This window comes from Clostridium sp. (assembly GCF_029258205.1).
Lineage (GTDB): Bacteria > Bacillota > Clostridia > Clostridiales > Clostridiaceae > Sarcina.
In genome coordinates this window covers 1-40,985 of the sequence record NZ_JARHZJ010000091.1, presented here as the reverse complement: position 1 = coordinate 40,985, position 40,985 = coordinate 1, and the positions used below count along the sequence as shown (strand labels likewise).

Genomic DNA, 40,985 nt, shown 5'->3' with positions numbered 1-40,985 from the left:
GCGTATTTCGTTTAAAACGGTATTTATAGGTCTATTTAGTTCTTTTGCTATTTTGTAAGCTGAAAAGCCATTTTTAAGACATATTTCAACTATCATACGCTCTTTCATATTTAAGTGTTTATTTTTTTCTTGACTCTGTGCTATGATTTTGATAGTCCATGGTGATTATCTTCTGTGTGTTTTATTTTTTGTTGCGATTAAATCATAACACAGGTTAATCCACCATGGATTTTTTATTTAGTTCAATTTCATTTTACAATTAATCAGTTAAATATCAGGTGGAAAAGATGAGTATACAGATTATATAGTTGAAATGAATGGATAGTTTTACATAGATAGAATTTTTAATGATGTTGATTTTGAACAGTTTAAAAATAGTAAGAGTAAAATAGCGAAATTATTTAAATCAGAGGAGGAGCTCTTTAATTAAGTAATTCAATATGAAATAAAAAGTATAAATGATTATGAGGAGTATCTTAAAAAGTTATAGATATTTGTTATTATTAAAAGGTGGTTTTAAACTATCTTTTAATTTTATGCTTAATTATAAATATGTAATTAATACAAGGAATTGGACAATTGAACGTAGAGATTTTATAATAAGAATATATTATTGGTTTTTATAGAATTTTTTGAAAGAATTATTGGATTTTTTATAATAAATAACTAAAAAAATTAGATATAAAGGAGAATTTAAGTGGACTTTAATGCTGGTATCGATTCTAATAATAAAATACAAGAGTTAAACAAAAAATGCTTAATAGATGAATTAGCTAAATTAAAGGAATCTTCTAAAGAAGCTGTAGAAGGATTAAATAGTTTTAGTGATTTTAAAAAATATATGCATATAGAAAGAAATGTTCAAAGTAAACTTGAAGAGCTTATAATAAATGTTTCTAAAAGTGACAACTCACAACTTATATTGGTTTGTGGTAGTGTAGGAGATGGTAAATCACATTTAATATCTTATTTTAAAGATAAATATCCTGAGGTTATTTCAAAGTTTAAACTTCATAACGATGCTACAGAAAGTTTAGAACCTAATCAAACTTCTATGGATACTTTAAATAATGTGCTAGATGAATTTAGTGATGAAAAAATTGATTTAAGTAATCAAAAATTCATATTAGCTATAAATCTTGGAACTTTGAATAATTTTATTGATTCTAAATATGGTTCAAGATTTACTAAATTAAAACAGTATGTAGATAAAAATAAGATACTTGAACAGGCTATAGTTGAGAATGATTTTGATCCAGGGAGTAATATTCAATTCGTAAATTTTTGTGATTATCATATATATACAATAGAATATGGTAAAATTAAATCTAAATATATAAAAGATTTACTTGGAAAACTTACGAATAAATCAGATTTAAATTGTTTTTATAAATCATATAAAGAAAATTGTACAAATTGTTCAATTGCAAAAGCATGTCCTATAAAAGTAAATTATGAGCTTTTAAGTGATGATGATATTCAAAAAAGTATTGTGGAGTTGCTTGTTCAAGTAATAATTAAGAATAAAATTATAATATCAACTAGAGCTTTATTGAATTTTTTACATGACATATTAATATCTAGAACGTATATAGATATTAATTCACCAATGTTTAAAAAAAAAATAGAAGGACTAAAAGCAAAAGAATATATAGATTCATTAATGCCTAATATATTATTTAGTCATAAAGAACTATCACCAATATTTGAGGGTTTAAATAAATTAGATCCATTAAATATGAGGACCGAAGCTTTAGATGATTTTGTTATTAAGTTTAATAACTCAACTAATTTAATTGAATTATTTGATGAAAATATTGATTATCCATCAGCTTTTCTAGGTAATATTAATACTGAAACAGAGATAATAAATAAAGTAAAAGTTGATTTATTAAAATTATTTATTAGAAGTTATTTACTGTATGGAAAAAATGATTTATTTTCACTAAAAGATGATATTTATTATGAGTTTGTAACAAACCTTTATTATTGGAATAAAGGAGAAAAAGCCAAGCTTAAAGATTTATATAGATTTATAAAGAATGGAATTTTAAAATGGAATGGAGAAGCTGATAAAGATAGTATAAATATTTTTATTGGAAAAAATCAAAATAAATATAAGGTTAGTGAAGAAATTGAATTTAAAGCTGATATAAGTAATTTACCAAGTAATAAAGATAATGAATTAATAAAATTCTTAAATACTATGGAAATTAAGTTTAAAAGTAATAGACTAGAAGTTTCAGAAATAATAGATGTAGATTATTCATTGTATAAATTATTAAAAAAGGTTAATGATGGATATAGACCAAATAAAAAAGATAAAAATCAATTTGTTAAATTTGTTGAATTTATAAATAAATTAGATGCTGCTGGTTCTCAAGATGAAAGCCTTTTATTTACAGAAAAAAATAGAGATAACAATAAAAAATATAGATTACAATATGATGACGAATTTGAGATGTATAGATTTGTGGAGATTTAAAAATGAATGAATTTAGTAATTACAAAGTAGATATAGAGCAGTTTGATAAGGATTTTAAGTTTACAGAAAAGGGATTAACTCATAAACAAGGAGCTAAATATAAACTTCTACCATATGTAGCTAATGAAAAGGCATTAGTTTATGATTTTTCAGGAGTTCTTGGAAGTTTTTCTAGATTTATTTCAAACAAAGAAATAAAGGGAGATTTTAATTGTGAAGAATTTATAGAAGAAGTTTCAGAGCAAATTGGTGAATATGAAGGAGATTTAAGTGAAGAGACATTTAAAGATATAGTAAAGACAATGTTTATAGAAGATGAGAATTTAGTTAACTTTGATATTAGAACATTAAATTATATAAGTTCAACAAATTCAGACGAAAAAATGGCCAAATTTTTATACTCAGTATTAATTGATGAAAATGTTAAAAAAGAAGCATTATTCTATTATGATACTGAAATAAAAAATATATTAAACAAATTAGTATTAAAAGCATTGCCAACATTAAAAGAAAAAGAATATAACATAGATGAATATAAATGTTATGTTCCTTATGTAAAGGATATGTTTATAAAAGACTTTAGCTTTTTAATAAAGAATGAAGAATTGTATAAGAATTCTTTAAAAAGGTTATTAGAATATTACTATATGTTTTATGTTTCACAATTAAGTATAAAATTAAATAAATTTGAAAATGCCGAATTAGATAAAGTTGAAAAAATTTATTATACATTGTCTTGGGAAAGTATTTCAAAAAATAGAACTGGATATAGACTTGGTTGGAACTTATTAAAGAATGAAATTAACTCTTTATTTTCTCATGCTATAACATTGGAGATATTAAATACAAATAATAGCGATGAACAGCTTGGTTATTTAGAATTAGTAGAAGTTTATAATAATTTAGATAAATATGAGTTAGAAAGTAATTTAGAAGAAGTTATAGATAAGTATCAAAATCAAATAAAAGATGTTTCATGGGATGAGTTTAAAGTAACTTCAAAACAAAGTTCGGTTAATGGTTTTGATAAGGTGTATAAACTTTATGATTCTTTAGAATATCAATTTGAAAAAAAAGATACTAGAAATAGGGCTTATAAAGCTTATAGAAATTGGTTTGTAAAGTTTGTTGAAAAGAATTTTGCAAAGAGAAGAGGTTCTTTAGGGTACAATTTAAATTTAACTGAAGAAGATATAATTTTAATGACAAAAATTTGCATAAATAATAATAAAAAGCTTAAATTAAATGTTTTATTTGAAGAGTTTGAAAAAAGAGGATTATTCTTTGATATGGACTCAAGCAAAAAAATAATTCAATTGTACGAAAAATTAAACTTACTAGAAAAGAAATCAGATAGTGGGGATGCACAATATGTTAGATCAATTTTATAGTTATTTATCAGAAAGAATTTTAGAATTTTTTAAAGATAATCCTTTAAATTCAGGAGCAAAATATAATATTCAATTTGAAACTGAAGAACAAGTGAGAACTTTATATAATATTTTAAAGGAAAATACTTTAAGTGAAACTTATGAATATAAAGATGGAAATGGAAATATTAAGTATAAATCATATAAATTAAATTTTCAAAATGGTAAGGATTTAATAGTAGCGGCTACTATTGATAATGTTCAACCAGACTTTTTAACTAGACTTAGAAACATGGTTGGGCATGAAAAAGGGTATGAGAATAAAGGAATACTATTTATTCACAATACAACATTAGATAGCATTATAGGTGGTACTGAATCTTTCTCAAAGGAAGGTATGCCATTTCATGTTAATTATATTCAAAATAATATTAAAGAGAAAATTTTAAATAATAATCTTAGTAAAGTGGACAAGGTTATTGTTGAAAAGGATCTAGAAAGAAAGAAAAATTCTATTTTCCAAGATAATAATTCTATTTTTGAATATAAAGAAATATTAGAAATAATAAATAAAGGCTATATAGCTAAAAATGAGTATAGAAATTTTGGTTTATTTTATGATAGTACATTGGGAAATTTGTCAGGAAAAGAACTTAAAAATAAAATAAGTGAAAATGCTCTATATTTTAGCAGAGTAGATGAAATACATAATTATGGTAATCCAGAAACTCAATTAGAAAAATACTTTGATGATAAAGGAATTGATAAATTAAAATCTGATGACTGGAAAGATGTTAATTATAATTATGTTAAAAAATCTGCTGAAGATAAAAAGCAAATAAAACCTCTAGAGTATATTGGATCTTCCTTAGGGTGGGATAAAGAAGAGGGAACTTCTAAGTCTAAATCAAGAATTAGAAATATAATAATTTTTAACGAAGATAACTTAGAGGAAATAAATTTAGAATTTACTTTTGATGGAAAACTAAAAAAAGAATATATTAATGAAAAAGCAATAATAGGTGATTTGGAAGCTACTACTTATGATAGAAAATTAAAAGTTACTCTAAAGATTGATGAATTTAATTCAAAATTCTATAAAGTTGTTTATAATCCAGAAAAAATTAAATTTGAATTCAAAATAGTAGTTTTAAATATTAATAAAAACTACTTAGAATGGATAAAGTCTAAATATTCATTAGTTGTTAAGAAAAATTATAACTATATTTCTATAAATACAAATGAATCAAGTATTATATTTAATGAATTTGGAGAAGAAGAAGGCTTTTATGAGTTGATTTGCAATAATGAACAGATTGATATTAACCCACAAGAATTAATGAAAATTAAAATATCAGAAGATTTTAATTATGAGAATGATGAAGAGCTTATTAGATTTAATGCTAAGATTGAAAATGAAATTATACCTTTTGGAATAATAGGTACAAATCAAACATTAGAATATGCAACAGGAATAAAAGTACTAAAATTAAAAAGAGAAAAGAAAACAGATTTTAAATATATTGGAGACACTAAGTTAGGTTTTGGAACTAAAGAATATTTAATAAGAGATGAATTTAGGAAAAATCTTGCTTTAGAAAAACAAATAATAGAAGATGGAGGTTTTTATTTTCTTGAAAACCAAGAAGGATTAGAAAGTATTGATATTTCAATATATCCTAAAGTTAGAGAAGCTTATTCTAATATTTTAGAGTATTATAAAAAATCTGAAAAATTACCTAGTTTGACTTATTTAAGTGATGAAGTGAAATTATTATATGGTGACTTTATAAGGGTTTATTTGGAAGCTTTAAATTCAATTCATGAAGCAGGATATTTAAATAATGAAGAGAAAAACCTTTTAAAATTAGGAGCAATAAAAAGAGAAATAGAAGATAAAGAATTAATTTTCACACCATTACATCCTTTAAATATAGCTTACCAATTAAAAATAAATAATGATCTTGGGGATGAAGAGTTATCTGATGAAATTATTAAAAGATTTACTTCAACATATCTTTTACCATATATAGTTGGAGAAGATAAAGATTTACTATACATCCCAATGGAGCAATTACATTCTCCAGAATGGAAGTATTATGTTGATGAAAAATTACCAAGATATAAGGGTTCTAGAGAATTTGTATCTAAACTTGTTACAGAAAAAATTGAAGAGTTTGTAGACCATTTTAAATATTTATTTAATATGTCTGAAAATGCTACAATTAGACTAAATTTAATAAATACAGGTGATAGTAAGGAGATTCTTCAAGGAATTTTTAAATATTACGTAAAAAAACTTAAAGCAGGAGATTCTATACTTCCTATAGATTTATTTATATACTCAGATAAGAATATAACAAATGCCTTTGAAGAGATTGCTTTTAATGAAGATATATCAAGTATAAAAGGATTATATGGCATAGACTTAAGAGTTGATAATATGTCTGAAGAGGATGTTCTTAATCTTTATAGAGAAAAAGTCAAGTTCTATACCAAAAAAATTCAAGATGAAATAGAATATGCACATATTACATTTTTAGAGATGAGCGATGATATAAAAACAATAATATCAAATATGAGTGATATACCATCAGGAGTAATATTAAATGGTGAAATATCTGGAATTCCATCAGTATTTTTAGGGGATTCTTATAGAACAGGATTTGGTACTAAATATACAAATGTAGATACAGAATTAATGAATGTTGCTATTAAACTTAATGCTTTAAATACAGCTTCTAATGGAGATCCATTTGATAGCAATAGGTGTAAAGCTATTTCAGTTTCTAATGAAAGTAAATATTCACTAGATAATATATATAATTCAAGTCATTGGGTTACATTTATAAATCCAAAAGTTGATTTAAATTTCTTTAAAAATGATCCTAATGCAAAAGATTTATTAATAATACATTATAGCGATCAATATACAACTGCTGGAGGATATGATGCAATAACTGTAACTAGAAAATCAACTCCATATCAAAGAGTAATAGAAGAATTTTTAGATAATAATTATATAGAAAATTCTAAAGAATTTTCACCAATGATAATAAATATGTTTAATGCTATAAATGGAGATTGGTTATTAAGAATGCTATCTAGTAAATCATATTTCCCTAAAGAAAAAATAAGTATACTTTCAGCTATAAAATTAGCATTAGCTAAGTTTAAAAATGAAAATATAACATGGATTCCAATATCATTAGAAGAAATTTTAAGAGTTTCTGGTGGTGTAGGTTTAAAGCAATCAGACGGGTTTTTCTCTGTTAAAAATTTAGGATTTGATAATAATGGTGCTACAAGTGATGATATATTGTTAGTTGGAATAGAAGAAAGAAATGATGATGTTTTTGTTCACTATTATCCTATAGAAGTAAAAATAGGTATAAATGATGATAGTTACATAGAGAAGGGCATAACTCAAGCTAAAAAAACTAAAAGTCTTCTTAAAGAAATCTTATTACTTAAAGAAGGAGAAAAACATTTAAATAAAAAAAGAGTATATAGAAATTTCTTAATGCAATTAATAGTTTCTAGTGCAGAAAAGCTAAATTTATATGGAGTATGTGATAATCAAAATTTAGAGAAGATAATAGATTCGGATTTAAGAAGAAAATTACTAAATGAAGAATACACAATAATTGATTCAATGGATGAAATTATAGGTCAAGCTGCTGTAGTATCATTTAAAAATGGTGCAACTAAAAATACTTCTAAGATAATAAATGATGTTATGCTTATAGAAATGCAATCACAATATGGAATGCAGTTTATAACCAAAACAGTTAGCGAAATTGAAGAATTAATTCCTAAAGTTGATTTTTCAGAAGTAGAAAATGTTGAATATGTAAATGATCAAAGTGTAGATAATAAAGAAATTATTGATGATACAGAAAATAAAAATAGCATAAAAAAAGAGATTGTTTATAATGATAAAGTAGAAGAAATAGTTAAAATAAGTGAAAATGGTTCAGAAAATTGTAAACAAACAATAGCTTGCTATAATAGCAAAGTAGAAGAAGAAAGAAATATGGAAATAATATTTGGAACTAATGAAAAAAACAATAGAAAAATAATTTTTTATCCAAATGATACTAACAAAGTTCTTCACACTAATACTGGAATAATAGGCACTATGGGAACTGGAAAAACTCAGTTTACCAAATCTGTAATTACTCAAATTCATAGAGAATCAAACCATAATGTTTATGGAAAAGATATTGGAATTCTTATTTTTGACTATAAAGGAGATTATAACAAGTCAAAAAAAGATTTTATAGAGGCTACAGATGCTAAAGTTTTTGAATTATATAGTTTACCATTTAATCCATTATCAGTAATAAAGGGGCCAAACTCAAAGCCAATGCTTCCACTTCATACTGCTAATAGTTTAAAAGAAACTATTACAAAAGGATTTAGACTTGGTAATAAGCAAGAGACAGTGCTAAGAGAACTTATAATGGAAGCTTATAAAAAAAGAGGAATTATCAAGAATAATCAAGAAACTTGGAATAAACCAGCACCAACATTAAAAGATGTTTATGATGTTTATGAGTCAAGAGAAGACTTGAAAAAAGATGATAGTTTATATTCTGCTTTAAGTAATCTTATAGATTTTGAAATATTTGAACCAGATCCATTTAAAACCAAGAGTTTATTTGAAATTATAGATGGGGTTACAGTAATAGATTTATCAGGATATGATGAAGGAATACAAAATCTAGTTGTGGCAATTACATTAGACTTATTTTATGCTCAAATGCAAGCAGGTGGACATAGTAAAATAGAAGGTAACTTAAGACAGTTAAATAAAATAATATTAGTTGATGAAGCAGACAATTTCTTAAGTAAAGATTTTACAGCTTTAAAGAAGATACTAAAAGAAGGAAGAGAATTTGGTGTAGGAACAATACTTTCAACTCAATTACTAACTCATTTTTCAACAGATAAGAATGACTACGCTAATTATATATTAAACTGGGTTGTTCATAGAGTTGATGATTTAAATAATAGAGATGTTAAAAAGTTGTTCAACGCTCAAAGTAAACAGGAAGAAGATAAGATAGTAACAACTATAAAAGGTTTAGCAAAACATCATAGTTTAGTTAAAATAGGTGATAGTGAAAGACCTTCATTTATGAAAGATTTAGCTTTTTGGGAGTTATTAAAAAATTAAAGAGGAGATAAAAAATATAATGAAAATAGATGCAGATGGATGTACTTTAAGAGGAATTTTAAAGGAAGATATAATATATGAAATTCCAGACTATCAAAGAACTTATTCATGGAGTGAAAATCATATAGATGATTTATTTAATGATATATATTCAGTTATAGAAAGCAAAAATAATCATTTTGTAGGAACAATTGTGTTTAATTCAGAAAGAAAAGACGACGAAAAAGTGTTGGAAGTTATTGATGGTCAACAAAGGTTAACAACAATAATGATTACTCTTTATGTTATAAGAAGATTTTACAGTGAAAAAATTTTTTCAAAAGAAGATTCAATTAATCATAGATTAAGCAATATTCAAAAATTACTTGAATTTTCAAATGATGATGGAGAAGTTATAGGGTTAAAATTAAATTTAGGAGTAGTAAATAGAGAGTTTTTTAAAGAATACATTGTTAATGGATGGGATAAAGATAAAGATTATTTAGAATGTATAAAGAATAAGTTTAAAAATAAAGGGGATTTAAAGGCAAATGAAAAAATTGTAAAGGCATATGATTATATCTATTATATGGTTAAGAACAAAATTGGTTATATAGAGAAAAGTTATGATAATTATGATGATATAAAAAATATATATGACAAATTAAGAAAACTTCATGATGCTATATTAGATAAGCTAGAAGTTGTGTATATAGAAGTAAAGAATGATGTTGATGCTTTTTTAATTTTTGAAACGCTTAATGAACGTGGGTTAGAGCTTTCATCTGTAGATTTGATTAAAAATAAACTATTTAAAAATTGTTCCAATAAAAATGATTTTGAAGAATTAAAAAAGAAGTGGACAGAAATTACATCTACAATAGAAGATAACAAAGAGTTAAAGAACTTTATAAGATATTACTGGATATCAAAATATAATTTTGTACGAACTCAAGATTTATTTAAAGATATAAAAAATTATTTAGGAAAAGACTATGAAAAAGCCAAAAATATGATAAATGATTTAGATAAATTGTCTAGATATTATAAATTATTAATAGATCCTAATGAGAATATTATAGAAAATAAAAATTTAATTAATGTTTTAAGAGAAACTAAGGAATTGAAATTTAATTCCCATTTTCCAATTTTAATTGCAGCTCTTAAAAAATATGATTATAAAATCAATAATCAAGATTTTTATAAAGTAGCAAAATTATGTTTGAATTTTTTAATAAGGTATATTTCTATTTTAAAAAAGAAAGCAACAGCAATAGAAAAGTTATTTGGAGAAATTGCTAGAGAATTTAGTATAGACAAATTATGCTATGAATTTAACAAATATGCTAAAGATAATGAATTTCAAAATGCGATTGAAATTATAGAAGTTAAGCAAAAGCCATATTCAACATATTATTTGTTAATAGAATATGAAAAAAGCTTGCATTCAAATGAAGAATGGATTGCGCCTGGAAGAAAAAGTGTTACTATTGAGCATATATTACCTCAAACAGTATCTGAGTCTAAACAATCTGGTAAAAAATGGATAGAGGTTTTTGGAGATAAGGAAAAATGTGATTTATACCTTAATAGATTAGGTAATCTTACTTTATTAGGGCCAAAAGCACAAAGCAAAACATCAAATAAATTTTTTGATAAAAAACAAGATGTATATAAAGAATATACTGATATGTTTATGACTAAAGAATTATTAGAATATGATAAGTGGGGTATTGAAGAAATTGAAAAAAGACAAAAAGAAATGGCTAAAAAATTTGTAGAAATTTTCACTTTAGATATTAAAAAATTATAAATTAATATTACTGTTATAAATAGAAAGACATGTAGAAATTTTCTACATGTCTTTAATTAAATATTAAGTTTTGATATATCATCAATACGTGAACTTTTGTTTAAACTAATTCTAATAAAGTGATTAGTATAATTGGCTTTTCCAATCTTTTGTATAACATATGATGGTTCACCAATTCCACAAGCAGAACCTGCTGAAATAGCTATTTTAGCAGCTAAATTTTTTATTAGCATCTCATTTATTACATTTGGTATAATTATACCTATTACACCTGGTATTTTATTTTCAGGATCTCCTAAAAACTCTATTTCAGGATATTTTTGTTTTAAAATTTTTTTAGTTTCTTCTTCAAGTTTAAGTATTTTTCTTATGTAATTATCCATGTCTCTTTTTGCAATTTCACAAGCTTTCCCGAATCCTATTATGTTATGAACTCCATGAGTTCCAGCTCTATATCCAAATTCTTGTTGACCACCATGTATAAGAGAGGTCATTTTGTAATTGTTAAAACTTTCTTGTCTTATAAAAGAAGCTCCAACGCCTTTAGGTCCATAAATCTTATGGGCAGAAAAGGATAAAAAGTCTACTGGAGTTTTCTTTACATCTATAGAAACTTTTCCTAATACTTGTGTTGCATCAGAATGTATAAGTATATTATTATCTTTGGCAATCTTAGAAAGAGAGTTTATATTATTTAAAGATCCAATTTCATTGTTACCCCATATAAAAGAAGCTAAAATAGTATTTTCTTTTATAGAATTTTTAAAACTTTCATCAGTAACTTGACCATATTCATTAACGGGTAAGAAACTTACTTCAAAACCTCTATCAATTTTTTTAGTAGTTTTTTTCTTTTTTAGAAATTGACTTGCAATTGTTTTATCTGGATTATTCCAAAATACATCACCATTTAAAAACTTACATGTTTGTAAAACTGATTTATGTTCTACAGTTGAAGTTATAATATGATTTCCTTTATCTTCATAAAATTTAAGATAATCAGAAACACCTTTTATAATCATATTATTACTTTCAGAAGCACCACTTGTGAAAATAATTTCTTTTGCGTTTGCATTAATTAAATTAGCTAATTGCTCTCTAGCGTTTTCTACAGCTTTTTCTGCATTAACAGCTAATGTGTAGTGTCTACTAGAAGGATTACCATATTCTTCTTTTAAATACGGTAACATCGCTTCCAAAACTTCTGGGTCAATTGGAGTAGTAGCACTATTATCTAGATATATCATATACTATCATCTCCTTCATCAAGTATCTTAGTTATAAATTTTTCTAAGTTACCCCCTGAGTATTTATATTTATTATAAAGAAGTTCAGCACCTCTATCCATATGAAGTTTCATATAAGTAGGATAGTAGTCATCATCTGAAATATGTCTACCTAAATTCATTTCAATAAGAGCTTTAAATACAGCATCAAATTCACCAGTAACAGTAGATCTTTGTAGTTCAAGACCATTCGTATCATTATTTTTATAATACTCAATTGATTTCTCATGATTTAAAGACATTGAAACAGCTATTTTACTTAAAATAAATGGTTTAAGGTTTGAACTTCCAGTCAATTCTTCAAATATTTCTTTTGTTCTTTTTGATGTTTTTAATCTAAATCCCATAATTACACCTCAAAATATCCTTTTTTAACTTCTGTCTTTCTTAAGTTTGTGTTGTAAACAAGTAGATATTCATTACATACATAAGGCTTAACAACTTGATATAAGTCATTATCAATTTCTTTGTTAGTTGAAAGTATAATAACTTGTTTACTTATGTTAGGTAGATAAGTTGTTGTCAAAGCGTTTCTATGAGTTTCATCTATACGTGCATATGGTGTATCAATTATAAATGGTATTTCTACACTTGAACTCTTTATAATAGCCCAAATTAAACAAAGTATATAAATTTGTTTTTCTCCTTTTGAAAAATCATTTATATTAACTTTTGAACTTAGAGAAATATATTGAACTAAAGAAAGTTGTTCAAGTTTTTTAGTTAAACTTTTATAGTTTGGCACATTAAAATGATTAAATAAATCATCTATAAATTTTGGACCGTATTTCTTTTCAGTTCCTTCGAATCCAAGGTTAGTTAATATATTTAATATTTCATTTGTATCATATTCTTTATTTATATAAAGAGTAGAGTTAAATGAATCATCAATCACTATACTATTTACATAGTTGTCTTTTCTTATAATATTTTTAAATATACTTATAAATTCATTTTCTATAGCATCAATTTTATCTCTAGTAATATTTTTTAAAAGTTTATCTAAATAGCTAATTATATTAGATGACATTTCTAAAATATTGTTATTTTTTAATAATGAAGTAAGTTCATTTTTAGCTCTTGTTAAATGGTATTCTTTTAAAGATAATTGAGCGTTTTTCTCTTCAAGTTTAGCTTTTGAAGAAGTTATTATATTTTCATATTGACTTATTTCCTTGTTTAAAACAGAACTCTTTTCTAAATAACTATTTAAAAAATCACCTGAAACTGTTGAATTAAGTTTTTCTCTTAAAATCTTAATACTTAATGAAATTCCTTTAAGTCTAGTGAATTTTGATAATATATCAAATTTTAAATCATTACTTTTACCTAATACATTATTAATTATAATATTAATTAAACTTTTATCTTCATTTGAAAGTTCTAGAATATTAGATATATCATTCATTTTATCTATTTCAAACATTTCATTTAAAAGAGTTAAGGCTATTTCATCATAATTAACATTATTATGTTTAGGTAAATGTTTGTTTAGTGTTGATTTTATAATGTTACCAGATAACTTTTTACTTATACTATTAAATGAAATAAGTGAATCTTCTTCATCAATTTGCTTCTTAGTATTTTTTAATAGTTTAGAGACTATTAAAAATGGAAGAGTATCATTACAGAAATCTTTAATTTCTTGATTTATTTCTGTACGTTCAGATTCAAGCTTGTTAATCTCTGAATTTAACAATAATCTTTCCTCTTCAAAAATACCACCACTATTTCTAAAATCATCTTCGGAATTTTGTTTTCTTATATAAAGATCATCCAGTAGAGATTCGTTATTAAAAATTATATTTTCAAGTTCTGATATATTATTTTTAAATTCATGTGTTTGAGATAAAAGCTCATAATATCTAGCTTGAGCTTCATCTAAATTTTTATTTGATTTAGAATGTGTTCTTTGATAAGAAAGCAATTGTTTTTTCAATACATCAAAGGTATCATAGTTGAAAAGTTCAAGTACAGATTCTTTTAAGTTCGAACTTGATGATTTACCAACAAAGAAATCACTTAACTCTTCACCATCAAAGAAGAAAAAGTCGAATAGTGAAGGAGGTAAAACTGATTTTAGATATTTGTCGAAATAAAGTTTGTCATCTTCAGAAAGTTCATTATTATTTAAAAATACTTTGAATTCTTCATTTAATTTATGATTTTTATATCTCCATATACGTTTTAGATAATAATTTTTAATTTCTGTTCCTTCTTTAAAGGAAAGAGTTAATCCTATAAATGATTCTATATCTTCATTTTTAAATGCATTATCATTAATATTATTTTTAATTTTAGTTTGGTAATTATAATTATTACCAAGGTAACCATAAGTTGTAGGACCATATATACAAAGCTTAATTGCTTCAAATAGAGTAGATTTACCAGCTCCATTTTCACCACCAATTAAAACTATGTTTTTATTACCATTTGGAGTAAATGAGAAGGTAGTTTCGTCTTCGTATGATCTAAAGTTTTTAAGTGTTATATTATTAATTATCATTGTCTATCTCCTCAACTAAACTTTTGTGTAAATGTTTTTGATTTAATAATTTGCTTATAGATTTATCTAGTATGGTTTTATTTGTAAAATGTTTATATTTATTGCTTTCTATAAGTAATTTATTAATTAAATCTTCTGGAATATCTGTTTCTACACATAAATTAGATATTGTTTCTAATGTAGAATTATCAAAAATAGGTTTTTTATAATCATCCCAAGGAAGTCTATTCCCTGTTTTGTTATAATAAATTTCAACTAAGCTTCTACGAGTTAAATCTTCCTCGTTATCCCAAATTTTATCTATTGCTTCTAACTCTTGAATTGTTATTAAATCAAGGTCATATGACTCTTGGATTTTAGATTGAGTTTCAAGTAATTTTTCAAGAATAAGTTTTCTAGCTTTAAAATTAAATGGACCATAACCAACAACATTTATGAATTCACCTTTTGAATCAGATTGAATTTTACTAAGATCTAATTTAATATCTTCACCATATTCAATTGTTGGAATTAGTTCAAGGAATATTTTATCTTTATCTGTTGATTTTTTATTTAAAAATTCATCAGTTTCTCTAGATCTAACTAAATCTATATAACCTTCATTATTTTCTTTATCAAAGAATAGATGATTTTTATCAATAATATAATCATTTAGTAAAGGCATTTTGTCTAAGTAAAGTTTTTTATAATAATGATTTCCATCTCTTCTATATTGTTGCCTATATTCATGTTTATCACGTATGCTTAATAGCCAACTTCTAAAATCAAGTAGTGGTTTAAGTTCAGTTTCTCCGCTTTCTATAAATCCAGTTAATGATTTATCTTCTTTTACAACAGTACAAATCCAACAACCAAATCTAGAATTTCCGCAAGATGGTGTCTCTGAATCGTTTGTTACAGTGAAAGGACATTCTCCACCTTCACCACCCATATAAAGGGCAAATAAATCATTATTATTAGTTCCCCATGGAGTTTCACCATTATTTGAAAGTAGAATAGCCCAAACATCATCAGTTGTAAGTTCAACAATAGGATTATAAACATAAGTATTCTGTAGAGTCACATGAGGAGTTAATAAATAACCTTCAATTTCTCTATTTTTTATTCTAATTCCTCTTGCTATACTTTCAGATTTTCTAACACCAAGTAATACAACAACCTCACCATTTTCTTTGACTTTATCTTCGATAAATTTATTAGAAGGTTTGATTTTTAATCTTTCAGTACACCATCTAAATCTAATAGAAGTAGGGGTTGGAAGACCCTTACCAATTACATTAGCCCAAAATGTATTATTATAATCTGGGTGTATCATATCGGTATATAAAGGTAATCCTAAATTTTTAGCACCTTCATTTATGTATTTTGAGTTTTGTTGTAAATAAGATAATACTATAGGATTTTCAATTAATGTATCTGATGAAATTACATAAACAGGTTTATGTCTTTCTTCTTTTGGTAAGTTTTGAAGCATCTTAAATGCTAATAAAACAACAGTAGTACTATCTTTTCCACCACTATATCCTATAACCCAAGGTCTTGAATCATTTTTATACACACGAGTCATTTCATCTAGTATATTATTAATTTTATCATTTATATTTAAACTATTCATTTTTATTTTCCTTCTGCTTTCTATATGAATTTTCTAATTCTAATTCATCTTTATTAAGTTCAAGACCAAGCTTTAATTTTATAAAGTTTGTTGTGAGCTTTATGTAATTAGAATTTTTTACTATACGTCCGTTAGTTCCAATAGCACGATTACCCCAATCTTCTAGATTAGATCTATTCCAATTAATTTCATTTAGTTTAATCATATATTCTTGCCAATTAGATTTATTTTTTCTGAAAAGACAATTTCCTATAACACCTAGAGATTCAAGAATTACAGCATTAGAACTAATATAAGATTTTCTAAAGATACTTGGGCTAATTTCTTTATTAAAAACAAATTGCCATTCTTTCATATTTGTACATAAGCAATCCCAAAATTCATATACAAATTTTTGAGTAGATTCATCCTTAGGATTAAGTTTACAAAGTAGCTTTTTATTTGTTTCATTTATACTACTTAATGTAAATAGTTTGTTTGAATACTTAGACAAAGAGGGCTGTTCCCTATCTGTAAAATATTTCAGAAAATTATTTTTTTCAATAAGTGATTTAGTGGTTAAGGCAATTGGATCTCTAGAATCATATAAAATACCTATTGATTTTGAAACATTAACAGCATGCTTATTTAAATCAGCAAATATCTGTTGACTTCTATTAAGTCCTTCATCTATAAATAAAACTACTGATATAGTTTCGCTACTTAATTCAGTTGAAACTTTTAAAGCTTCCTCAATAGCTGCTCTTCTATGCTGACCGTCATTAATTAATAATCTACTATCCATGGACACTTGCAAAGTTCCAATATTTTCATTTGAAGCTTTTTCAAAGGGTTCAAATGAAAATTCACCATCAATTGATGCTGTAACAGAAGAAAATACATAGTCATTAGGATTATCAATCATATAGGATGTTATTTCAGGTATTCTAGATTTATTTAACAATCTTTGTGCACGATATTCTGGAGGTAGTTCATCATCATTAAAAATAAATAACTTTGATAGTACAGATAAAGGACACATAATTACGAAAAACTCTCTAGATGCCTGAATTCCTTTAAGTGCTGGAAATTTATAAAAGAAATTATTATCCATTTTTAACCTCCTTACGTACGTAATCATAGTAATTATTATATCAAAAAAATATATATGAGTAAATTAAAGAATTTATAGCAATTATGATTTTATATAAGGATATAATGGTTTAAGTTATATTTAAATAAAAGAAAAGGAGTATATCAAAATATAAATAAAGTTATTTTGATATACTCCTTTTCTATAAAAGACTTGAATTTGTGACGAGTTTTATTTAGGTTGATTTATGAGTAAAATCAATCTGTCATAATACTATAACTAAATTTAATAAGTCTTATTAATTTCTATTTATAATATTTTAAACAATAAATCTGCTAGAACACCAACCTATGTTTCCATTATATCTAACTTTATACCAATCTCCATTTTTCTCTAAGATTTCAACCCTATGGCCATTACCCATTACAGTCAATCTAGAAGAAGTAGAGGAGTCTTTAGATGAGTGTAGCCATAATCCTCCATTAGCTTTTATATGGGCTGACTTTAATGACATTTCACTAATATTTGATTGAGCTAGATGAGCTGGTTTACTTTCTTCCACAACATTACTTTGTGATGTTACTGGATTAGTTAGGAATTTACTTGCACACCAACCTGTATTTCCATTGTAGTCAACTTTAAACCAACAACCACTTTCTTCTAAAACTCTTACCTTTGACCCTTTGTTCATTATAGTTATTCTAGAAGAAGCAGAAGAGTCTTTAGTAGAGTGTAACCATAAACCACCATTAGCTTTTATGTAAGATGTTTTTATGCTACTACTAGTAACAGGTTTAATTACTTGAACTGTCTTATTTTTCTCTATATGTTTACTTTGTGAGTTTTCAGAGATAACAGTTTTGTTACTTAAGAATTGGCTTGAGCACCAACCCATAGTTCCATTGTAGTTAACCTTATACCAAGAATCGCTTTCATCTAAAATATCAACTTTTTCTCCATTACCCATTATTGTAATTCTAGAAGAAGCAGAGGAGTCTTTAGTAGAGTGTAGCCATAAACCACCATTTGCCTTTACAGATGCTCTTTTAACATTGGTTAAAACTGGTTTACTTTCCTCAGTAGATTTAGAATCATTAGTTTTACTTTCTTCTACAGCTTTACTAGGAGTATTTGCTTTAATTTCTTCTGTTTTATTAGATTCAGCTTGGTTAACTACTTTACTTTTATGAGAAGTAGGTTCACTTAAGTACTTGCTTGCACAGAAACCAGTTTTACCATTGTAATTAACCTTAAACCAATCTCCACTTTCTTCTAAGATTGTAACCTTTTCACCATTATCCATAATTGCTAATCTAGAAGAGATATAGGAATCCTTAGAAGAGTGTAACCATAGTCCACCATTAGCTTTTACATAAGCAGTTTTAACAGTTGTCAAAGCAGGTTTGCTTGTTTCAGATTCTTTGTTATCTTTACTTTCTTCCAAAGTTTTATTAGGTGTAGTAGGCTTACTTTCTTCTACTTTTTTATTAGATTCTTTAGATGGAGCCTCTTTTTCTTCTAAGAAGTTAGTATATCTATTGCTTATGTAAGCTTTTTTTCCATTATAAAGAACTTCATACCATCCATTTGATGCTCTACCAGTTACAGTTAATTTATCTCCACCCTTAGCTAGTACTACAGGATTAATCCCTTCAGTAGTAGGGAATGGTTTTTCATTAACATAAACATCTTGCTTAGCTGTTACAGTACCCTTTAAGGATTTAACTGTATAATTATGATTCTTTGAGATAACAGGATTTGATGTTACAATGTTTGTTTTAACAATGTCAGAATTTTCATTTCCTTTTGAAGAATTTCCTTTATATTTGTAGTATCTTGTAGCTTTATATTGTCTATTCCATCCATTTTCTTTAGTAGGAGCTTGTCCATTTAAATTACGATGGGCATATGCATCTCCATAGGTATAAGCTTCATTTCCCATTACATAGGCAATACCATTTGCTTTATCCTTCCAGCCCATAAAACACATTGTGTGATATTCACCTGCAAAGATAATATCTCCCTTTTGAAGATTTGAAAAATCTCTGTGCATTTCCCAGTTATTATTTTCTAGCCAGTTCCAAAGGTTAGAAGTATAACCAATATGACTTGGAACAGGTACTCCTATTGCTCTTAAACAAGCACCTTGAAAGAAAACGCAAGTGTTGCTAGAATCACCATTATGCAAACGAATAGCTTCATTCATTGCATTAGATTGATTACTTCTAACACTTTCATATTCATATAATCTTCTATTAACATCTGAAGCAAATTCATTTGAGTTAGTAGATAAATTTTCAGAAGAATTCTTTAAATCTTTTTTAACAGGTAATTTTATTTCTTTTATAACAGGTTTTTGATTTTTTATCTCTTCTTTAATTTCATAAGAACTTTTCTTTTCACTTGTATCTTCTTTAACTTTACTTTCAGTTTTAACTTTAGCTTTATTTTCTTCTTTTGAGTCAACTTTAGCTTTACTTTTTTCTTCAATTTTAGGCTCAGTTTTTTTCTCAATTTCTAAATTATCATTACTATTTGTCTGTTTTTCATCTTTGATTGGGAGCTTAGTTTCTTTTGTATTTTTAACTACAGCAACATTAGAATTAGATAAGTCAATATTAATCTTATCGTTTGGTGGTTGTTGCTGTTGTTGTTGAACTATTGCTACCGCCATAAAAATCATCTCCTATTTTCTTAAATTTAAAATAGTGTATAATACTTAATTTTTTCATATAATTATACCACAATTAAAAATGTTAATAAATAATTAAATACTTATCAATAAAATATATTGATAAGTTATGCATTATAAATGCTTACTTTTAAAATAAGAAATTCAACTTTAAATTGTTTTAGAGGAGATATTATGTGCTGTGTAATTGTAAATGGAAAAGTTATAAGAAATGAAGATCTTTGTATAGGGTGTGGAGAATGTATAGAAGCATATTAAACAAGAGCATTTATTCGTTCAAAAGAAAGTTATTGTAGAGTTTTAATAGGAGGAAGAACAAGTAAAATATTAAATGAAAAGAAGTGGTTACAAAAATAAACAATAAGTTATTACAAAAACAATTAGATGAGTGGAAAAAAGAAAATAAATAGGATTAAGGAATAAAATTAAATAATAATAAATAAAAATGTAAAGTAGACTAGTCTACTTTGTTTTTTTGTGAAAAATATATTATTTTTGGAGGAATTATTAGTATGGCAAGATTTACTTTACCAATAGAAGATTTAGTGATAAATAGGGGCATAAATTATAATAGAGCAATTGTAATTGGGCCTATTATAATGATGAAGTTTATGTGTGAACTTACAAAGGAATTAAACATTCCTACTACGGTAAGTTTAAATCCAATAATGGTTGATGGAACTGGAATGTGTGGTGCTTGTAGGGTTACAGTAGGTGGAGAAGTTAAGTTTGTATGTGTTGATGGACCAGAATTTAATGGCCATTTAGTAGATTTTGATGAATCGATTAGAAGACAAGCTATTTATAGAACAGAAGAAGGACGAGCTTTTTTAAAACTTAAATAAAAAAAGGTGATTTTTCATCCTCATTTCAGGAATTATCAAAATATAATGCTTTACCTGCTGTATGTGGTAGGGTTTGTCCACAAGAATCTCAATGTGAAGGAAGGTGTGTTTTAGGAATAAAGGCAGAGGCAGTAGCTATTGGTCAATCAGCAAATGAAATTTTAACTAGGGTAAATCTTATGAAGGCTTTTAAAAATAAAAGTAATACTCAAGTGTGTGAGAATGAAACTTGGAGAAGAGGATTCTTCAGGAAGAAGAAGACCTGTTGAAATTGAAAAGTCAGAATTTGTTATGGGTGTAGATAGTGTAATAATGTCCTTAGAAACTTCACCTAATCCACTAATAGCTAATGCAACAAATGGATTAAAAACTAATAAGAGATGATGTCTCCTTGTAGATGAAGAAAGTTTAAGTACTTCCTTAAATGGAATTTATGCTGGAGGAGATGCTGTTACAGGAGCAGTCACAGTTATTCTTGTTATGGGAGCTGGAAAGAAAGCTGCAAAGTCTATTGATTCATATTTAAGAAAAGGATAGTAAATAATAAAGGATGAGTTTCATATGAAATTTCAAAAAAATAAAGTGACCCTGTTAATTTTTGGTATTATAGTAATTTCAATAACAATAATTGCCTATATATTAAGACCTATGAATTTATTTAGTTTTATTTTATTTTTAATTTATGTATTTTTAGAAATATTTTTATTTAGACTTTGGATATTAAGCACTTATGGGTTTATTTGCATTAATTGTGGTAATACTTTTAATATAGGAATAATGAAAAGACTTTTATTTTTTAATAAAAATAAAAAATGTCCAAAATGTAAAAGTACAAATATAATAAAGGAATATCTTTGGAGTTATTGTTTAAATCAGTGGAATGATTTAGATGAGGATTAATGAATTTAGATAAATTAATATTCCATTATTGAAGTATAAATTTAAATTAAGTTATATTTTAGTTATAAATGAAACGTATTTGACATATTTTTATTTTATAATTTACAATATAATAAATTACTTATATTTATATAGGAGGTAGAAACATGAGAAGAGAATCAAATCCTGCATTAGCAGCTGGATTTGAAAAGGCTGTTAGTGATGGAACAACCATGACTGTTAGAGGAACTATAGTAAAAATATTAATAATGACGGCTATTTTAGGTGTTGCTTTTGTTTATAGTTGGATAGCTTTTCAAAATCCAGATGTGAATTATAAAAGTGCTTTAGTGGTTTCACTAGGAGGATCATTAATTTTAGGACTAGTAACATCATTCATACCAAAGGTTGCACAGTTTACAGCAGTTTTCTATGCTGCTTTTGAAGGTGTTCTTTTAGGATCTATATCAAGATACTTTGAAAGTGTTTTTCCTGGAATAGTATTTCCAGCTATGCTTTTAACAATAGTATGCTTAGTTGCTACAGTACTTATATATAGAAGAACTCCAGATATAGCTAGCAGAATTAGCAGAGGAGTTTTCATAGCTATAATATCAATTGGAGCTATTTACTTATTAGGAATGGTACTTAGTTTCTTTGGAATAGTATTACCTATATATGGTTCAGGAATAATTGGTATAGGATTTAGTTTATTTGTTGTTGCTGTTGCTACAGCAAGTTTAATAGTGGACTATGATTTCATATTAAAAGCTTCACAATATGGATATCCAAAATATATGGAATGGTATGGAGCTTTTGGGTTAATGGTAACTTTAATATGGTTATATACTCAAATACTAAATCTTTTATCTAAATTTTCAGATAACTAATATAAAAAAATAATAAATATAAATAAGAAGCTTAGATCAAATTTAATAAAAATTGTTTTTATAAGCTTCTTATTTTTTGCCCTATTTTAGATTAATCTCTAAAATAGGGCTATTTATTTAATTAAATTTTATAAAGTTAGCAATACATAAATAAAAAGTAAATTATTTCAAATAGACACCTTTAAGTATTTACATATATGGTAAATAAAGTATAATTATTATAAAGAGAACTTGAATTTTATGCCTTGTAATGAAGAGATTTAGTAATAAATGAAGTTTTATGGTATATAAACTCATATTAGTAGTGGGTTAGGAGGAAGTTATGGAGAATAGGCACGAAGATAACTTAATAGATGAATTTAATGAATTGGTTTCAGAAATAAGTAAATCAGTCTTTGAGAAATCTATTTATAGGGATTTAAAACTTACGGAAGAAAATTTAATAAAGACTCTTACAAGTACTTCAGAAAAAACTGCTACAATAAATAGAAATAACTTAATAAGTTTACAAAATAATTTAAAGGTAATATTAGATGAAGCTATATCTGACTTTAATTTAGGAGTTGAACAAGGGGAAGAAACCTTTGAGAAAAAAGCTAATGAATTTTTAAAAAATATAGAAGATGTATCTTCTAAGTCGAGAGAAAACATTTACGAATTAAAAGAGAAAGCAAAGGAAACTTATGATGAAATAGAAAAGTTAAATAAGCAAGTAGAAGGTATAAATAAAAATATAGGACAATTATCAGAGGAAGAAGGTATTCAAAATATAGCTACTCTACAAAGAAGAGCTAAAGAATTAAGTGAAAATATAAAGGCAAATAGGGATATAGCTAAAGAGCATGTAGAAAAAATAGAAGAGATGGATAAAATGCTAAAAGGTGAATGCTTAAGAGTTATGAATTGCGTAAATAAACTAGAAAATAGATTAAAGATAGATAAGAGTGAAATTAGAGACAATTTCTTAGGATTTAAAGAATATATGGGAGATGGATTTGAAGAAATAAATTATAATATTAAATTAGAATTTAATGAAATAAAAGACAGTTTAGAAGAAGGAAATACCAATATGAATAACTCTATGGAATTATTAAATAGTGATATAGCTAAATATAATGTTGATGTAATAGATTCAATAAGAAGGCTTGGGGAGAGAGTTAATAATTTAGAGAGAAAAATATCTAGTATAAATAATGATATTGAGGAACAATTTTTTTATGAAGAATTAAAGAGTGAGTTAGATAAAAAATATTACTTTTTAGTAGCTAGTATAGTAATTATAGGCACTTTAGCAATTTTATTTTAGGAGAAAGCTATGTTGGTTAAGAAATATGAAATGAAAGTTTATAAGGATAAAGAAGAAAATAATGTTCTTTATAATTCATCAAATTTAAATGAGAAGTTTTTAAAGTTATATAGGGATATAAAACAATATGAAAGAGAAAATAAAATATTAATAATGACTTTGAGATTAAGGAAATATATAGAGAATTTAAAAATAGAGTTAGAATCCTTAGAAAATTTTGCTAGTAGTAATTATGAGAATAATAAAATAAATTCTTTTTTGAAGGGAGCTAAGAGAAAATTTAAAGAGATAGATATAAAAATGAACTCTATAAGCAAAGAAGATTTTAAAAATTTAGAATGTGAATTAATAGATGAGGTTTTATTAAATTTAAAGTATAAATTATTAGAAACTATTAAAGAGTATAATGAAGAGTTAAATAAGGATTATTTATATCATAATAAGTTAAGAATTGATTTTGGAATTCAATGTAAGGAGTTGAAAGAAAAGTTTTTAGTTGAATTAATAACTTACATAGAAAGTTCTTCTAAAAGAATTAAAGAAAATATCAATTTAAAAAGCAGAGTTGTACTAAAGGAAATAAAATTAACTTCAAAGGAAGATATTAATTTAAAATTAGTTGATATAATAAAAAATGATATTTTAGAACTAAGTGATATAAATGAGAGAATATTTAATATTTATTTAAAATATGAAAAAATAATTTATGAGAATTTTTTTGAAAGTTTAAATAAACTAGGAATAAGAGAATCAAGGAATTATGACTTATATAAGTGTGAAAAGGTTGATTATAAATCCTTAAATAAGCGATTTTTTAAGCTAATACAATTTTTCAATAAAGGTTTTTTAAAAAATAAAATTTTAATTGATATAGAGAAGTTCATAGGATATGAAAATATAGAAAATAAGATAGAAATAGAACTTTTATATGCCTTAGATTTATTTAAGGGAGAGTATATTAAAAGCATAGATGAATTAATTTTAAACTTTAAAGAAAGATTAGAGGAAAATATATATACTAATTTTGAAAGCAATTATGGAAATTTATTTTCAGTAGAAGATCAAAGTGAGATTTTAAATAATATGTATTTAAATTTAAAAAATATAGAATCAAGTAGCTTTAATAAGATAACTTTAATTGATTATTTAAATAATAGTAAAGAAAGTAAAAGATATATTTAATGTATCTTTTGCTTTTTTTGTATATTTTTTAAATTAAACTAAAAATATTAACATTTGATTTAAAACAAAATACAATGATTTGTCATATCAACTTTTAATTTATATAAAAATGTTGTATTATGAAAATATATAAGTATATAATTATATAAACAGAAATAGATAGGGGGTAATTTTTTGGGGAAAAAGAAGGGATTCACTATTGTGAGTATAATGCTTATTCTTGGAGTTCTTGTTTTTAGTTTTATTAAACAAAATACTTTTTTTAAAATGAAGGAAAGTAAAGTAATAGCAATGAAATACTATATGAATAAAGAAAGAAGTGAAAATTACTATAATTTACCTAGTAGTCTAGAGAAAAAGAGTATTGAAGAGGTAGTAAACATTTTAAATGAGAGTGATATTAAGGAAAAAAAGAATTTTGCACCAATAACTGATAGTGATAGGAAATTATATATTTTTTTAAGTAGTAGTGATGTAATTGTTATAAATAATAATAGTATAGATAAAGAGAAGTATATAGTTGAATATCCAAATTACTCAATTTTAGGTGCTAGTAGTAAATCAAAATATGTGGTAATAAACTCAGATAGTTTAAAAAATGTATTCTTAAATATAGAGGATTATTTTAAGGGCACAAACTCTTTTGAAGAGAGGATAAAAGTATAGAAGTTTTTTATATAATAATTTTATATTAATAAAAGCGATTTAAAAATTTTTTGAATCGCTTTTAATTTTGAATTTTATTTGATTTAATGTAAAATAATATTAATTACGTGTTAATAAATGCAAAGGGGAGAAAAAATTTGAAGATTAAATTAAACAATAGAGTTAAGCTTTTTTTAAAGATAACTTTTATAGTAGTAGTATTAGTTTTAGTGGCCTTTGGATTTAAAAATATGTTTGAAGAATTTAATATTACCTATTTTAATATGTATAGAGATAGGTTGCATTTTTTACAACTAATGTTAATTTCTATAGCTGGTATTATTGCATATATGCCTTTATCTACTTATGATTTCATTTTAAAAAAGAATGTTGGTATAGATATTAATAATAGAAAATTATATAAATATTCTTGGATAGCAAGTTCAATTGCAAGTTTACTTGGATTTGGAGGAGCTACATCATTAGCTTTTAAGCAATATTTTTATGGGAGTCATGTAAAGGATAAAAAGAAGCTTTTAAAAGAAATAGGAAAAATCATATTTTTAAACTTAACTGGATTGTCTGTATTATGTATAATTTATATTCTCTTAGAATTTAAGGATATAAAAAATTTAGGGATTATAAAATATGTAGTATACGGAGTTTCAGCATATGCTCCTTTGGTTATTATAAATTCATTATATAATTATAAAAAGAAAAAGGCTGAAGAAGGATTCACCTTAAAAGTTGTAGGAATATCCTTTGTGGAGTGGACCTTAAATATGATGCTTATATATTTAATCTTAGCTATTACAGGGGCTCATATAAAGTTGACAGAATATTTTTATGTATATGTAAGAGCTACAGCTATTGGTATAGTAAGTATGATACCTGGAGGTTTTGGAACTTTTGATTTAACATTTATAGATGGCTTTAAAGGATTAGGAGTGCCTATAGAACAAACTTTTTTAGTAATAATACTTTATAGGATAAGTTATTTTATATTGCCTGCAGCAATAGGGGTAATTCTATATATTCATGATTTTGGAATGAATTTTAAAGCTTTAGTAAAAAAATAATAAGGATTAAATTTAAAAATATTAAGAGGATATATTAAAATATAATAATAAAATTATTTTGATATATGACTATTTTCATCATATTTTAAGGTGAAAATAAGGAAAGCGAAATATTAAAGTAATATTTATAAAGTAAAATTATATAAGAGAAATAATTCTTACATTTTTGTAATGTAAATGAAATATTAATCAATGGATTTTTAAGGAAGATAAAGTGTATAATAAAATTGTATTTTAAACATAGGGAGGATAAAAGGTGAAGTTAAATATAAAGATAAGTGATAAGTTAAAATTATTTTTTAAGATAGCATTTGTTTCCGTAGTAATATTATTTATAGTTAGGGAATTTACTTCAGTATTTAAAAATTTCAATTCAGAATATTTCTTTATGTATAGAAATAAACTAGATTTTTTAAATCTATTAATAATTGCAGCATTAGGTATAATTTCTTATATTCCGTTATCTTTTTACGATTTTATTTTAAAGAGAAAAGTTGGAATAAGATTGAAGAATAGGAAACTATATAAGTATTCTTGGATAGCAAGTTCAATTGCAAGTTTACTTGGATTTGGAGGAGCTACATCATTAGCTTTTAAACAGTATTTTTATGGTGATTATGTAGATGATAAAAAGAAATTATTAAAAGAAATTGGTAAAATAGTAGCCTTGAATTTAACAGGATTATCAATAGTCTGTTGTACATATATGGGGATTCAAATATCTTCATGGAATAACTTAGGAATAATAAAATATGCCATAGGAATAATATCATTATATGCACCAGGTTTTATAATTTACTCAGCTTATAAATATAGCAAGACAAGGAATAAGTTAGAGTTTTTTAGTACTTTAGGTATTATATTCATATCATTTTTAGAGTGGCTTACAACAATAATTTTAATTTATGCGACTTTAAGAATAACAGGAGCAAAGATAGGTATTACTACTTTCTTACCAATATATATTGAGGCAGCTGTTATAGGTATAATTAGTATGATTCCAGGAGGAATTGGTACTTTTGACTTAAGTTTTATGAATGGATTAGAAGGAGTAGGTATTCCTATAGAGCAAACCTTATTAGTTATAATACTTTACAGAATAAGTTATTTTATAGTTCCAGCTCTTATAGGTGTATTACTTTTTGTCCATGATTTCGGTGGAAAAATAAATAAAAAGTTCAATGGATTGCCTTATGAGATAGTTTCTAAGGTGGCTTATAAGATAATGGTGTCTTTAGTATTTATATCAGGAGCTATTATGGTTTTATCCAATATAGCACCTCAATATTTATTAAAGATAAAATTATTAAAAGAAATTTTAGGTAAACAGGTATTAGGTTTATCAATTGGAATGAGCGTATTATTAGGATTTTTGATAATGCTTGCAGCTCTTATGATGAAATATAGAGCTAAAAGTATTTATAAAGCAAGTATTATTTTGCTTATATTAGGAATAATATTGTCATTAACAAATGGAATTAATCCTTATGAATTAGTATTTTTAGTTATTGTAGCTTACCTTTTATATTTAAGTAAGAGAATGTTCTACAGAGATAGTTTTGTTGTAAGTTGTAAAAATACCTTAATAGATTCAGGTATTTTAATTGCATCTTTTTCAATTTATTTCTTTATTTTAATTACTTTTGGGAAACATATTAAATATGTTGGGATAGTTCATAAAATGCCTTACAAGATGGCATATAAATTTGGATTTATAGCTTTTGCTTTAGTAACTATAATATATGTAACTATTTACTTTTTAAATATAAGAAGAAAAATTCCTGTTAAGACTTTTGATGAATGTAGAGAATATGTGGAAAATATAATAGAAGAATACAAGGGTGATTCACTAACTCATTTAGTATTTCTAAATGATAAGTATGTTTATTTAAATGAAGATAAGGATATTTTTATTCAATATGAAGTCTATGGAGATAAACTTTTTGTTTTAGGAAATCCTGTAGGAAATAGTGAAAATTTATTTAAGGAAATAGAAAAGTTTTGTGAGTATGCTGATAACTATGGTTATACACCAGTATTTTATCAGGTTAATGAAGAAATGATAAGTTATCTTCACTCCAATGGGTATGATTTTATGAAAATTGGAGAAGAAGCTAAGGTTGATGTAAAAGAATTTAAAGTTGTAGGAAACAAAATGAAAAGTTTAAAAACTTCAAGAAGTAAGGTGACTAAGGAAGGTTATACTTTCCATATTGTTGAACCACCTTTTTCAAAGGAATTTTTAGATTCTTTAAGAGAAATATCAGATGAATGGTTAGATGGAAGAAAAGAAAAAGGATTTTCAGTAGGGTTCTTTGATGAGGATTATTTAAATAAAGCTCCTATAGCCATTTTAAAGGATGCTGAGGGGGAAATAAAAGCCTTTGCTAATATTATGTATATGTATGATAATGAAAGTTTCTCAGTTGATTTAATGAGATTTAGCAAAAATACTCCAAGAGGAGTTATGGATTTTATGTTCATAAGTTTAATTGAGTATGGAAAAGAAAAGGGTTATAAGATATTCAACATGGGAATGGCTCCTTTAGCTAATGTGGGTTTATCTAAATATGCTTTCTGGAATGAAAAGTTAGCCCTTCAATTTTATGAAAATGGACAATCACTTTATTCATTTAAAGGATTAAGACGCTTTAAAGAGAAGTTTTGTCATAATTGGGAGTATAAATATATTGCTTACAGAAGAAATACATCCATACTAATAACAGTAATACAAGCAGCTATAGTTTGTTCAAGAAACAGAAATTTAGATGAAAGTATATTTATAAGAAACTTAAAAAGTATAATTAAATAAAAAATTATATTTTAACATAGGAATTGTTTTTAGAATTTTACTTATACATATATTAATTAAAAATAAAATATATGATTTTTAAAAGGACCTAATAATTGGTCCTTTTATTTAGTTTTAAATAACTTTTGATTTAAGTAGGTTATTAGTTTAAAATAAGTTTAAATAAGACACTTTATATTAAAAAAAGGAGCTAAGAAAATGAAAAAACTTAAATGGGGAATATTAGGACCTGGAAATATAGCTAGAGATTTTGCACAGGCTTTAAATAGAGTTAATGGAGAGGTTTATGCAGTAGCTTCTAGAAGTAAGGAAAGAGCAGAAAAATTTGCTAAGGAAAATAATGTTAAGAAAGCTTATGGAAGTTATGATGAGATCATAAAAGATGAAGATATAGATGTAGTATATATAGCAACACCACACAGTAATCATTATGAGTATATTATAAAAAGTTTAAATAATAATAAGCATGTTCTATGCGAAAAGGCTATAACTGTAAATCAAAAAGAGTTAGAAGAAGCTTTAAAAATAGCAAGAAAGAAAAATTTAGTTTTAGAAGAAGCAATGACTCTATTTCATATGCCATTATATGAAAAGGTTATAAAGAAAATAAATAATGAAGATTTAGGAAAAGTTAATATGGTTCAAGTTTCCTTTGGAAGCTTTAAAGAATATGATGAAAATAACAGATTCTTTAATCTTGATTTAGCTGGAGGAGCACTTTTAGATATTGGAACTTATGCCTTATCCTTTGCAAGATACTTTTTATCTAGCATGCCAGAGGAAATCTTAAGTACAGTTAAGAAATCTAGTACTGGTGTAGATGAGCAGTCAGGAATAATATTAAAGACAAAGGAAGAGGAAATGGCAGTTATATCACTAGCATTTAGATCTAAAATGCCTAAGAGAGGAATTGTTTCTTGCGACAATGGATTTATAACAATTGATAATTTTCCAAGAGCTAATAAGGCAACCATAAACTACCTGGATGGAACAGTGGAAGGTATAGAGTGTGGAGAAGAGGAAAAGGCCTTAGATTATGAAGTTAGCTTTATGGAATCTAGAATAAATGAGAATAAAGATTCTAAGAGTATAGAGTTAACATATGATGTTACAAAAATTATGAATAAGCTAAGAAAAGATTGGGAAATTATTTATCCATTTGAAAAATAAATATTAAAAGCTGAGATTACACATACTATTTTTTAACATTAGTTTGAAAGGAGAATTTAGTATGGAGAAAATTAATTGTTTAGTAGATGGCTTAGGAAGCTCTGTAAATAAGACTCAAGTTAAAAATGCTTTAGAAAATTTAGAAGGTGTTCAAAATGTATGTGTAGATGTAGATAGAGGAAGTATAGAAGTTATGTTTAATGAGCATACAAGTAAAAGTGAAATTGAAAACTGCATAGAAAACACAGGATTTTCTATAAGAAGTTAGTAAAATTTTTTTTGAAAGAAGATTTATTAAAAGCTATAATAAATCTTATAAAAATATTCCGAGTAATCACTATAAATTATTAGTGTAAATTTACTCGGAATATTTTATTAAAACTTTGAAACTTGCTTAACTTATAATAATTTAAACTTTTCAATGTAAAATCTTAAATTCTAAAATTTATTTAGAATTCTCTTAATATTATGTATAAGTTTTAGGTTTTTAGTTATGCTGAAGCTTCTTTAGTTTTTATAGCTTTTGAACGTTAATAGCTATTGGTCCTTTTTCACCTTCACTTATATCAAAAGAAACATTTTCACCTTCATGTAAATCTTTTTCAGTTCCTTTTTCCTTAACTTGTGATATATGTACAAACACATCATTACCTTCGTCACAAGAAATAAAGCCATAGCCTTTCTCTTGATTAAACCATTTTACTATTCCAGTTCTACTACTCATAAATACATCTCCTTAAATTTAAAAAGTCTAAACATTAATATTATTTCATATAATATGAAATTTAAACATATTTCTTTTAGAATTTTAGTTTTAGTTCTATCTTAAAATTTAAGTTGATTTTAATATGTTTTCTTAAAAAGTAATTTATCGTGAAAATACAAGAGTAAATTTAGTGGATTTTTACGTAAATTTGTAATATTATTGTATATAGTTTATTAGAAAGTTTTGGTAAAATTTTTATATTAAGAATTTAAGAAAGGAGATTAATATGAAGAATTTAGTTATTAAGTTTATTTCAATTTTTATAGGAATGATATCAATAGCATATTACATCTTAGTTAATATTTTAAGTGGAAAGACAACATTTAGCTTTTTTTACTTAATATTAGGCGTAAGTATTATATTATACACTCTTTTAATAAATAAGCTTTTAAAATTACAATGGTTTAAAAAGGTGCATAAGCCTATAAAATTTTTAACTCTTATATGCATAAGTCTATTTATAATAATAGAAAGTGCAATAATTTTCTATCCTAAAAAATCCTTAAAGCTTTGTGATTATATAGTTGTTTTAGGGGCTGGAATAAGGGGAGAAAATTTACTGCCACATTAAAAGACAGGCTAGATAAGACCATAGAATATTTAGAGAAAACTGGGTATACTGGAGACATTATAGTGTCTGGTGGACAAGGACCTGGTGAAAGTATAACTGAGGCTTGTGCAATGGAAAAATATTTGGTTGAAAATGGAGTACCAAAAGATAAAATTGTCCTTGAAAATAAAGCTACTAGTACATATGAAAATTTAAAATATTCTAAGGGAATCATAGAAAACTTAAGTGGAAAGCCTATAAAAGATTTAGATATTTTAGTTGTTACAACGGATTTCCATGCTATGAGGAGTAATCTTTTAGCAAAAAGGAATGGATATGATGATGTTTATTTATATACTAACAAAACTCAGTGGTATTTAGTGCCCTCTATGTATGCAAGAGAATTTTTCGCATTTGGTAAATCATACTTATTTGATAAGAGCATTTAACTTTAATAAATATTGAAACTTTAATTATTTAATTTAATTTAAATTAGATATGGTTATGATTAAAATCAAGGATAACTTATAATATAGAATTAAAGTGAAAAGCAGATTAGAAAAAAACTAATCTGCTTTTTGATTTAGCATGTAGTTACATGAATAAAATGTAAAAGGAGAATCACAACATAAAGAAACAAATTACAGGTTATATAGTTTAAGAATATTCATAGAAGATCCTACATGCTTGTGTAAAATAAGAAAAAGTGAGGTTAAAAATTATTAAATTATAATTTTTATTATTATATATTTATGAACTATTTTTATAAAATATTACAAAATATAAAAAAACTATAAATTTTTTTATTTACAAATTATTTGAAAATAGTTAATATGATATATAGAAATGATATTTTTATTGCACTTTGGAGGTGGTATGAATGGAAAGCGTTCCCCCTAGTAGGAACTTAAGATTAAAATTAAAAATAAGAGGAATGTTACATTTATATATACCTTTAAGCAGTAAATTATACTATAGATAGGTATTATTCCTCTTGTTTAAAGAAAAGAGGAAATGATATGAATAAAAGAATAACAAAAGAAAAACTAAAGGATATTTTAGCTAAATATCCAACTAACAAATTTGATTCTCTAGATGATATACATCCAGCTGATATATTGGATTTATTAGAAGAGAATAAGGAAAATATTAATCTTATAAAAAAACTTCCAGAAAATATGATTGCTGATATTATAGATTTTGCGAAGGATGATGAAAAGATAAATATATTAAAAAGTTTACCTGAAGAAAAGAAGAAGAGTGTTTTAAATTTAATAGCTTCAGATGAACTTACAGACCTTATGGCAAGTCTAGATCGTGAAGAAACTAGTAAATTACTTTCAAGTATGTCAGTTCAAGATGCTAAGGATTTAAGAAAATTATTGACATATGCACCAGATACAGCTGGTGGTGTAATGGCTACAGAGTTTATTTCAATAAAGGATACTATGAGCGTAAAAGAAACCTTAGAGTATCTTCAATTAGAAGCTCCAAAGGCTGAATCAGCTTATTACATATATGTGGTTGATGATTTAGGAATATTACAAGGAGTAGTTTCTTTAAGAGAACTTGTAATAAGCAAGTTTGACGAAAAAATTTCAGAAATTGTGAATAAAAATGTAATAAGTGTTCCTTTTGATATGGACCAAGAAGAGGTTGCAAATATATTTGATAAATATGGACTTTTAACAATACCTGTTGTTGATTATAAAGATATGCTTTTAGGTATAATAACAATTGATGATGTTATTGAAATTATAAAAGAAGAAACAACAGAGGATATACACCGTCTAGGAGGTGTAGATGGAGAAGAAAAAGTTGATAGTACTGTACGTGAGTCTGTAAAAAGTAGATTGCCATGGCTATTTGTTAACTTAATAACTGCTTTCTTAGCTTCTGCTACTGTTGGACTTTTTGAAGGAACTATTAGTAAGGTTGTAATTTTGGCTACATTCATGCCTATTGTTGCAGGTATGGGTGGAAATGGAGGAACTCAAACCTTAACAATTATAGTAAGAGGTATAGCTTTAGGAGAATTAACTTTTAAAAATGCAAAGAGAATTTTCTTTAAGGAAATTGGAGTTGGTATTTTAACAGGAGCTGCTACTGGATTAGTAACTGCAATAGTTGCTGTTTTGTGGTCAGGAAAACCTGCAATTGGAATAGTAATAGGATTAGCTATGATATTAAATATGACTGCTGCTACCTTTGCTGGATACTTAGTGCCAGTTGTTTTAAAGAAATTAAAAATAGATCCAGCTTTAGCTTCTGCTGTGTTTGTTACAACAGTAACTGATGTATGTGGATTTTTCTTTTTCTTAGGTTTAGGAACTTTATTCTTACCATATTTAATTTAGATTATTATTTTATTAAGAGGATGGAATTGATGAAGAAGAGTTTTAGAAATAAAAACATTTTATTAGTGATAATCTTATCACTTTTAGTATTTGTAGGAGGAGATATTTATTTTAGTAATCCTGATAATTTAGCAAAATTAGAGGTTTTAGATAATCCTCAAGGAATAATTAGTATACAAGAAACTAATAATTAAAAAGGTGCTGTATCAAAGTGATTTTAATAAAAACTTTGATACAGCACCTTTTATTTTGTTACTTTTTATTTTTTTTAGAGTGAATATATTCAGCTATAGAAATTATAAGACAAATAAAACATAAAATAGCAACTAAAATATAAACAAATCTCATTCCAGAAATAAATATATCAGGTCTATTAGGAATGGACCCTAAAACTCTAAAGCCAGATAATTTACTCATTTTTGCATATAAAATAGAAGTTGAAGCTGCTACTCCAAATGCAAGACCTAAATTTCTTATTAAGGCATTAGTACCTCCCGCTATTCCAAGTTTATTTTTAGGAACAGATGACATTATAAGGTTTGTATTTGGAGATTGGAATAGTCCATTTGAAAAACCTAATAAAGATAACATAAGGAATATTGCTGTTTCACTTGAATTACTATTTAATGAGGATAATAGAATCATTGAAATTCCTGTTAAAAATAATCCTATTAAAGTAAGTATTTTACTTCCTATTTTATCTGATAATGTTCCACTAAGTGGTGCAATAACGAACAATACAATTGGATAAGCTGTCATTATAAATGAAATTTTTCCAGCGTTATATCCTAAAATGTCATTTAAGTAAAATGGTTGAATAACATTAATTGTATTTATTGCAGTAAAGGAAATAAATGCGCATATTAAGCTTACTGAGAATATTGGTTTTTTAAATAAACTTAAATTAAGCATAGGATTTTTTGTTTTGTTCTCAAAGATTAAGAAGAAAGCAAGAATAATAAGTCCAATTATTAATCCTAAGATTACATATATGCTAGTAAAGCCTAGGTGTTGGCTAATTAATATTGATGTAAATATAAGGATTGTAGCAATGAAAAACATTATTGCTCCAGGTTTATCCATTGATTGAGATTCCTTAGGAATTCTTATTGGTAGATATTTTTTAGCAAATATGTAACATATTATACCTATAGGTACATTTATTAAGAAAATATAGTGCCAAGTGAAATATGTAACTATGAATCCACCTAATGCTGGTCCTAATATAGAACCTAAAGCAACAAAGGAACCAGATATACCTAAAGCTTTTCCTCTTTCCTTAGGAGAGAAAACATCTGTTATAATACCTTGGTTAGTTGCCATTAACATAGCAGCACCAATAGCTTGTACGACCCTAGATAATACTAGAATAGGAAGTGATGGAGATATTCCACAAAGTAATGATCCAAGAACAAATATTAAAATCCCTTTTGTAAATACTGAACTTTTTGAATGCATATCTCCTAATCTACCAAAGATTAAAATAGATGCAGAAATTATTATTAAATATGAACTTACAATCCATTCAGTTCCAGCCATAGTTGTTCCTAACTCTCTTTGAAGAATTGGAAGAGCTACGTTAACTATGCTACTATCTAAACATGCCATAAATGGTTGCATTACTAATACTGCTAATATAAACCATCTATTTTTATAGACTAAATCTTCTGTGTTTTTAGAGTTTTCATTAGCATTATTCACTTAATCATCTCCTTTATTAAATTTTAGTGAATTTTTGTTAAACATTAACTATACAATTATAAAACGATAAAATTTTATTGTCAAAATTAAATGAAATCTAAGTATATGTTATTATTAGGATAAAATTGTTATAACATATATCAAGTAAATAAGTTGCATAAATAGAGGTCTTAGTATGTTTAATATATTTTTTTACCTTAATAATTGTTTTAGGTATATTTTTTATTAGCTATTATATATTTAAAACTTAAATTTTACAAAGTATTAAATTAAAAAATAAATATAAAAATAGGTATTGGGAAAAATAATAATAAATTATTTCAAAAATGAGGAGGTAAAAATGAAAAATAATTTTTTAAAGCACAAAAAAAATCCATTAATGTATCCAGCTTATTGTGGATCATCTTCAACTAAAGGGGAAGGTTTTAAATTAAAACCTTTAGATTATTCTTATGATTCTTTAGAGCCATCAATAGATGAAGAAACAGTAAAAATTCATCACGATAAACACCAACAAGCATATGTTGATAAGTTAAATAAAGCTTTAGAAAAACATCCTGAGCTTTATGGTAAAAGTTTATATGATATCTTAAGCAATTTAGATGATATGCCAGAAGATATTATGGCTGACTTAGTAAATCAAGGTGGTGGAGTTTATAATCATGAATTCTACTGGAGCATTTTAGGAAAAGGCTCCAATAGACCAGTTGCTGAAATAGCAGATGCTATAGATAGAGATTTTGGTTCTTTTGAAAAATTTAAAGAGAAATTTAAACAATGTGGGATCTCTACCTTTGGTTCTGGTTGGGCATGGTTAGTTAGTGATAAAGATGGAAAATTAGAAATTATATCAACTAAGGATCAATCAACTCCTATTTCTTTAGGATTAATTCCTATATTAACAATGGACGTTTGGGAACATGCATATTACCTAAAATATCAAAATAAACGTCCAGAATATATAGATTATTTTTTCGATATTATAAATTGGAAAAAGTGTGAAGAATATTATAAAAATAGATAATGAAACATATGATAAAAATATATAATGAATTATAGAAAGAGCGTGTATCAAAGTAAGGTTTATTGAAAAATTATTTTGATACACGTCTTTTTAAACTCCAATTTTTTTAACTATTTACATAAACTGTAAACAATATTATAATTGTAATGTAAATATTTTGAAGTAGGAGGGACTATGAAAAGAAAAATGCTTAAAAGACTTTTAACTTCAGCTTTTGCTTGTATGTTTATTGCAAATGGATTAATAACTACTACTGTAAGAGCTGTAGAGCCTAAAACTGGAGAGGAAGAACAGGTTTTAGTTCCAAATTTAAATCCAATACCAGAAAATTTAGAGGTTGTAGGAGATGGATTTAAGATAACTTCTTCTATAAATTTAGTTGGTGTAGAAGAGGCAGATGAGAATGCAGTAAATGCTTTAAGGGAATTTTTAACTGCAAACAACATAGAAGTAAATAGTGAAAATGATCCAAATTCAACTACTCTTATAATAGGTGAGGTTGATGATAATATCCCAGAGCTAGATCAAGCTTTAAATGGAACTACAGCAGAAGATTTAAAAGAAGAGGGATATGCTTTAGTTTCAAATGATGGAAAAATAGCTATTGAGGGTAAAGATGGAGATGGAACTTTCTATGGAGTTCAAACATTTAAGCAATTAGTTAAGGAATCTAATATACCGGAAGTAAATATAACTGATTATCCAACAGTTAGTGCTAGGGGGATTGTAGAAGGCTTTTATGGAACGCCTTGGACACATCAAGATAGATTAGATCAAATTGAATTTTATGGAGAAAATAAGTTAAACACATATATTTATGCTCCTAAAGATGATCCATATCACAGAGAAAAATGGAGAGAGCCATATCCAAAAAGTGAAATGCAAAGAATGCAAGAACTTATAAATGCTTCTGCTGAAAATAAGGTTGATTTTGTTTTTGGTATTTCTCCAGGAATAGACATAAGATTTGATGGGAAAGCAGGAGAAGAAGATTTTAAGCACTTAATAACAAAGGCAGAGTCTTTATATAAAATGGGAGTAAGAAGCTTTGCAATATACTGGGATGATATTAAAGATAAAAGTGCAGCTAAACATGCTCAAGTGTTAAATAAATTTAACGAAGAGTTTGTAAAGGTTAAAGGGGATGTAAAACCCTTAATAACAGTTCCAACAGAATATGATACTGGAGCTATGGTAAGTAATGGACAGCCTAGAGCGTATACTAGAATTTTTGCAGAAACCGTTGATCCTAGCATAGAAGTTATGTGGACTGGTCCTGGAGTTGTTACAAATGAAATTCCTTTAAGTGATGCAAAGCTTATAAGTGGAATATACAATAGAAATATGGCTGTATGGTGGAATTATCCAGTAACAGATTATTTTAAAGGCAAACTTGCTTTAGGACCAATGCATGGATTAGACAAAGGATTAAGTCAATATGTAAATTTTTTCACTGTAAATCCAATGGAACATGCTGAGCTTTCAAAGATATCAATACACACAGCTGCAGACTATAGCTGGAATATGGATAACTATGATTATAATAAAGCTTGGAATAGAGCAATCGATATGCTTTATGGTGATTTAGCAGAAGATATGAAGGTATTTGCAAATCATTCAACAAGAATGGATAATAAAACTTGGGCTAAATCAGGAAGAGAAGATGCTCCAGAACTTAGAGCTAAAATGGATGAACTTTGGAATAAATTATCTTCTAAAGAGGATGCAAGTGATCTTATAGAAGAGTTATACGAAGAATTTGCAAGAATGGAAGAAGCTTGTAATAATCTAAAAGCAAATTTACCTAAAATTGCTTTAGAAGAATGCTCAGGACAACTTGATGAGCTTATCAATTTAGCACAAGGTGATAAAGCTTCATTAGATATGATTGTATCTCAATTAAATGGAAATACAGAGTCTTATGAAAGTGCTAAAGAAATTGCACAAAATAAATTAAATACAGCTCTAAGTAGCTTTGCAGTTATATCTGAAAAGGTTGCTCAATCATTTATACAAGAAGCTTTAAGTTTTGATTTAACATTAATAAATCCAAAAACAGTAAAGGTAACAGCTTCGTCAGAAGAGACTTCAGGTGAAAATGCACCAGCTTCCTTTGCTTCAGATGGTGATATAAATACTTTTTGGCATAGTAAATGGTCAGCACCTGCTCATGGAGGTCCTCATTATTTAACTTTAGAATTAGATAATGTGTATGAAATAAATAAAGTTAAATATGTCCCAAGACAAGATAGCAAAAATGGAAGAATAACAGGATACAAAGTATCTGTTAGTTTAGATGGAGAAAACTTTACAGAAGTTAAATCAGGAACTTTAGAAGATAACGCAGCTATTAAATTTATAGAATTCAATAGCGTTGAAGCTAAATATGTAAGATTAGATGTTACAGATACTGTTTCAGATCAAGCAAATGGTAGAGGAAAATTTGCTACTGCTGCAGAGCTTAATGTTCATGGTAAGTTAAAAGAAAATGCTGAGGTGACAGGAAGTTCATCTCTTGAAGCTTTAGATGAAGTTAAAGTTGGAGAAAACTTAGAAGTTGGAGTAGGCATAAACGAGTTAGCAAATTCAGAAGCTTTTGCTTATGATTTCACATTAAATTATGATGAAAATGCTTTTGAATATGTAGAATCAACTTCTGTAGATGGAGTATTTGTAAGTTCTAAGAAAATAGGAGATGGAAAGGTTAGAGTGCTTATAAGTTCTTTAACTGGCGAACCATTACCAGTTAAAGATGCTTTAGCAAAAGTTGTGCTAAGAGCAGAAGCTAGGGCTGAAGGAAGTAATTTAAGCGTAACAAATTCAAAAATTGGAGATGAAAAAGGCGTAGTTCATGAGATTATAGGAACTGAAAAAGTAGTCAATATAATTGAAGGAATTAGTCCAGAAATTATTGTAAATCCAGTAAGAGATTTTAAAGCATCAAAAATTAGTAAAAAAACTGTAACAGTAACTTGGACAGAACCAGAAACAACAGAAGGTTTAGAAGGATACATTCTTTATAAGGATGGCAAGAAGATAGCTGAAATAGGAAAAGATGAAACTTCATATACATTTAAAAAGTTAAATAGACACACAATCTATAACTTTAAGATTGCAGCTAAATATTCAAATGGTAAAGTTTCAAGAAAAGAAAGTCTAACTTTAAGAACTGCAAGATAGTAATACAAAATAATAATAGGTGTATCTCATTTTGAGATGCACCTATTATTAAATTAGATAGAATAGAAGAGTATATATTATTTTATTAAGTAGAAATATTATGAAATATATTTAATGGTATGACTTTTTTATGTATAAAGAAATATTGCTCTAAAAATAGAGAAATTTAAAATCAGTAAAATGTGATATAAAACACATTTTATGAATTTTGAATTTATTATATTTTAAAATATTTATTGAAAAGGGATAATAGATGAAAAATAAAAAAATTATTTCAATAATTTGGAAAAAAATATGAGAATTATTCTCAAATGTTGTAATAAAATAAAAAATATTGAGTTTTTTTAGAAAAATTTTTAGAAATATATTGTTACATCGCCATTGTTTTGTTAAAATATACGTGAGGGTAATTTAATATCCCATAGGGACAAAAAAAGTCCCAAGTTGTTAAGAGGAATAGATATAGTAAATTTTTACTATAAGTTATTTTTTAGGGAGGAGAAATGAATATGATGTATTCAAGCGAAGTTCAAGAAATGTGTGTAATTGCTAAAGGTCCAAACCATGGTCCAGCACCAATCCCTGTAGAAGGTAGATGG

At 25.9% G+C, this 40,985-nt stretch carries 26 protein-coding genes and 4 pseudogenes; 21 read left to right on the top strand and 9 right to left on the bottom strand.

Going from position 1 to position 40,985, the window contains the following annotated elements; genetic code table 11:
- A pseudogene (locus Q1J60_RS11545) lies at positions 1–160 on the bottom strand (helix-turn-helix domain-containing protein); the annotation flags it as partial.
- 537 nt (positions 161–697) lie between these two features.
- On the opposite strand from Q1J60_RS11545, the gene dptF reads away from it, so the two are divergent.
- The 4 genes from dptF to Q1J60_RS11525 are packed head-to-tail and all read left to right on the top strand — an operon-like array spanning position 698 to position 10,829.
- Positions 698–2,485: a DNA phosphorothioation-dependent restriction protein DptF gene (dptF, locus tag Q1J60_RS11540; RefSeq protein WP_300262348.1), complete on the top strand. Its 1,788-nt coding sequence runs from the start codon at positions 698–700 to the stop codon at positions 2,483–2,485.
- A gap of 2 nt (positions 2,486–2,487) precedes the next feature.
- Positions 2,488–3,876, top strand: coding sequence for a DNA phosphorothioation-dependent restriction protein DptG (gene dptG, locus Q1J60_RS11535; RefSeq protein WP_300262345.1), 1,389 nt, complete (start codon positions 2,488–2,490; stop codon positions 3,874–3,876).
- On the top strand, positions 3,857–9,037 hold the full coding sequence (gene dptH, locus Q1J60_RS11530; protein ID WP_300262343.1) for a DNA phosphorothioation-dependent restriction protein DptH: 5,181 nt from the start codon (positions 3,857–3,859) through the stop codon (positions 9,035–9,037). The genes dptG and dptH overlap by 20 nt, the downstream gene beginning before the upstream one ends.
- A gap of 19 nt (positions 9,038–9,056) precedes the next feature.
- Positions 9,057–10,829 carry a DUF262 domain-containing protein gene (locus Q1J60_RS11525; RefSeq protein WP_300262340.1) on the top strand — a complete coding sequence of 591 codons (1,773 nt, stop codon included), beginning with the start codon at positions 9,057–9,059 and terminating at the stop codon, positions 10,827–10,829.
- A 56-nt stretch (positions 10,830–10,885) separates the two neighbouring features.
- Here Q1J60_RS11525 and Q1J60_RS11520 read toward each other — a convergent pair whose 3' ends face one another.
- The 6 genes from Q1J60_RS11520 to Q1J60_RS11495 form a co-directional block, all read right to left on the bottom strand.
- Positions 10,886–12,076, bottom strand: a complete 1,191-nt coding sequence (locus Q1J60_RS11520) for a cysteine desulfurase family protein (protein WP_300262337.1) — start codon at positions 12,074–12,076, stop codon at positions 10,886–10,888.
- Positions 12,073–12,462 (bottom strand): DndE family protein, encoded by a 390-nt coding sequence (locus tag Q1J60_RS11515; RefSeq protein WP_300262334.1) that lies wholly within the window; start codon positions 12,460–12,462, stop codon positions 12,073–12,075. The genes Q1J60_RS11520 and Q1J60_RS11515 overlap by 4 nt, the downstream gene beginning before the upstream one ends.
- A gap of 2 nt (positions 12,463–12,464) precedes the next feature.
- Entirely contained in the window at positions 12,465–14,621 is a 2,157-nt protein-coding gene (gene dndD / locus Q1J60_RS11510) for a DNA sulfur modification protein DndD (protein WP_300262331.1), read from the bottom strand.
- The gene (dndC, locus tag Q1J60_RS11505) at positions 14,611–16,236 is read right to left on the bottom strand and encodes a DNA phosphorothioation system sulfurtransferase DndC (RefSeq protein WP_300262328.1); all 1,626 of its coding nucleotides are present in this window, start codon (positions 16,234–16,236) and stop codon (positions 14,611–14,613) included. Before dndC ends, dndD begins: the two co-directional genes overlap by 11 nt.
- Positions 16,229–17,329, bottom strand: a complete 1,101-nt coding sequence (gene dndB, locus Q1J60_RS11500) for a DNA sulfur modification protein DndB (RefSeq protein ID WP_300262326.1) — start codon at positions 17,327–17,329, stop codon at positions 16,229–16,231. The genes dndC and dndB overlap by 8 nt, the downstream gene beginning before the upstream one ends.
- Before the next feature lie 298 nt (positions 17,330–17,627).
- Positions 17,628–19,982 carry an SH3 domain-containing protein gene (locus Q1J60_RS11495; RefSeq protein WP_300262323.1) on the bottom strand — a complete coding sequence of 785 codons (2,355 nt, stop codon included), beginning with the start codon at positions 19,980–19,982 and terminating at the stop codon, positions 17,628–17,630.
- A gap of 138 nt (positions 19,983–20,120) precedes the next feature.
- Between Q1J60_RS11495 and Q1J60_RS11490 the strand changes: the two genes are divergently transcribed.
- The 12 genes and pseudogenes from Q1J60_RS11490 (at position 20,121) to Q1J60_RS11435 (ending at position 31,076) form a co-directional block, all read left to right on the top strand.
- Positions 20,121–20,258: a 4Fe-4S binding protein gene (locus Q1J60_RS11490; RefSeq protein ID WP_300262320.1), complete on the top strand. Its 138-nt coding sequence runs from the start codon at positions 20,121–20,123 to the stop codon at positions 20,256–20,258.
- Positions 20,259–20,533: 275 nt separating this feature from the next.
- Positions 20,534–20,845, top strand: a pseudogene (locus Q1J60_RS11485) (iron-sulfur cluster-binding protein); the annotation flags it as partial.
- Positions 20,842–21,382 (top strand): annotated as a pseudogene (locus Q1J60_RS11480) (hypothetical protein); the annotation flags it as partial. The pseudogenes Q1J60_RS11485 and Q1J60_RS11480, both read left to right, overlap by 4 nt.
- A 24-nt stretch (positions 21,383–21,406) precedes the next feature.
- On the top strand, positions 21,407–21,745 hold the full coding sequence (locus Q1J60_RS11475; protein WP_300262318.1) for a hypothetical protein: 339 nt from the start codon (positions 21,407–21,409) through the stop codon (positions 21,743–21,745).
- Between the two features lie 146 nt (positions 21,746–21,891).
- Entirely contained in the window at positions 21,892–22,614 is a 723-nt protein-coding gene (locus tag Q1J60_RS11470; protein WP_300262316.1) for a Bax inhibitor-1/YccA family protein, read from the top strand.
- Between the two features lie 322 nt (positions 22,615–22,936).
- Entirely contained in the window at positions 22,937–23,920 is a 984-nt protein-coding gene (locus Q1J60_RS11465; RefSeq protein ID WP_300262314.1) for a hypothetical protein, read from the top strand.
- 9 nt (positions 23,921–23,929) lie between these two features.
- Positions 23,930–25,102: a hypothetical protein gene (locus tag Q1J60_RS11460; protein ID WP_300262311.1), complete on the top strand. Its 1,173-nt coding sequence runs from the start codon at positions 23,930–23,932 to the stop codon at positions 25,100–25,102.
- Between the two features lie 174 nt (positions 25,103–25,276).
- Positions 25,277–25,768 (top strand): hypothetical protein, encoded by a 492-nt coding sequence (locus Q1J60_RS11455; RefSeq protein WP_300262308.1) that lies wholly within the window; start codon positions 25,277–25,279, stop codon positions 25,766–25,768.
- Between the two features lie 137 nt (positions 25,769–25,905).
- Positions 25,906–26,826, top strand: a complete 921-nt coding sequence (locus Q1J60_RS11450) for a flippase-like domain-containing protein (RefSeq protein ID WP_300262305.1) — start codon at positions 25,906–25,908, stop codon at positions 26,824–26,826.
- A 256-nt stretch (positions 26,827–27,082) separates the two neighbouring features.
- Complete coding sequence (gene mprF, locus Q1J60_RS11445) at positions 27,083–29,638, top strand: bifunctional lysylphosphatidylglycerol flippase/synthetase MprF (protein WP_300262303.1); 2,556 nt, start codon at positions 27,083–27,085, stop codon at positions 29,636–29,638.
- Between the two features lie 174 nt (positions 29,639–29,812).
- Positions 29,813–30,808: a Gfo/Idh/MocA family protein gene (locus Q1J60_RS11440; RefSeq protein WP_300262354.1), complete on the top strand. Its 996-nt coding sequence runs from the start codon at positions 29,813–29,815 to the stop codon at positions 30,806–30,808.
- A gap of 61 nt (positions 30,809–30,869) precedes the next feature.
- Positions 30,870–31,076, top strand: a complete 207-nt coding sequence (locus Q1J60_RS11435; RefSeq protein ID WP_300262300.1) for a heavy-metal-associated domain-containing protein — start codon at positions 30,870–30,872, stop codon at positions 31,074–31,076.
- A gap of 246 nt (positions 31,077–31,322) precedes the next feature.
- Here the strand turns inward: Q1J60_RS11435 and Q1J60_RS11430 are convergent, their stop codons facing one another.
- Positions 31,323–31,532 carry a cold-shock protein gene (locus Q1J60_RS11430; RefSeq protein ID WP_300262297.1) on the bottom strand — a complete coding sequence of 70 codons (210 nt, stop codon included), beginning with the start codon at positions 31,530–31,532 and terminating at the stop codon, positions 31,323–31,325.
- A gap of 268 nt (positions 31,533–31,800) precedes the next feature.
- Here Q1J60_RS11430 and Q1J60_RS13065 point away from each other — a divergent pair.
- The 3 genes and pseudogenes from Q1J60_RS13065 (at position 31,801) to Q1J60_RS11410 (ending at position 34,675) form a co-directional block, all read left to right on the top strand.
- Positions 31,801–32,573, top strand: a pseudogene (locus Q1J60_RS13065) (YdcF family protein).
- A gap of 570 nt (positions 32,574–33,143) precedes the next feature.
- Positions 33,144–34,481: a magnesium transporter gene (gene mgtE, locus Q1J60_RS11415; protein WP_300262292.1), complete on the top strand. Its 1,338-nt coding sequence runs from the start codon at positions 33,144–33,146 to the stop codon at positions 34,479–34,481.
- Between the two features lie 29 nt (positions 34,482–34,510).
- Positions 34,511–34,675 (top strand): hypothetical protein, encoded by a 165-nt coding sequence (locus tag Q1J60_RS11410; RefSeq protein WP_300262289.1) that lies wholly within the window; start codon positions 34,511–34,513, stop codon positions 34,673–34,675.
- Between the two features lie 58 nt (positions 34,676–34,733).
- Here Q1J60_RS11410 and Q1J60_RS11405 read toward each other — a convergent pair whose 3' ends face one another.
- Positions 34,734–36,182: an MFS transporter gene (locus Q1J60_RS11405; protein WP_300262287.1), complete on the bottom strand. Its 1,449-nt coding sequence runs from the start codon at positions 36,180–36,182 to the stop codon at positions 34,734–34,736.
- Between the two features lie 340 nt (positions 36,183–36,522).
- Here Q1J60_RS11405 and Q1J60_RS11400 point away from each other — a divergent pair, with 340 nt between their 5' ends.
- Positions 36,523–37,206 (top strand): superoxide dismutase, encoded by a 684-nt coding sequence (locus Q1J60_RS11400; RefSeq protein ID WP_300262284.1) that lies wholly within the window; start codon positions 36,523–36,525, stop codon positions 37,204–37,206.
- Between the two features lie 174 nt (positions 37,207–37,380).
- Positions 37,381–40,386 carry a beta-N-acetylglucosaminidase domain-containing protein gene (locus tag Q1J60_RS11395; RefSeq protein ID WP_300262281.1) on the top strand — a complete coding sequence of 1,002 codons (3,006 nt, stop codon included), beginning with the start codon at positions 37,381–37,383 and terminating at the stop codon, positions 40,384–40,386.
- The last annotated feature ends 599 nt before the right edge of the window (positions 40,387–40,985 follow it).

Coding starts and splice junctions, on each gene's coding strand:
- dptG (WP_300262345.1), top strand. CDS start 2,488: ATGAATGAATTTAGTAATTACAAAGTAGATATAGAGCAGTTTGATAAG.
- dptH (WP_300262343.1), top strand. CDS start 3,857: ATGTTAGATCAATTTTATAGTTATTTATCAGAAAGAATTTTAGAATTT.
- Q1J60_RS11525 (WP_300262340.1), top strand. CDS start 9,057: ATGAAAATAGATGCAGATGGATGTACTTTAAGAGGAATTTTAAAGGAA.
- Q1J60_RS11520 (WP_300262337.1), bottom strand. CDS start 12,076: ATGATATATCTAGATAATAGTGCTACTACTCCAATTGACCCAGAAGTT.
- Q1J60_RS11515 (WP_300262334.1), bottom strand. CDS start 12,462: ATGGGATTTAGATTAAAAACATCAAAAAGAACAAAAGAAATATTTGAA.
- dndD (WP_300262331.1), bottom strand. CDS start 14,621: ATGATAATTAATAATATAACACTTAAAAACTTTAGATCATACGAAGAC.
- dndC (WP_300262328.1), bottom strand. CDS start 16,236: ATGAATAGTTTAAATATAAATGATAAAATTAATAATATACTAGATGAA.
- dndB (WP_300262326.1), bottom strand. CDS start 17,329: ATGGATAATAATTTCTTTTATAAATTTCCAGCACTTAAAGGAATTCAG.
- Q1J60_RS11495 (WP_300262323.1), bottom strand. CDS start 19,982: ATGGCGGTAGCAATAGTTCAACAACAACAGCAACAACCACCAAACGAT.
- Q1J60_RS11490 (WP_300262320.1), top strand. CDS start 20,121: ATGCTTACTTTTAAAATAAGAAATTCAACTTTAAATTGTTTTAGAGGA.
- Q1J60_RS11475 (WP_300262318.1), top strand. CDS start 21,407: ATGAAATTTCAAAAAAATAAAGTGACCCTGTTAATTTTTGGTATTATA.
- Q1J60_RS11470 (WP_300262316.1), top strand. CDS start 21,892: ATGAGAAGAGAATCAAATCCTGCATTAGCAGCTGGATTTGAAAAGGCT.
- Q1J60_RS11465 (WP_300262314.1), top strand. CDS start 22,937: ATGGAGAATAGGCACGAAGATAACTTAATAGATGAATTTAATGAATTG.
- Q1J60_RS11460 (WP_300262311.1), top strand. CDS start 23,930: ATGTTGGTTAAGAAATATGAAATGAAAGTTTATAAGGATAAAGAAGAA.
- Q1J60_RS11435 (WP_300262300.1), top strand. CDS start 30,870: ATGGAGAAAATTAATTGTTTAGTAGATGGCTTAGGAAGCTCTGTAAAT.
- Q1J60_RS11430 (WP_300262297.1), bottom strand. CDS start 31,532: ATGAGTAGTAGAACTGGAATAGTAAAATGGTTTAATCAAGAGAAAGGC.
- mgtE (WP_300262292.1), top strand. CDS start 33,144: ATGAATAAAAGAATAACAAAAGAAAAACTAAAGGATATTTTAGCTAAA.
- Q1J60_RS11410 (WP_300262289.1), top strand. CDS start 34,511: ATGAAGAAGAGTTTTAGAAATAAAAACATTTTATTAGTGATAATCTTA.
- Q1J60_RS11400 (WP_300262284.1), top strand. CDS start 36,523: ATGAAAAATAATTTTTTAAAGCACAAAAAAAATCCATTAATGTATCCA.
- Q1J60_RS11395 (WP_300262281.1), top strand. CDS start 37,381: ATGAAAAGAAAAATGCTTAAAAGACTTTTAACTTCAGCTTTTGCTTGT.